The sequence below is a fragment of the Paenibacillus alkalitolerans genome (assembly GCF_016482785.1).
Lineage (GTDB): Bacteria > Bacillota > Bacilli > Paenibacillales > YIM-B00363 > Paenibacillus_AE > Paenibacillus_AE alkalitolerans.
The window spans coordinates 1-57,335 of record NZ_JAEMXM010000029.1 but is presented as its reverse complement, the minus strand read 5'-3'; the positions used below and the strand labels follow the sequence as shown (position 1 = coordinate 57,335).

Here is a 57,335-nt window from a genome sequence, read left to right as displayed (position 1 = left end):
TTTCGACCGGGTCCCCTACGATCGTGTTCGCGTCCACCATTTCCCTCAAATTTTCCATCGCCGTACGCATTAGTCCCTGTATCGGATGTTCGCTCATGCATGTTCCTCCTTAACGAAAAAAATTCCTTCATGCATTTAACTTGTCCGTCAGAAGAAACTGTTATGTATAGGAGAACAATGTAAGTTCCAAATGTTCTCCATCTTATACTTCCTGTGCAGCAAAATAGTCCTTTGAAAGCGAACGGTATCAGTGCATAAAGCGTATTAAACGCGAGTCAACGCTCGACGGTCGTCGGCTTGCGGCGGTTGTTCCATCCAATGATGGTTTATCATGATGTTTGCCCCGTCCTCTGCGTATTTTTGGGTTTCCGTAATGATTCGTTGATACTGCAGCGCCAAGTCCCTTCTCATACAAACCGCCATGCCCGCTCCATAAAATCCTATGGCGGTATTGACCAATAGCAGTGCATGAAACAATATTAACTTATCGGAAAAAGGTTGTATTTGAGAATTGGTCACTTCCGATTCCCAACGTTTCGGTGAGGGTAAGTCGTTTTCGTTTAAGATGGAGCTAAACACCTCTATATGCTTGGAAGTGATTTCGACGCCCCGCTTCATATAATCCCTGACCTCTTGGGACTTCGCGACTTGACTGAATCCCATCTGTAAAGTCCTGCTTATGATGTCTTTTTTCAAATTAAAAAAAATGTTGCTCACTTCGATCGCGTTTAGCGGCCTGCGGTCACCGAACCAACCGCTTAGAAACGATTGTTTCTTCACAAAATCGGCATTCGAGGGTGTTGAAATGTAGGGAGGTCTGGAAAAAAGCCCTTTGGACAACAATACTTCAATGGTCAAATTGTAAAGGTCAACCGACGAGGCATTGGTTTTTGTGTAATACTCGCGAATGTCGGAACGGGTGGAAGTTGTCAAAGCGACATTATATCCCGTCAGACCGTGAGCGGTCATTATGTGAAGGTACTTTAACCAAAAGGAATCTGAAAATAAACGCGGTGCCGAAAGGTCCACATCGTTATCTGTAAATCCAAAAGGAACAGGAAAATGTTCTTCCTTGAAAATGCCGGTAATGGTTTGGATATGAGTTTCCGCTAAACGTAACGCGTGCTCGAAAACTTGTTTTATTTGCGTATCTTCAACCTTATTCAACACATGCTTCATAACGCAAATTGCCATCGTATCATTCAAGTATGAAGTCCAAAGGCTGGCCATTTCAGGTGATGTTAATCTTACTTGGTGTTCCGTTTCATTCTCCGCACTATTCATAACGTTTAGGTATACCTCCTCTTTCCCGGCGATTTAAATATACTTTGCCCCGATTACACCTAAAGATTGCTAATTTCCCGCCTTCCAATATGTGTTTAAAGCTTTAACATATGAGCTTCAAGGCGACGGCTTCGATTTAAACGGTTTACGGAACACGATTTGTCTCCATTCTTTCCATCCGCCTCCGTTCCGGAAAATTCGTACGATAAGCATCGCTGCCGCCTGAAGTAAACGAAACACCCGAACATGCAGGTGAAGCTCCGCCTCCGTTCGAAAGCCGATTTCGTTGAAGTCGGGGTCTACCGCCAATTCCGGCCGGGTTTCCAGCTTGAACAGCCGCAATAACTGCGCGAGCAAAGTGCTTTTCATGCTCCATACGATACCCGCGGTGACTGCCGTTTCAGGCGCTTCTCCCAGTCCGAACCGGGTTTTCCACCGGACTTTAACGACATGAAAGTGGCTGAGCGTGTCGGTCACCCACTCCGTATAGTTTGACACGCTTCTGACAATATCCCGAAATCTTCGGACAAGCCGTGCGACGTCTTCTCGTGTAATCATTTGGTCGGTCGGCGACGTTCCCGGCGCATGGGGTTTATGCACGCGCAAAGCGATGCCCGCGAATAACCCCTTCAGCCGGACGGCGGGAACGCGGTAGCGCAGTTTGACAAGACCGAACAACAGGGCAACATTCGCGAATACCTCGTCGTTCTCGGCTTCTCTTATGTATTTAACCCGGATGTCGACACGGGAAACCAATACGGCAATGATTATAAGCATGAACACCGCTAAAAGGATCCACCAAAACATAAAACACCCTCCGTTCCCAATACATTACATTCTAGTATCGGTCCGAAGGGTGTTCTTCATGCGTTTGACTCCGGCGCGTCAACCGGATCCGGCGGCGAGGATTCGCCGACATCGTCTATCGTCAGCTGCTTTTCCTCCAGCTTCTGGAACAACATGCGGGTTTCCGCTTCCAAATCGATTTCTCCGGTCATCTGCTCCGCATCCGGGAGATCGCCAAGTCCGGACAACCCGAAGTATTGCAAAAACTGCTTTGTCGTTTCGTAGAGAATCGGCCTGCCCACAGCTTCCGCGCGCCCCGCTTCATGAATAAGCTCTTTAGCGACAAGCGTTTGTAAGGCCCGGTCGGATTTGACGCCGCGAAGCTCGTCGATCTCGATTCGCGTGATCGGCTGGCGGTATGCCACGATGGCAAGCGTCTCAAGAGCAGCCTGCGAAAGCGTGCCCCTGGAAGGCGCTTGCGCGAGCTTGGCGAAATAAGGGGCGTGCTCCGGATTCGTGGTAAGCTGATACGCGCCGGCGACCTTCGCAATGCGAAATCCGCGCTTTTCGCGCACGAATTGCTCCGCGATTTCCTCGATCGCCTCCTCGGCGACCCGCCAGTCCAATTCAAGCACGTCGGCAATTTCACGGACATCAAGGCCTTCGTCCCCCGCCGCGAACAACAGTCCCTCAATGATCGATTTCCACTCGTTCCAGCTCGTCTTCATCGATATCTCCCCCCTCCTTCGCCTGGATCACGATGTCCTCGAACACACGGTGCTGATAGCACGAAATTTTCTTCATCTTCATCAGCTCAAGCAGGGCCAAGAACGAAACGACGAGCTCGTCCCGCGTCGACGTTTCGTCGAACAGCCGCGAGAACAAGATGCGTCCGCCTGAGCCATGCAGCAACCCCATAACGTCCCGCATCCGGTCTTTCACCGACACTTCGTCCCGCCGGATTTTCGCCACGACGTTGCGATTGGCGGCCCGGCGCAGCGCTTTGCGGAAGGCGAGCAGCAAATCGAACGTATCCAGACCTTCCACGGGGGACGGTTTTTCCGCTTCCGCGGCGTAAGGGGCGAGATCGTGAGGTTCCCGCGTGTAAACAAGGCTTTGATTAAGCTCCTTTTCCCTCAAATGCTCGGCTATCGCTTTATATTTCCGGTACTCGATCAGCTTGTGCACAAGCTCTTCCAGCGAATCGCCCGTATTCTCTTCCCAGTCGGAGTCGATTTCGACGACGGGAGGCTTGGGCAGGAGCATCTTGCTTTTGATCGCAAGCAAAGTGGCCGCCATCACAAGGAATTCGCTCGCGACCTCCAATTCGAGCTCTTCCATGATGGCGACGTATTCCAAGTACTGATCGGTAATTTCGCTAATCGGTATATTCGTAATGTCCACTTCCGCCTTGTCGATGAGGTGCAGCAGCAAATCGAGCGGCCCTTCGAACGACGGCAGTTTGTACGTGACGGTCATCGGACTTCATCATTTCCGTTTCGAAATTTTTAGGATTGGAACTGTTTTACTAAGTTTGCCATTTCGATGGCGGTTACGGCCGCTTCCCAACCTTTGTTTCCGGCTTTCGTTCCCGCGCGTTCCACCGCTTGCTCGATCGAGTCCGTCGTTAGCACGCCGAAGATCGTAGGCACGCCAGTTTTTAACGAAATGGCGGCGACTCCCTTGGAAACTTCGCTGCACACGTAATCGAAATGCGGCGTCGACCCTCGGATGACCGCGCCTAGTGTAATGACCGCGTCGTAACGGCCGCTCTCGGCCATCTTCTGGGCGATGAGCGGAATTTCGAATGCGCCCGGAACCCAAGCCACGCTGATTTCGTCTTCGGCCGCGCCGTGGCGCTTCAGCGCATCAAGCGCGCCGCTTAGCAGCCTGGAGGAAATAAATTCGTTAAAGCGTCCTGCGACGATTCCGTACTTCAGTCCTTGCGTAACGAGATGTCCTTCGTAAATATGAGGCATGTTCATTCTCTCCCTTATTCGTTCGATCCGATTTTTTGTTTGAGCTCCGCTTCGTCCGAAAATTGCAGCAAGTGTCCGAGCTTCGCCTTTTTTGTGCGCAAATATGTTTTATTGTCCTCGTTCTCGTTCATTTGCAACGGCACACGCTCTTGGATCGTGAGGCCGTAGCCTTCGAGACCGGCAATTTTCCGCGGATTGTTTGTAAGCAGCCGGATGCTCCGCACGCCCAAATCTTTCAAAATTTGCGCTCCGATGCCGTAATCGCGAAGATCGGGCGCAAACCCCAGTTTAATATTCGCGTCGACGGTGTCCAATCCCTGCTCTTGGAGCTCGTAAGCTTTCAATTTATTGATCAAACCTATGCCGCGCCCCTCTTGACGCATGTACAGCAGCACGCCGGACCCGTTGTCCTCAATCGCTTTGAGCGCCGCCGTAAGCTGGAGACCGCAATCGCACCGGTGCGAGTGGAACACGTCGCCGGTCAGGCACTCGGAGTGTACGCGCACAAGCGTCGGCCGCTCCGGGTCGATTTTCCCTTTCACCAGCGCCACATGCTCTTTATTGTCGATTTCGTTCGTGTAGGCTATCGCCCGGAATGTCCCGAAGTCGGTCGGCATGTTCACTTCCACTTCGCGGCGGACGAGCTTTTCCTTCTCGTTCCGGTAACGGATGAGATTTTCAATCGTGATCAGCTTGAGGTTGTGCTTTATCGCGATTTCTTTCAAATCCGGGACCCGCGCCATCGAGCCGTCTTCCTTAATGACCTCGCAGATCACAGCCGCCGGATAGCTGCCGCACATGCGCGCCAAATCGACCGCCGCTTCCGTATGGCCTGCGCGCCGGAGCACTCCGCCTTTCTTCGCGATTAGCGGGAAGATGTGTCCCGGGCGGCGAAACTCTTGAGGCTTCGTTCGGGAATCGATCATCGCCTGCACCGTGTGCGACCTTTCGTGTGCGGAAATGCCGGTCGACGTGGAAACATGGTCGATGGAGACCGTAAAGGCGGTCCCGTGGTAATCGGTGTTTTTCGTCACCATAGGCGGCAAATCAAGCTCTTTCGCACGCTCCTCGGTGATCGGCACGCATACGAGTCCGCGGCCCTCTTTTATCATGAAATTGATAACCTCAGGCGTCGCTTTCTCCGCAAGGGCGATAAAATCGCCTTCGTTCTCCCTGTTCTCGTCGTCGACGACAATGACCGGCTTGCCGAGGATCAAGTCGTAAATGGCGGATTCAATCGTATCGAACTCCACGTTATCATGAGAATTATTCGATTGTGTCATCGGCTTCCCTCCGTTCTTCTTATATAAATCCGTTATCTCTAAGAAAATGTTCAGATAAAGCCGGCTTCCCGCTGATTCCGCGACCTGTTTCCGCACGGGTCCAGGAGAGCAAATGTTCTACATATTTTCCGATAATGTCGGTTTCCAGGTTCACTTGATGTCCAGGCTGCTTGTGCTGCAGTATCGTTTCCGAGAGCGTGTGCGGGATGATGGAGACGCGGAACGCCGTCTCGGACGTATCGACGACCGTCAGCGATATGCCGTCTATGGCGATCGAGCCTTTCGCGATAATGTACCGGAACAGCTCCGGATCGTGCGGCTCAATGGTGAAGTAGACGGCGTTATCTTTCGCCTCTCTGCCGCGGATAACGCCGGTTCCGTCCACATGCCCTTGCATGATGTGGCCTCCGAAGCGGGTGTCCGCTCGCATGGCGCGTTCGAGATTTACGGCGTCTCCCGGTTTCAAGCGGGATAGCGTCGTACTTCGGTACGTCTCCGGCATGACGTCCATGGAGACGGAGGAAGCGTCATACCGGATCGCCGTCAGGCATACGCCGTTAACGGAGATGCTGTCTCCGATTTGGACGCCTTGAAGTATTTTGCCGGCGGCGATCGTCAGAACGAGCGCTTCGCCTTGTCTGCTTACGCTTCTCAGCGTGCCTGTTTCTTCAATGAGTCCGGTGAACATACGTGCTACTCACCTCTCCTTCCATACGCGGGATAACCGGCGATCAGCACGTTGTCGCCGAACGTTTGGAAGCTGACGCGTTCCAAAGTTACGGCGTCGGCCATGCGGTTTACGCCGGGAAAGCTGAAGTTGGCGGGTCCGCCCTCGCCGGCGATTTTCGGCGCGACAAAGGCGTACACCTTGTCGACCAGCCGCTCGGCGAGCAGCGCGCCGCTTAATGTTCCTCCGCCTTCGACCAGGACGGAGGCGATGTTACGCTTGCCCAGCTCGCGCAGGGCAAGCGCAAGGTCGACGCGCGGCCCCGGGCCGCAGTCGACGATTTCCGCGCCGCGCTGCGCGAGCGCGGCTCTTGCGGCGGCCGGAGCGGCGGCCGTCGTACAGATCAGCGCGGACGGCAGGCCGTCCCCGCGCGGTTCAAGCGCCGCCGCACCGGGCGGCGTGCGCAGCTGCGAGTCGACGATGACTCGCAGCGGGTCGCGCGACGGCACGCTCAGCCGGGCCGTCAAGCGCGGATCGTCGGCCAACACGGTGCCGACGCCGGCCATGATCGCCCCGTACCGGTGGCGAAGGCCGTGCACGAACGAGCGGGACTGCTCGTTCGTAATCCAGCGGCTGTCGCCGGTCGGCGCGGCGATGCGGCCGTCCAGCGTGCCGGCCGTCTTCACGGCGAGGAAAGGACGGCCGGCGGCAATCGTGTGGAAGAACACTTCGTTCAATTCCGCCGCCTCCCGCTCCAGCACGCCGACCGTCACCGCTATGCCGTGCTCCCGTAAACGGGCGATTCCCTGCCCGCCCACAAGCGGGTTAGGGTCCGACGAAGCCACGACGACGCGCGCCACCTTCTCCCGCACGAGCCGGTCGGCGCACGGAGGCGTACGCCCGTGGTGGCTGCAAGGCTCAAGCGTCACATACACGGTGCTGCCTTCCGCATCGGCGCCGGCCATATTTAGCGCATGAACCTCCGCGTGCGCCTCTCCTTGCCGCAAATGAGCGCCCATCCCGACGATCCGACCGTCTTTCACCACGACACAGCCGACGGACGGATTGGACCCGGTTTGTCCGAGCGTCGCTCTGGCCAACTCGATTGCCGTTCGCATATACGACTCATCCGTGTACTCCATATCTCTCCCTCCGTTCAAACCATTCGCATCGCATGCAAAGGAAAATATTTTCCGCTGCATTCAGCCGACCGCCGGAACAATACAGCAACAAAAAAAGCGCCCACAACGGGGCGCCTGGTTACGTCAACGCAAAACCAACGGTGTTTGGATGTGAAAAAATGCACAAACCAATACCGTTTAGCGTGAAACGACGCAGTACGCATGACGAAACAAGCCTCGAATATGAGGATAATCATGGACATACGCGTTCCTTGCGTTTCCTTCTCCCATCCAGACTATACTGTCGGTCTCGGAGTTTCACCGAGTCCACCGTCTTTACGCCTAAGCGAAAAGCCGGGTCACGGACTGAGTGCGTAAAACCGTGAACCGTTGTTCGCGGTTTCTCCGCCCATCACCGCCGGTCGGGAATTTCACCCCGCCCCGAAGGAAAATAAATTTTCTAGTAAGTATACAACCTTTATCTCTTACTGTCTACTCTTCCACCACACGTACGGATTCCATGCGGTCGCGTCCTTTGAACTCGTCCACATGCTCCATGCCTTCGCTCACTTTGCCGAACACCGTATGAACGCCGTCCAAATGCGGCTGCGGTTTATAAACGACGTAGAACTGGCTTCCGCCCGTATTCGGACCCGCATGAGCCATCGCTATCGCGCCGCGTTCATGTTTGTTCGGGTTGATTTCGCAGTTGATCGTGTATCCCGGACCGCCGGCGCCTGTTCCCTTCGGACAACCGCCTTGAGCCACAAATCCCGGGATGACGCGGTGAAATGTGAGTCCGTCATAAAAACCGGAGTTTGCCAGCTTCTCGAAATTTGCCACCGTATTTGGAGCGTCTTTCTCGAACAGGTCGATCTTTACCTCTCCGCCGTCCGCCATTTTGATAATCGCTTGCTTTGCCATTTGCTCCACTCCTCGTTGTTTTCTGGAAAGATGGTTCTAGTTTACATATGATCTGAAGAAATTTCAAATTGGCACACTTAAATACTCTGTATTTTATGAGCCGCTGCACATGAACAATCGAAAAAACGCCCCGAAGGGCGTTTGTCATTTCACCACGGACATCTTCCTCAACCGCTCCGGCACCACGTCGTTCGACACCAAATCCTCGTACGTTTCCCGCCGGACAACGAGCTCGGCTTTGCCGTCCTTCGCGAAGACGACGGCCGGACGCCGAATACGGTTGTAATTGCTCGCCATCGAATAATTGTAAGCGCCGGTGCAGAACACGGCGAGGATGTCGCCGTGGCGCACCCTCGGAAGCGCCAAATCCCAAATCAGCATGTCCCCGCTCTCGCACGCCTTCCCGGCGATGGATACGACTTCTTCGGCCTCTTCGTTAGCGCGGTTGGCGAGCGCCGCTTCGTATTTAGCGTCGTAAAGAGCCGGCCGCGGATTATCCGTCATGCCGCCGTCGACCGCCACGTATTTGCGAATGCCTGGGATCTCTTTCACAGTTCCGATCGTATAAAGCGTCGTGCCCGCGTCCCCTACAATGCTGCGGCCCGGCTCGATCCAAATCTCCGGCACTTGAAGGCCGTGGGATGTAAACCGCTCTTTCACCGCATCCGTAATCGCCTTGACATAATCCGCGACCATCAGCGGCTTATCTCCTTCCACATAACGTATGCCAAACCCTCCGCCCAAATTGACGACCCGAAATTCGGCACCCGTCTCGCGTCGCACATCGGCTGCAAAATCCGCGACTTTCTCCGCAGCGACGCGGAATCCTTCCACTTCGAATATCTGCGAACCGATGTGAGAGTGAATGCCGATCAAATCAAGCTGCGTTGCTTCCAAAGCGTCGCGGACCGCCTTCATTGCCGAACCGTTGCCGAGGTCGAATCCGAATTTCACATCCTCTTGCCCGGTGGAGATATATTCGTGTGTATGCGCTTCGACGCCCGGAGTGATGCGAAGCAGCACATTCGTGCGGACCCCTCTCTCTTTCGCCAATTCATTAAGCAGATGCATCTCGATGAAGTTATCGACGACGAAAAAGCCGATCCGTGCGTCAAGCCCCATCGCCAGCTCTTCCGCCGTTTTATTATTGCCGTGAAAATGTATCCGCTCCGCGGGAAAACCCGCCTCAAGCGCGGTGTATAATTCGCCGTCCGAGACGACATCAAGCGATAAGCCTTCTTCTTCAACGAGCCTGCACATCGCTTTCACACAAAACGCCTTGCTTGCGTACGAGACATCGAAGGACACTCCCGAAGCCCTAAACGCATCCATATACTCTTTGCACCGACGGCGAACGAGCGCTTCGTCTACGACGTAAAGCGGCGTACCGAACCGCTGTGCGAGCTCCAGCGTATCCACTCCGCCGATTTCCAATCTGCCGTGTTCGTTGATTTTGCTGGTACCGTGCAAATACAATTGTCTATCCCCTTTAATGAAACCCATATCGTATAGCTGTACATTATCACAAATTAACGAGGAATAACAGAACCGCATCGCCCGAAAACAAAAATGAGCCCGAAGCTCATGCAAGCTTCGGGCTCACCTGCGAAATTCATGTTTGCCTATGCTGCAATTCGGTCATCCGGTCCCTGTCCTGCGGCTTCGTAATCGTCGTCCGGTACCTATGGGACAAGAACGGACGGCGGAAGACGACATCAAACAATCCGCGGGCGTTAAACGGTATGAAGGGCCACAAATACGGTGTCTTGTACGAACGTTTCGTGATAAGCATCAGCATGATCAACGTCGTGCCGACGACAAAGCCGGGAACCCGGAACGCCGCCACAGAGATCAACAGTGCCAATCGAACGATGCGGTTGGCAAGCCCCAACTCGTAGCTCGGCGTTGCAAACATCCCTACGGCGGCCACCGCCATATAAAGTATAACCTCGTTCACAAAGAGTCCCGCTTCAACCGCGATATCGCCGATCAGTATGGCTGCGATCAAGCCCATTGCGGTAGAGAGCGGCGTCGGCGTATGGATGGCGGCAAGCCGCATCATATCGACCCCCACTTCAACGAGCAGGAACTGAACGAGAAGAGGAATGCGACCCGTCTCTTGAGGTCCGATAAAGCCTAACGCTTCCGGTCTCGCCTCCGGCATAAGCACGAGCAATAACCATAACGGCAGCATAAATAAAGAAGCGAAAATCCCGAAAAACCGCACCCACCGCATGTATGTCCCTATAAACGGGTTTTGCCGATATTCTTCGGCATGCTGGACATGATGGAAGAACGTTGTAGGCAAAACGATCACGCTTGGCGACGTATCCACAAACAAACAAACATGCCCCTCGATTAAGTGATACGCCGCCACATCCGGACGTTCCGTATACCTGACGGCCGGAAACGGGCTCCAACCTTTGCCGACGATCGCTTCTTCCAGCTCCTTATCCGCCATCACGATGCCGTCCACATCGATCTCGGCGATTTTTTTCTTGACCTCGTCCACCAAACTCAAATCGGCAATATCGTTAATATATGCGACGCAAACGTCCGTCTTCGACCGCCTTCCGACCTTTAACATCTCCAGCTTCAACCGCGGATCGCGCAAGCGGCGCCGCACCATCGTCACGTTCGTGAGCACCGTTTCGATAAAGCCGTCCCTTGCGCCGCGTACGACCCGCTCGAGCGACGGCTCTTCCGGTCCGCGCTGCGGGAACGTTTTGGCATCGATAACGATGGCCGAAGTTTCACCATCGATGAACAATGCGCTTCCGCCGGCCAATACTTTATCGATCGCCGCAGTGATCTTGTCCACCTTTTCCACTTGGATATGAGGTATATATAAGTGAAAGAAGCGCTGCAGAGCGTTGGCCGTCATCACTTTCGGATCGATCTCCGTCAGCCTCATCATGATCAACGTGAGCACTTCGTCTTTGGCGAAGCCGTTCAAATAAAACAATCCGGTTTCTCTGCCGCCGTACGTCATCTCGCGCATCAACACGTCAAAGCTGGCCCCGAGTCCGACCTTCTCTTCCAATATCCGCTTGACGTCTTTCAATCTCTTCGGAATGTCTTCGGCTTCCTTCAACCGCTTCTCTTCCGGCGTCATTTTATACGGGTGCGGATCTTTGCTTTCAGGCGGCTTTATTTTCAGCTTTTCCTCATTGCCGCCCTCCTCTCCGCCGGCTTCCAAATGAAATAAATACTCCGATTCTCCGTTTTGAACGACATAATCCTGCTCTCCATCTATATTTCGGTTATCGGGCGCGCTCATCGCTTTATCTCTCACTCCTTCGATTGTTTGGTCAACCGTTCCTATTAATGTGTCCGAAACGCCAGCCATTCAAACAAAGATCCGAGTACCTTGCCAAGCACCATCGCCGCGAGCAGGCGTGAAATATAACCGTCCATGCGCAGCCTCCTGGCCAAAATCGGAAACACGTTCAGCACTTCGGTTAAGGCCGCCGCCACCGTGCCGATAAACGCCCCTGTAAAAATACCGGCAAAACCGAGCAGCCACATCGGAAATCCCAAGTTCCAATCGAACAGGTCGGCGCACGTCCAATATAACGCTCCCAACACGACGGCGAGCTCCAACGAAGGTCCCCTGCCCGTCGATCCCGTAATTTGCGCGAGACGCGGGATGACATCGAGCACCACGAGGAAAGCGACTAGCCCGCTGCCGACAGCCAATCCGCTGGCCAAACCGAGAAACGCCATGGCGGCGCCGGACAGCAACCCGGTCACCGTTTCTCCCCCGCTTCCGTTCTCTTTCCGTTCTCCGCCAGCTTACGGTATTCTTCCGAAACGACGTACTGCATGACGCTTTCCTCGTATTTGAACATCTCGACATCTAGCGGACTAGGTTCCTCGTTGATCTTTTTCTTGAACAGATGATTGAAGAAGACGACCATTCCGAGCCCGATACCGACGGAATAAGGAATTTGCAGAATATAAGGATGTTCTACTCTTTGACCGGTGATTAAGTATACGATCCTTTGATGAACGGCTGGCATCGACACGTCCTCGTGGAAATTCATAATCGCCAGCCCGGAACCGAAGAAGAGCAACAGCCACACGACGACAAAAAAGATAACGTTCGCTTGTTTTCGTTCGGTAACGATTTCAACAAGCGAATGAGGATCCCCGAAATGTTCAATATCGGCATCCGGCAGTCGTTCACGGATTTTGGACACCACATTCAACATATCGATCAATATCAAATTGCCGTCGCCGCGGGCCGGCCTGTGCAGCTGTAATCCGCGAATCGCTTCCTCCAGCCCGGGATCCGCAATATAATGCGCCACATCTTCCAGCACGATTGGCCGTCCTCGGGGAAGACGGACGCGTTTGCGAAGCCGAAGGTAGATCACTGTCGATGGCAATCCCGCCCCCTCCTTTGCTCTTTCCCCTGACTAGTATTATACGAATATAACTTTATTACTCGGGCTGCGGCCGGCATCGATTCGGCTCATTCGAAGCAAGATTCGGGATAACCGTTCAATGCCGTCTTGGATGCGAGCTTCTCCGGTACGAATGATGCTTAAACGCACCATATCATCCCGCTTATTGTCTCCCATGAAACAACGGCCGGCGTCCGTCAGCCTGATCCCCTCGCGCTGTCCCAACCGAACAACCTCTTTCGCCGACATGCCGCCGGGAAGAACAAGCGATGCGAAAATTCCGCCGCCGTTCGTTGGAACGAATCCATCGGGCAGATGAAACGCACAGGCGGAACGAAGCGCCTCCATACGCTCGGAATATAACTTGCGCATACGTTCCGTATGATAATCGTAAAGCCCGTTGTGCATATACAGCTCAAGGGCGTTCTGAGATATGAACGATGTGCCCAAATCGGCGCAAGTTTTGTATGCGGAAAACATCGGGGCAAGCTTATCCGGGACGACGGCCAAGCAAAGCCGAAGCCCCGGGAGCATGACCTTGGAGAAGCTCTTGAGGTAGACGACGAATTCAGCGCCGTCGGCCGCCAACATCGGTTCCGCTTTCGAGTCCGTCTCCAGATCGGCAAGATAATCGTCCTCGATAACATAGACGTCATACTTTGACGCGAGCCGAACAATCTGCTTTCTCTGCTCCTTCGAGTACGACCACCCGGTCGGATTGTGAAATCTCGGCACCGTGTAGAAACATTTGATCGAATTGCTGCGAAAATGTCTCTCCAACTCCTCCATGTCCACACCGTTCTCCGTTCTTTCGATGCCGAGAGTACGAACATTGAGCAATTCCAGTGTCCGCAGCATCCCGTGGTAGGCGGGCTGCTCCACCAGCACATTCGTTTTGCCGTTTGGAAACGGCATATCTGCCAATAGAAACAACGCTTGCTGGGCGCCCGATGTGATATGGATTCTCTCGAATTTCGTGAAAATTTGAACCTTCTGCAGATGGTTGGCCAGCAGCTTGCGCAAGGAAGGCAGGCCTTGCGGATCGTTGTAGTCGAACATCTTGTGCCTGTTTAGGAACACCGCTTTCGTCAAACAATGGCGATACTCCTGATACGGCATTCCGTCTTCATCCGGCGACGCCGAAGCGAAGTCGATCTCTTCACGATGTGCGAGGATCTCCTTTCGGTTCGGAATGTCCATCACGATAAACCCCGACTTCGGCTTTGAATATACGGTACCCTCCAACCGAAGATGCTCGTAAGCCCGCACAACGGTAGCGACGCTGCATCCGAACTGCTGCGCAACCATACGTACGGACGGCAATTTGCTTCCGGGTTTGAGCGACCGCTCATCGAGCAGCCCGTAAATGTACTCCACAATTTCCTCGTACTTATTTTCTTCAGCGGACATTTTTCATTTCCCCCTAGTCATATGGTTTTTCTCTTCCTTTCAATCTGTACCGGTACAGATCGAAAAAAACTTCATTTTAAACCGCATTTTTTTCATTTACTATAAGAACTGTATCGGTCATTAGGCCACATTTTTCCAACAATTTTACAAAAAACACCAGTGTTTTCTCATCTGTACCGGTACAGATCGAAAGGGGATCGGAGATGACAGGGAATTGGGGGGACCGTAAGGAGGGCGACCGCCAGAAATCGGAAGATGAAGGTGAGGAAAATGTTCGCTGGAAATCGAGACGATAAGAGGAATGAAATAGGTTTGCAAGAGTTGGGATTACGGGTAGGGGAGAATGTTCGTTAGCGTTAGAGATCGGATGGGAAAAAGCAAGCGGGAGGAGCGGATATAAGATGGAATGGGTAAAAGACGATTATGTGTTGACCGACGATAGTGAGAGAGTCAACGTTGGAGGATTGGGGAAATGGCTGGTGCGGTGCATCGTCGAACACCCCGGCTTGCAAGGCGTGAGCATGCTGCTCGGAACAAAGGACGCTCACGGTTTATATGAAAAGTACGGCTTTGTCCGGACGGAGGGGATGAGAAAACCTGCACAGTGAAACAAAGACCAGCCGCGTCATTGCGCGATCTGGTCTTTGATCGTTTGCAATATTTTTTTCTCCAGCCGGGATACCTGCACCTGCGAGATGCCCAGCCTGGAAGCGACTTCGGACTGGGTTTGGTCGCGGTAATACCGCAAATACACAATCAGCCTCTCCCGCTCCGACAGCGAATTGATCGCTTCTCCAAGAGCCAGCTTGTCGAACCAGCGTTCTTGCGATTCGTCCGCGATTTGATCCATCAGCGTAATCGGATCGCCGTCGTTCTCGAATACGGTCTCGTGAATCGACGACGGCGGTTTGTTGGCCTCCTGCGCGAATACGATTTCCTCCGGGGTCACTCCGAGCTCTTCGGCTACTTCGCCGACGGTCGGCAAACGGCCTAACTTTTTGGAAAGCTCGTCTTTCGTCTTGCGTACTTTATTAGCCATCTCTTTCAGCGAACGGCTTACTTTGACGGTGCCGTCATCCCGAAGAAACCGTTGAATTTCTCCTATAATCATAGGAACGGCATAGGTTGAAAACTTAACGTCATAAGACAAATCAAACTTATCGATCGACTTTAATAACCCGATACAGCCGATTTGAAACAAATCCTCCGGCTCGTATCCCCTGTTCAAGAAACGCTGCACCACAGACCATACGAGGCGAATGTTGCAGTTGACCAATCGTTCGCGTGCCGCAGCCTCTCCGGCTTGGCTAAGCGCGATGAGCCGTTTCACTTCGGCGTCGTCTAGGTAGCTGTGAGAGGCGTTTTTCACATCGACTTCCATAGCCCATCCCCTAGTTATACATCACTTTTTTTGACTCAATACGCTTCGCCATTTCGACTTTCGTGCCTTTGCCCGGTTCGGATACGACTTCGATGCGGTCCATGAAGTTTTCCATGATCGTGAAGCCCATACCGGAACGCTCAAGTTCCGGCTTTGACGTATAAAGCGGCGTGCGGGCAAGCTCCAGGTCTTCGATGCCCCGTCCCTCGTCCTCGACGGTAATGTAAAGCATGTCGCCGTCGATACGGGCCGAGATCGTGACGCTGCCCTCCGGATCTTCTTCATATCCGTGTATAATCGCGTTCGTCACCGCTTCCGATACGACGGTCTTGATATCCGTCAATTCGTCCATCGTAGGATCGAGCTGGCTCGCGAACGCTGCGACGACGATCCGGGCGAAAGATTCGTTCGCGGAAACACTGGAAAACTGCACCTTCATGAAATTCTTTTCGCTCATGATACAACCCCCAGACTGGAGAGCGCTTCTCTCTCGCTTTGTTCGATCGACACGATTTTAAACAGACCGGACAATTCGAACAGCCGGTAAACGGCCGGGGAGACGTCGCAGACGACCATTTTGCCGCCTCTGCCCGTAATTGATTTATAGCGTCCGAGAATGACTCCGATTCCGGAACTGTCCATGAACGTTAACTCTTTCAAGCTTAAGATGAGATGCGTGACATTCCCGTTCAAAATCGCATCTTCCATTTGCGCTTTCACCGAATCGGCCGCATGGTGGTCAAGTTCCCCTACGAGCCTGACAATGAGCGCTTTGCGGTGCTGTTCCATGTGAACCTTGAGACTCACTTTGTTCATCTCCTTCCGGGTCTTGCCAGTTCAATTCTACGAATCCGGCATCTATTCCTGCTTGCCGACAAAACTAGAAGCAAACCGTCAGAAAGCGACAAAATGGCTCACTTTTCGCAGCAAATGAAGCATAGCGTTCATCCGTCCCGCTGGGGTTTTGCGGAACGGATGGGCCGTGCTCTAAAAGCTACTTGCTGATAAAAAACAATTTGGACGTCGTTCTTTTCAGTATCGTCCACCAGTTTGCCTCGCCGATGGCTACGGGCGATTCGATTTCAAACGTTTTGATTGCGGATTCGCCTTTATACACGACAAGCTTGCCGATCGGCTGGCCGAGCTGAATGGGAGCTCTTAATTCTTTGTCGAGCTGCAGCTCATGGCGGATCTCGTCGGTTTTCTCGCCTTTTTTCATCAGAATGCTGTAATGCTGTTTCGCGACGAGTTCAATTTGCGCCTCTTCGCCTTTTTCCACTTGAACGGTGCCGATTTTGTCGCCTTGTTTGATTAACGGGTGACTCTTGTATTGTGAGAAAGCAAAGTCGAACAGCGAGCTGACTTCAGCGTTGCGGGTTTTCGTGTTCGGTTCGCCGAGGACGACCGCGATAATGCGGAAGTTGTCCCGAACCGCCGATGCGGAGAGGCAAAACTTCGCTTCGCTCGTATAGCCGGTTTTCAAGCCGTCGGCTCCGGTATAAAACCGTACCAGCTTGTTCGTGTTCACGAGCCAAAACGGGTTATCCGTATCTTTGCGGAGATAGTCTTGGTAGGCGCTTGTATACTTCGTTATTTCTGCATGCTTGAGAAGCTCACGAGACATGATCGCGATATCTTCCGCCGACGTGTAATGATTTTCGGCCGGAAGACCGTTCACATTGACGAAATTGGTGTGATTCATGCCGAGCTCTTTGGCGCGGTCGTTCATCATTTGAACGAACGATTGCTCAGTGCCTGCAATATGCTCGGCCAACGCTACGGAAGCGTCGTTGCCGGAAGCCATCGCGACGCCTTTGAGCAAATCTTCGACGGACATCTCTTCTCCAGCCTCAAGGAAAATTTGGGAACCGCCCATCGACGCGGCATATTCACTCGTACGCACTTTGTCGGAGAGTTTGATTTTGCCTTGGTCGATCGCCTCCATGACGAGAAGCATCAACATGATCTTGGTAATCGATGCGGGCGGAAGATGCTCCGTTTTATTCTTCTCGTAGATTACGGTACCCGTATCGGCATCGACCAGAATGGCTGACCGGGCGTTCGGCGCCAAATCTACTTGCTTTTCGGCGCCCGTTTCGCCGGCCTGCGGCTTCGGAGCAACCGCTCCCGCAACCGGTGCCGCCGCGAAAAGGGCGATTAAAAGACTGAGCAAAGCGAGAGCGATGACGCGAGTTTTCTTGGACATGAGTATTCTACCCCTCCTACTATTTTGCGACCTTCCTGTAAAATGCTGTATGTGCTTTTACCATTGTTGACGGTCCGAAGGGGTTTTATACGGCAGAGAGGCATTGCTGGGAAGCAATTTAGCGGCGGCGAACGATAGGGTGAGATTAGCGAGAGCCGTCCATGCTTAGGGCCGAGGCGAACGGTCATGGAGAACGTTAGTGCGAGAGGCGAACGGTCGTAAATGGCGTTAGTGATGTCGCGGACTGGTTTGGCGCCACGGCGAACGGTCGCAAACGCCCTTAGTAACGTCCCCAAGCTCGTTTTTCTTGCTTTGGAGCGTTATAACAACACTTTAAGAGCCTCTGCGACCGTTACTTTTTCAGAATTACCTAAATTTTCCCAAACTAACGGCAAAGTAGGTCGTTCAAGTCCGGCATACTCCCTTTACCCCGCCATGTAAAGCAACAGCTGCGGCTCCATAGCGGTGCGATAGGATAGGGTGCGTCGCATGCCGCCGCTTGCCGGTTCGAGCATTCTCTTCTCTACCAAACCTTTCAACATCTGCCGGGCGGATTTATTGGCGCAACCGATATAGTAGCAAACATCTTCGGCTGTAATAGGCCGGGGGGTGCGGACGGCGATCCTGATAACTTCCTTCTCGTTCGGGGTAAGCCGGACATCCGCCACGTGCTCCCTGTATAAGCGGCCAAGTATGTTCAGTATGACTTGTTGGCATCGTTTCGGATTGTTTTTAATATCGTCATAGGAAAATCGAATCACGATCCAAAAATCAGCGACGAGATGGTCTTGGCGTATTTCGTTGTCGGCGAATTGTTCTCGCGTCACGTTCTCCACATGGTACGTATAACCGTCAATTTCAAAACAAATCCGAAACGGCGGGCGCAAATACGCGAAGTCCAAGTAGCGGACGCCGTCGATGAAATCGCGGACTTCATACTCCGGATGCAGGTGGTCGAAGTTTTGAAACAAAGGCCACCACACTTTCCGCAGAAGCAATATTTCCGCATGGGCATGTCCTTTCTCCAACCGCTCCCTACTCTTTCCGTCCCTTGCCGCCAAATGCGACTCCAACCAATGTTTGTGCGCTTCTTCGAACGATTTCACAACCATGCGATAACCTCCGTTAATGAAAAATAAAAACGCCGCCCGAACCCTCATTCAGAGGACGAGCGGCGTGTACTTCACGACCGTGTTGCAGCTATTATACTATAGACGCAGTTTGGCGTCACCCGTTTTTTTCCAAGAGCACCTCTTGCGCCGTTGCCGACTGTATCTGTATCCGAGCTGCAGCTACAACCGCTGCACGCCCGCGCGGGTGACGACGGCGCGGATGAGCGGCGGCGCGGCCGCCGGCTCCGCCTGCAAGGTGTAGGCGTCCGCCACCTTGCGGGAAATCGCGGCGAGCTCATCACCGCTTGCATGTGCGCCCGCGTGCAGCTCCGCAAGCGGCTCGCCCGCTTCGACGCGGTCGCCGATCCGCTTGCGCAGACGGATGCCGACCGACAGGTCGATGCGCGCTTCTTTCGTCGCTCTCCCTGCCCCGAGCAGCATGGCCGCAACGCCGACGTCCTCGGCGCGGATGCCGCTGACGTAGCCTTGCGAAGGCGAGGCTACGGGGATGACGGCGGCCGCGGCAGGCAGGCGGTCGGGCGACCGCACGACCTCCGCATCGCCGCCCTGCGCCGCCACAAGCTGCTCGAAGCGCCTCAGCGCTTCGCCGTTGTCAAGCAGCGCTTGCAGAGCGCGTCGCCCCTCCTCCACCGTTGCCGCGCGCCTTCCGAGCACCAGCATGTGCGCGCCGAGCGCGAGGCATACTTCCACCAAATCGCGGGATACGCCCGGCTCGCCCCGCAGCAGCGCAATCGCCTCCCTGACTTCCAAGGCGTTGCCGACAGCGTTGCCGAGCGGTTGATTCATATCGCTAATAACTGCGATCGTCTCGCGCCCGATTTCGGTGCCGATCGCCACCATCGCCTCGGCCAACCGGACGGAGTCGTCCAGCGTCTTCATGAACGCGCCTCCGCCCGTCTTGACGTCCAACACGATGGCGTCCGCTCCGGCGGCAATCTTCTTGCTCATGATAGAACTCGCGATGAGCGGAACAGACTCGACGGTCGCCGTTACGTCGCGCAGCCCATACAGCATCTTATCGGCGGGAGTGATGTTGCCGGATTGCGAAATGACCGCAGCCCCGATCCGGTTCACTTGCTCCGCGAATTCCGACTGCGAGCGCTCTACTTGGAAGCCCGGGATCGATTCCAGCTTATCGATCGTTCCGCCTGTGTGGCCGAGTCCACGTCCCGACATCTTCGCGACAGGCACGCCGGCGGCGGCCACCAACGGCGCGAGCACAAGCGTTGTCGTGTCTCCCACGCCGCCCGTTGAATGCTTGTCGACCTTCACGCCGTTCACGCCGCTCAAATCGACCATATCTCCCGAACGCGCCATCTCAAGCGTCAAAGCCGCCGTCTCACGCGCCGTCATACCGCGGAAAAAGACGGCCATCGCCCAGGCCGCCATCTGATAATCCGGTATCGATCCGTCCACATAACCGCGTATGAGCGATGCGATCTGCTCCGGGGACAACTCCGCTCCGTCCCGTTTGTCACGGATGATATCGACCGACCGCATCTAAGCCTCCACCTCGCGCACAAACGATCGTACGAGCGTCATAAACTTCGGCTTCGTGCGGTTCGCCACCGCGACCACCTGCTCATGCGTCAGCGGTTCGAGCTCTTCGCCGACGGCCATGTCCGTAATGCACGAAATGCCGAGCACACGCAATCCGGCATGGCGCGCGGCGATCACTTCGCCAACCGTGGACATGCCGATCGCGTCACCGCCGACGCGGGCCAGCATGATCAGCTCCGACGGAGTCATGTAGGCCGGGCCGCTGATGCCGCAATAGACGCCCTCAACGAGCCGGAGCGCTTCGCCGCTCTCGCCCCGAACGTTCTCCGCCAGCCGGCGGGCGAGCGCGCGAAATTCGCGGTCGTACGCCGCCGACATATCCGGGAACCTTACGCCCATACGCGGGTCGTTCGCCCCGATCAACGGATTGTCGCCGGTTAAATTGATATGGTCGCTGATGAGCATCAAATCCCCGGCCGCAAACTCGCGGTTCATGCCGCCGGCGGCATTCGTCACCACAAGGGAGGAGACGCCGAGCAGCTTCATCACATAGACCGGGAACACCACTTTGCGCATCGAATATCCTTCGTAATAATGAAAGCGCCCTTGCATGACGATCACTTGCTTGCCTTCCAGCTCTCCGACGACGAATTGTCCCGCATGCCCTTCCACCGTGGACACTGGAAAATGCGGAAGCTCGTTATAAGAAATCGATACCGCATTCGTTACGTCGTTAGCCAAATCGCCGAGGCCGGAACCGAGAATAAGCCCGATCGACGGTCGGCGGCCGCCGATTTTTGCGCGCAGCGCTTCCGCCGCTTCCTGCAATTGTTCGAAATATGTACTCATAACTGCCGCACGATTCCTTTCACTAGTCGAATAAAGGTATCTTTCACCCGTTCCGCCGTCTCCATAACCTCGTCATGCGACAGCGGCTGGTCGAGTATGCCCGCCGCCATGTTGCTGATGCACGATATGCCGAGCACTTCCATTCCCGCATGGCGCGCAACGATCGTCTCCGGAACGGTCGACATCCCGACCGCATCCGCTCCGAGCACCCGAATCATTCGAATCTCGGCCGGCGTTTCGTATGTCGGGCCGAGCAATCCCAAATAAACGCCCTCGCGCAGCCGTATGCCTTCTTTCACCGCGACGCTCTTCGCGATGTCCCGAAGACGTTTGGCGTAAGCCTCCGACATGTCGGGGAACCGGACGCCGGTCGCCGGGTCGTTCGGGCCGATAAGGGGATTGCGGAACATGAAATTGATATGATCGCGAATGAGCATCAAATCGCCGGGTTCGTAATCCATGTTTACGCCGCCCGCCGCGTTCGTTACCAACAGCTTGTTCACACCGAGAGCTTTCATCACCCGAACCGGAAACGACACTTCCGTAGGCCCGTAACCTTCGTATTGATGAAAACGTCCCTTCATGAGCACAACCTGTTTTCCTTCCAACGTGCCGATCAGCAATTCTCCCGCGTGTCCTTCCACCGTAGACACCGGAAAATGCGGAATATCCGAATAATGCAGCGTGACGGCTTCCGATATTTCCTCAGCCAACACGCCAAGGCCGGAGCCGAGAATGAGCCCTATATCAGGCTTCGCGTCCGTCTTGCTTTTAATATATTCAGATGCTTGCTTCATCATCGCCGATACCGCTATAGCTTCCCCGCTCATCTTATTGCAGCTCCTTCATAAACGATTTGCCGTTTTCGATTCCGTTCACTCCAAAATTGTCGGCGACGGATGCCCCGGCATCCGCAAAGGTGGACCGCACCCCGAGCGAACGGCCGTTGAGCGCCGGACTCCAAACGAGCAACGGCACATATTCGCGCGTATGGTCCGTTCCTTCATGCGTCGGATCGTTCCCGTGGTCGGCGGTGATTATCAACAGATCGCGCTCCGTCAACGTCTCCATCAATTCCGGGAGACTGCGGTCAAACTCCTCCAACGCGGCCGCGTACCCTTGCGGATCGCGCCGATGGCCGTACAAGGAATCGAAATCGACGAGGTTTGTAAAGCACAATCCGCGAAAAGGCCGCTTCATCGTTAGGATCGTCTTCTCGATCCCGTCCGCGTTGCTCTTCGTCGGCAGCGATTCGGTGACCCCTTCCCCCGAAAAAATATCGTTGATCTTCCCTACGGCGATCACGTCCAAGCCGCCGTCCCTCAACCGATTGAGCACCGTCGGCGCGGGAGGCTTCACCGCGTAGTCGTGGCGGTTTGCCGTCCGCTTAAACGCTCCCGGTTTCCCGGTGTACGGCCTCGCGATGACGCGTCCGACCGCGAATTCTCCTTGTGTCAGGCGGCGGGCGATCCGGCAAGCGTCGTACAGCTCCTCTAGCGGAATGACCTCTTCGTGAGCTGCGATTTGAAATACGCTGTCCGCGGACGTATAGACGATCCAAGCTCCGGTCTTCATCTGCTCCGCTCCGAGCTCGTCGAGAATTTCCGTTCCGGACGCCGGTTTGTTGCCGATGACGCGGCGGCCCGTCTCATTCTCGAACTGCTGGATCAGCTTGGCGGGAAACCCGTTCGGATACGTTTGGAACGGGATCGTCACCTTTAACCCCATCAGTTCCCAATGTCCTGTCATCGTATCTTTCCCGACGGACGCTTCCGCCATCTTGGCGTAGCTGCCTGCCGGCGCGTCGACCGGCGGGATGCCCGGTATGTCGGCAATGTTTCCAAGCCCGAGCGCGCGCATATTTGGAAGCGACAGCGACGGCACACGCTGCGCGATGTGGCCGAGCGTGTGCGAACCTGTATCTCCGAATTGCGCCGCATCCGGCAGTTGTCCGATGCCGACGCTGTCCAACACTATGAAACATATTCGTTCAAACGTACGCAAAACGGTTATCCTCCTCGGTTTCGCGGATGTTTTTACCGCCTTCCGCCATTATCTCATTAATGCAACCGCCTATGCAAAACGGCTACTTCTTGGCCCGCGGATGCGTCCGGTCGTACACTTCTTTAAGCCGGGACTTCGCGACGTGCGTATAAATTTGCGTTGTCGATATGTCCGCGTGTCCGAGCATTTCCTGGACTGCGCGCAAATCGGCTCCGCCCTCCAGCAGATGGGTGGCGAACGAATGACGCAGAGTATGAGGAGTAATGTCGGCCGCGATGCCCGCGGAAGCCGCATATTTCTTAATGATTTTCCAAAAGCCCTGCCTCGTCATTCGTTTCCCCAGATGGTTCAAAAACAACGCGTCCTCCGCGCGTGGCCCTTTCAACAGTTTGACGCGCCCATACATGATGTAGTCGTTGAGACATGATACCGCCATGCGTCCGATCGGAATAATCCGCTCCTTCGAGCCTTTGCCTAGGGCCTTTACGAACCCCATCCCCGTATGAACGCTGCCGAGGTCGAGCGTCAACAGCTCCGTTACCCTCATCCCGGATGCGTAAAGAAGCTCCAGCATCGCGCGATCTCGCATGCCGGCCGGCGTACGGGCGGCCGGCGCCGCGAGCAGACGGTCCACTTCATCCGGAGTCAGGACGCCAGGAAGCTTCTTATCGGGCTTAGGCGAATCGAACGCCGCCGTCGGATCTTTGCCGATCACCCGCTCCGTCGTCAAGAAACGATACAGCGCCTTAATAGACACCAACCGCCGCGACAACGTGGCTGCCGCTTTGCCGCTTTTCTTATCCGCCGACAAATAATGCAGTACGTGGCCGGAAGTCGATTCTTCGATCGATTCAACGCCTGCATTCGTTAAGTAATTCATAAACAGCGTAAGATCCCGTTCGTACGCGTCGAGCGTGTTGCGCGACAGTCCGCGTTCCACCGCCAAATAATGTATAAACGATTGCAGATGTTGTTTCAAGACAGCAGAACACCCCATTTTGGGAAAAATGTCAATTATTTGGTAATTACCTTCGCGGACAACCTCCGGTTGCCTCTTCAATCAGCAATCTTTTTCGCCGCCGAACCGCCATTTTCCTTCTTAAACAAAACAGACATCAGGCGCCGCCTGATGCCATTGCGTTTCATTCGCCGTACCAGTAAAAAAAACGAAGACGATCCTTGAACGTGCCGTTATCAAAGCCGGGGACGTCTTCATGGGTGAACGCCTTCACCGCGCGCCCTTCCGGTTGGCGGTATTTATGGGGCTCGACCCATGCCGAGACATAACTGAACAAATGGTACAACACATAGGTGAACAACGCGAACATGATCATAAACTTGATGCGCTCGAACCACCGCCTGAGCGAGACGATCATAACATTCGGTTGCCTCCTTTGCTCCGGTGTCTTGCCTGCGCGGTATTATTTTATGAACTTGTCCGCGCTTTTATGTCTTGAGCAGCTCGCGCGCCGGCGTATACGGCTTGCCCACCGCACCGGCCACAGTCTCGTGCACGACATGCCCGGCATATGTGTTCAGCCCGAGCAGGAGCGCGTCGTCGGACAGCATCGCGCCGGCGAGACCTTTGTTCGCAAGCTGCAGGGCGTAATGCATCGTCACGTTGGTCAGCGCGAGAGTCGAAGTGCGCGGCACCGCGCCGGGCATGTTGGCGACCGCGTAATGGATCACTCCGTGCTTCACATACGTCGGATCGCTGTGCGTCGTCACCCGGTCGATCGTTTCGATCGAGCCGCCTTGGTCGACCGCAACGTCCACGATGACCGCCCCGCGCTTCATGCGGGACACCATCTCCTCCGTCACAAGCTTCGGAGCGCGGGCGCCCGGGATGAGAACGGCGCCGATCAGAAGATCGGCTTTCTGCACGGCGCTGGCGATGTTGTACGGATTGGACATCAGCGTCGAGATGCGCCCGCCGTACACGTCGTCTATATAGCGCATCCGGTCCGCGCTGCGTTCGATGATGACCACGCTCGCACCTAAGCCGAGAGCCATCTTCGCAGCGTTCAGACCTACGATTCCGCCCCCGATAATAATCACTTCCGCCGGCGGGACCCCCGGCACGCCGCCGAGCAGCACGCCCCGCCCGCCGTTGAACGTTTCCAGCAGCATTGCGCCGATCTGTACGGACATGCGTCCGGCCACTTCGCTCATCGGCGTCAACAGCGGCAGCGAACCGTTCTTCAACTGGATCGTCTCGTATGCTACGGCGGATACCTTCTTCGCAAGCAGCGCATCGGTCAAATCGCCCGCCGCGGCAAGATGCAAGTACGTAAACAACACTTGATTCTCTTTGAAACGTCCGTATTCTTCCGGAAGCGGCTCTTTCACTTTCATAATCATATCGGCCGCCGCCCACACTTCGTCGGCTGTCGGCGCGATGCGCGCCCCTTCCTTCGCGTAATCCCCGTCTTCAAATCCGCTGCCGTAACCGGCATTCGTCTCGACGAGGACGTCATGGCCCGCGGCTTTTAACATCCCCGCTCCGGCCGGTGTAAGCGCCACCCGGTTTTCATTGTTCTTGATCTCTTTAGGCACGCCAACGATCATATACTTCATCTCCTTCCGCTTAGAGTTGATATTGCTCATGAAGCGCATGGGAACGCATGGGCGATATCAACTACAGTAACGACTCCGCGCCGTCGATAAAAATTTCCGTGCCGGTTATATGGCTGGAATCATCGCTCGCAAGGAACGCCACAAGATCGGCCACTTGCTCGGGCGCTCCGGCCTGATGTTCCAGCGGTTGGCTTCCCTCCGGATATTTCACCGGGATTTCGATTTTCTTTACCGCTTCCGTTTTATGGGTGTTTTCGCCGATATCGGTGTTGATCGCCCCCGGACAAATGACGTTCACCCGAATTTTGTATCGCGCCAGTTCCAACGCCGCCATCTTGGCGAAAGCGATTTGACCCGCCTTTGATGTAGCATATGCGGCCGAGCCGAAGGATGAGAAAACGCGGCTCCCGTTGATCGAACTGGTTACGATAATGCTCCCGCCGTTCTTCTTCATATACGGGATGGCATATTTGACGGCATAGAACGTGCCGTATAAGTTCGTAGTGAGCGTATGATCCCATTGTTCGGCCGTCAAATCCTCAATTGGCGCGAGCGTGCCGTTAATGCCTGCATTCGCGAACACGATGTCGATGCCGCCGAACTTGTCCGCCGCCGCGCGAACCGCTTCCTCGACCCGCTTCGGGTCCGATATGTCGGTATCGGTCACCAGCGCCTCTCCGTTCGCTTCTCTTATTGCGCGCTCTACCTTCTCCGCGTTGTTCTCCTTCAAATCGACAAGGCATACTTTGGCGCCTTCGCCCGCCAATTTCATGGCGGCCGCTTTGCCGATCCCGGATCCCGCACCCGTGACGAACGCCGTCTTGCCCTCCAATCGCCGCTTGGCCGCGACCGGTTGTTTCTCCGCCGTAAACAATGCCATCGATGTTTCATCCCCTTTGAAGAATGTTGTGGATGAAATTAGGATGCCGTGCTGTCACGAAAATATGTAGAAGCGCTTTTTCGACCATCGGTCAGCCAAACACGCAAAAAACACTCCTCTTAACCCAAGGAGTGCTGTTACTTATCCGCTGTATGCTGGTCTCCCTTGTCGCGGCATCGATGGCAAATGCCTTGGAAATCAAGGCGGTGATCGAGCACGGTAAACCGAAATTCCTTATCCAGCCTCTCCTCCAACGGGCCGAGCCAGTCTTCCATAATTTCGTCAACCGCTCCGCACTGAACGCAGATCAGATGATGATGATGATGGCGGGTACTGTCGTTGCGCAAATCGTAGCGGGCAACCCCGTCGCCGAAGTTCATCTTCTCGACGACGTGCAGATCGCTCAACAATTCCAGAGTGCGGTATACGGTGGCAAGACCGATTTCGGGAGCCTTGTCCTTCACTAGCATGAACACGTCTTCCGCGCTTAAGTGGTCCTCTTCGTTCTCCAGAAGAACACGCACGGTCGCTTCCCGCTGCGGCGTCAGCTTATATCCCTGCGATTGAAGCTGTCCTTTGATCTTTTCAATGCGCGCCTCCATGTCGAGTCCCCCCCTCACACGGTGTCCATTCTTGTCTATCAATCATTATAGGGGGAGCGGAGACGTCAAGTCAAACATCTCCAAGAACCATAGGGGCAACCCATTGAAGAAGAATCGGCGAGACATAGCATTCGAATAAAGCTGCGCCGAACAGCAAGCCGCACAACGTAAGGGATGTTAGGGAAAACGCGGCAAACGGCCTTCCGACGGGACCGGTTCGTTGTAACAAGCGGTTTCTTACCAGCAGGAACGAAAATGTTATCGCGGTAACGCTGCAAATGATGATGACAGGGACGACGATCAAATTTTGCGGAGCCACGGAGGCAAGCGCGAACAGCATTCCCTTCCACGACCACTGCCCCGCCAAATATCCGACCGTAAACCCGATCAGAACGCCTTTTAAAAAATCGAGAATCAGAATAATCGGCATGCCGACGACGGACAAACCGAGAAGCCATATGAGGAATACCCATTTAAAATGAACTCCGAACGACTCCAGCGGCGATACAGGCTTCGCCCGGACGGCCTCTTCCGTCTGCGATTGCAAGAACGTGCTGAGGTACTGGCTCACCTCTTGTTTTTGTTCGAGCGTCAGCGCATTCACAAGCAATGCGCCGAAGACGACCCCCATAATAAAGAGCACGCAAACGAACATGTACAGCGGCAGCTGTTCTTTGGAATAAATCCGAAACACGCTGGGCATCGCGGAGTCTCTCCTTCCTTGCTTCGGTGTCTCCTTCGCGGCAACCTTCGGTTGCCTCTTTTTGCTTGTCCCTTAGTGACTCGCTGTCACTTTCTAACATTATGATTTCAGAGACGAAACTATGACGGAATTGAGAGATTGTCAGAGATTATCCCAGCTTGCCGTATTTTCCGCCGCCGCCGGACGTTACGCCCAATCGTCCGCTGCGGGCGGCTTCGATAACCGCCGCTAGCTCTTCGCCGACCACTTCGGCAAGCTGATTCACCGTTGCGCGGTGAAGGACGTTCATTTCCGTTCCGAACGCCTCAAACAGCGCATCCCGTTTTTTCGGTCCGAGCCCGGGCACGAACTCCAGCGGCACTTGATTGCGGTAGGGCGGACGGGGCCGCGCCGGGTTCGCGACGACGGGCCGCTCGCCGGCGCTTAGTCCCGCGATGCGGTCGAACACGCCCCGCACGATTTTGGTCCCGCCGCACGACGGACACGTATGATCCGCGGCTTCGCCCGGCAGGTCGGCAAGAATGGCGTCGCACGTTGCGCAATACGTGCGGTGGTATTTGCCGAGCCGCGGTTCAAGACCGTAATTCGCTTCGAGCAGCCGCTCTCCTTCGCCGCGCAGCGCCTTGACGACCTCCTCGTAGGTCGGCTCCGAGAGCCGGATCGCGTTGTACTCACGCGCGATCTTGCCTAAGCTGTGAGCGTCCGAATTCGTGACGAACGGGAATGCGGCGAGCTCGGGAACGGCCTCCGCCATTTCGGTATTGGAGCTTAATCCGAGCTCTACCGCTGCCACGTCTTCCGGGTTGAGAATGTCGGACATGCGCGAACAGCAGCTCCCGTACAAGCTCTTGTGAGGCGTAAAGATATGCGCGGGAATGACGATGCCTCCCCGTCCCACCGTCTCTTCCTGCAGCTTACGGGCGGAAACGTAAACGCGCTGGGAGCTCAGGTTTACGTTCTTCATGTACCGCTTGAGCCATTCCGTGAAATCTTTCATCGCGGAAAGCGTCGGAAGAAATATCAGCAAATGCGCCGGGCCGAAACCGGGGTCTTTCACCTCCAGCTCGCTGCCGAGAAGCACGGTGGTGTTCCTGTATGCGATGCCTCCTCCGGTCAGCTCCGTCATCTCGCCTTGATCGAGATACCGCTCTATTTCGTGCTGCACGGCGGGCGACTGACAGTCGATGATACCAACAATGTCTATGCCTTTGCGCAAAGACGCTTCCCTCGCGATGTTGTAAAACGTAAGATCGCGCGAGCCGCTTATTTTTACCGCTTGTCCCGCTTCCGTCCGCCCGATATGAATATGCAAATCCGCATAATACGTTCTCACTCTGATATATTCTCCTTATTTGCGCGAAGTGGAGGTTCCCCACTCGCCCGTAACTTGGTACAGCTTCCAAGCGTAGAGCGCGAGCAGCGTTTTTGCATCGCATATGCGCCCCTCGGCAACGTAGCGCTCCGCTTCTTCCATCGTCAATGCCTCGACGTTCAAAAATTCATCCTCGTCGGGCTCCGCTTCCCCGGACTGAAGCCCATCCGCCGCATAAATATGAATCACTTCATCGGCAAAGCCTGGAGACGTCGCGATCGAGTGCAGCAGCTTCACCGATTCGCACGAGTAGCCGGTCTCTTCCCGAAGCTCCCGCTTCGCCGCGTCCGCCGGGTCTTCGCCTCGTTCGAGCTTGCCTGCGGGAATTTCCACCTGGAACCGTTCCAACGGCTTCCGGTATTGCTCCACTACGAGCAGTTTTCCGTCTACGACGGCTATAACGGCGACAGCGCCGGGATGCTTCACGATTTCCCTCGTCGCTTTCGCCCCGTTCGGAAGCTCGATTTCGTCCACCTGGAGCGATATGATCTTTCCTTCGAATACTTGTTTCGTGCTTACGGTCGGCTCGTTGATCCGATTCATGTTAAATATCCTCCCCGTCATAACTTGTCCCATACTTTCATAAGTTGATTATACGAACATAAGTGATTATACGAAATCGAAAACGGGCAGCGGAGGCGGATAGTTTATGAAAAGCTACTGGGGCAAAAAGGAAGTGCGATTCGTCGGCAAAGCGTGGGAAATACGCCATCGTGTGCGCCGCTTGGCGCAGCAGGAAAACTTGCCGGGGACGACCGTCGCCGATGTGTTAAAGCGCCGATCGGCTGCGTCTTCGTTAGCAAAATAAGTGAGACACATAAAAGCCGAATCGGCGCCTGCATCGTATGATAAACGCCCGGCCTCCGCGTAACCGCATGGAGAGCGGGCGTCAATTGTTATGATTTAACCTTCACGGACTCCTCGATAATCGCGACTACGACTCTCGCCGCATCAACTAAGTCCTGCACCCGGATTTGCTCCTTCGTCGTGTGGATGTGCTCGTACCCGATGGCCAAGTTTACCGTCGGAACGCCCAGCCCGTTAAAAATGTTAGCGTCGCTGCCGCCGCCGGAATCGAACATGCCGGTTTCAATGCCGAGCGACGCAAACGCGTCCATCGCCACCTGTACGACCGGAGCCGTTTCATCGAATCTGTACGCCGGGTAAAAGAACACTTCTTTGTAATCCACCTTCGCTCCGTATTCGGCGCAGACGGATTCAAACGCTTCCATCATCGTCGCCGCCTGGCGCTCCATCTTCTCTTGAACGAGAGAACGCGCTTCCGCAAAAATTTCAACCTTATCCACGACGATATTGGTCGTGTCGCCGCCGCCTTGGAAACGCCCGATATTCGCCGTCGTTTGGCGGTCGACGCGTCCGAGCGGCATGCGGGCGATCGCTTTCGCCGCAACCGTAATGGCGCTGACTCCGTCCTCCGGATTGACCCCTGCATGAGCCGCTTTCCCGGTTACGGTGTAAATCATTCTCCGCTGGCACGGACCGGCGACGCAAATCATGCCGATCTTCCCATCCGAGTCAAGAGCATAGCCGTATTTCGCATCAAGCAGCTTTCCGTCCATCGCGCGCGCTCCGACAAGTCCGCTCTCTTCGCCTGACGTGATGACGAATTGAATGTGGCCGTGCGGCACTCCCTTCTCGTTGACAACATGGATCGCTTCCAACAAAGCCGCAATTCCGGCTTTGTCGTCGCTGCCGAGAATGGTGGTGCCGTCGCTTCGGATATAACCGTCGTCGTCAACGCGCGGTTGAATACCTTTGCCGGGTGCGACGGTGTCCATGTGGCACGTGAAAAGCACCGGCGCCACGTCTTCCATCCCGGAGGTCGCTGCCCACGCCGCAAACAAGTTTCCCGCACCGTGGCCTGTACGGGCCGCCGTATCGTCCTCGAACACGGTCAGGCCGAGTTCGGTAAATTTGCGTATCAATAAATCGCAAATCTGCCGTTCATGCTTCGTTTCGCTGTCCGTGCGGACGAGCTCGAAAAATTCGTCGATCAAGCGCTGCTGTTGGACCATACGGTTCCCTCCTGATAATAGAATGCGGTACAATAGTGGATATTGTCAGTTTGTCTTAACGAAAAGGAGACCGCAATCATGGGTAACAAGCTTTGGTTTAAAATCGTAATCTGGGTCATGCTGCTTTCGATGTTGTTGTCGACCGTTTTGCTAAGCATTCAATTCGTAGTTTCCTAGTACAGGTTCGTCGTTTCATCGAAGCTCTCGAGGTTTTCCTTCACCCGCTGCAGGAACCGGCCGCAGATGACGCCGTCCAAAATCCTGTGGTCCAGCGACAAGCACAAATTCGCCATCGAACGAACCGCGATCATGTCCTTAATCACTACCGGCCGCTTCACGATCGATTCGAACGTGAGATTGGCCGCCTGCGGATAGTTGATAATCGGATAAGAGAGCACCGAACCGAACGAACCGGTGTTGTTCACCGTAAACGTCCCGCCCTGCATGTCGGAGAGCGTAAGCTTGCCGGCGCGCGTCTTCCGGGCAAGTTCGTCGATTTCGCGCGCGAGTCCGGCGACGTTTTTCCGGTCGGCTTGTTGGATGACCGGCGTCAGCACGCTTTCCTCCGTACCTACCGCCAACGAAACATTGATGTCGCGCTTTACGATGATTTTATCGACCGCCCAAACCGAGTTCATGATCGGGTAGTCCTTGATGGCGCCGACGACGGCCTTCAACAAGAATGCGAGGTACGTGATGTTGACGCCTTCGCGCTTGAGAAACTCTTCCTTCACTTTGTGTCTCAGGTTGACGAGATTCGTCACATCGACCTCGATCATCGTCCAAGCGTGCGGGATTTCCGTTACGCTCTGGCGCATCGCTCTCGCGATGGCGTTTCGCACCGGAGTGACGTCTATGAAATACTCCCGGTTGTCGCCGTGCTCCACTTCGATCGAAGGGATGCGCGGCTCCTCGGACAGGTGCAGCCCGCTTGTGCGAACCGGCTGAAGAGCCTCGGCAGCGGGAACCGGCGGTTGCTGCGTCTGAGGCTGCCGCCGCGTGGCGGCAGCGGCCCCGCTTTCTATGTATGCAAGAATATCCTTCCTCGTAATGCGGCCGCCGATACCGGTGCCGCGGATCGGCGCATCGTCGAGCCGGATGCCGTGTTCGGCCGCCAGCATCTGCACGGCCGGGGAATACCTCGGACGCATCGATTGTTCGTTGACGGACTGAGCTTGCGCGACCGCAGCCGTCTGCAATTGCTCGGCGCTTGTTCCATCGCGTTCCATGCCGCCTCCGATGCCGGCGGCATGCGCGGCGCCGCTCTGGGCGATCAAGCATATCGGGTCGCCGACTGCCGCTTCCGCACCTTCCGCAACGAGCAGCTCCGTCACCACGCCTTCGACCGGCGACGGCATTTCGGTCGTCACTTTGTCGGTGACGAGCTCGCAAATCACGTCGTACTGCCGAACGGTATCCCCGGGCTTGACCATCCATTTGCCGACTGTCGCGGAAACCAAACTTTCCGCCAGATGCGGAACGGTAACGGGAACAGCCCCTCGATGATTCGTATTCGTTTCGCTCATACGTATCCTCCTTGCTGCGACACTATCTTCGCGGACAACCTTCGGTTGCCTCTTTGCTCGATCGAAACGGCAGCTAAGGCCACATCAATATTGGGCCAAGCTGCGCATCGCTTCTTTCAATTTATCCTCGCTTAATAGGAAAAACTTCTCCGTCGTCGGGCTCATGCCGACGGCGGGCACGTCAGCTCCGCATAACCGCATGATCGGCGCATCCAAATCGTACAGCAGCTCTTCCGCGATAATGGCGGAAACCTCCGCACCGATGCCGCCTGTCTTATTGTCTTCGTGCACGATCAGCACTTTGCCCGTCTTCGCCGTCGCTTCCAATATCGCCGTTTTGTCCAACGGCTGCAGCGTCCGCAAATCTAGCACGTGCGCGCTGATGCCTTCTTTCGCCAGCGACTCCGCCGCGCTTAAAGCGAAATGCAGCGTCATGCCGTACGTTATTACCGTAATATCCGTTCCTTGCCGCTTCACGTCGGCCTTCCCGATCGGCACCGTATAATCGCCTTCCGGCACCTCTCCGGATACTGCCAAATAACATTTCTTATGCTCGAAATATAACACCGGATCCGGATCGCGAATGGAAGCGAGCAGCAGTCCCTTCGCATCGTACGGGGTGGCCGGGGCTACGATTTTTAATCCCGGAGTACCGAAAAATACGGACTCGGGGCACTGAGAGTGATAAAGCGAACCGCCTCCGGTCGCCCCGTACGGAGCTCGGATAACGACCGGGCAGTTCCAGTCGTTGTTCGAACGGTAACGAATTTTCGCCGCTTCGGAAATAATTTGGTTTGTTGCAGGGAAAATAAAATCCGCAAACTGCATCTCCGCAATCGGACGCATGCCGTGCATCGCCGCGCCGATCGCCACGCCCGCAATCGCGGACTCGGCAAGAGGAGTGTCCAATACGCGCGCGGCGCCGTATAAATCCCGCATGTCTTTCGTCGCATTGAGAACGCCGCCTTTGCCGACGTCCTCGCCGAGCACGAACACGCGGTCGTCGCGGCCCATCTCCTCCGTCATGGCCGATCGTATCGCCTCTAAATATTTCATTACCGCCATCGGTTACGCTCCGCCTCCCTTGCGCTCATCGCCGTAAACGTAAAGCATCGTGTCTTCCGGCGCCGGATACGGCGCTTTGTCGGCATAATCCGTCGCTTCCTGAATCGCCGCAGCGATATCGGCGAGAAACGCCTCTTCCCGGGCATCGTCCAAAAGTCCGCATTCCACTAAATATTGTTTAAAGCGAGGTATGCCGTCTTTGCGGCGGTGCTCCTCGACTTCCTCTTTCGTCCGGTATAACAAATCGTTATCCGCCGCCGAATGCGGCGCCAACCGGTACATCATCGCTTCGATCAACGTCGGCCCTTCTCCGGCCAGCGCGCGCTGGCGCGCTTCTTTAACGGCTGCGTATACTTCCAGGACATCGTTGCCGTCCACTCGAACGCCGGGAAACCCGTAACCGACCGCGCGGTCCACGATGCGTCCCGCCACCTGCATATGTTCGGGAACGGAAATCGCGTAACGGTTGTTTTCACACATGAGAATTACCGGCAATTTAAAAACGCCGGCGAAATTGCAGCCTTCATGAAAGTCGCCCTGATTGCTCGAACCTTCGCCGAACGTCGCGAACGCCACGCTTTCCTCCCCGCGCATCTTCGCGGCCAATGCCGCTCCGACAGCATGGGGAACCTGCGTCGTCACCGGACTGGAGCCCGTAAAAATATTCAATCGCTTGCAGCCGAAATGCCCGACCATCTGCCGGCCTCCGCTGTTCGGATCTTCCGCTTTGCACAACAAGGAGAGCATCAGCTCGCGCACGGTCATGCCCACGGACAATACGAAACCGTAATCCCGATAGTAGGGGAAAAACAAATCCCGCCCCGGCCGAAGCGCGTAAGCGGCGGCCACTTGGGCGGTCTCCTGGCCGATGCCGGAGACGTGAAAAGGCGCTTTGCCGGAGCGCTGCAGCACCAACGCCCGCTCGTCGAATTTGCGGGCGAGCAGCATCGACTTGTACATCGACAATACGTCGTTATCGCTCAAACCTAGTTGAATGTGCTTGGCCTGTTCGGTTTTCAACTTCTTCTCGTCAATCAAAGTGAAACCCCTCCTTAGGACCGGGTATTATGACCAGGTCATAAAAGTATTGCATGGCTTCATCTTACAATCCGGTCGCCCGTCCGTCAACCGCGAGGCCGGCTTCCGTCAGCGCTTCGGATAACGTCGGGTGCGGACGGATCGCCGAACCGAGCTCCCAAGGCGTTGCGTCCAGCAGCTTCGCAAGCGAAGCTTCGCCGATCAATTCGGTCACTTTCGCCCCGATCATATGTACGCCGACTATATCGTTGCGCTCTTCATCCACAACGACCTTGACGAACCCGTCCTTCTCACCGTACACAAGCGCCTTGCCGATCGTGCGGAAAGGCATCTTCGCCGTCTTCACCCTCAAGCCGGCTGAGCGCGCCTCCGCCTCCGTCATGCCGATCGAGGCGGCTTCGGGTCTGGAAAACACGCAGCGGGGAACGTACGAAGCATCGTACGGATGCCCGGCCGTCCCGCAAATGTGCTCCACCGCCACGATCCCTTGATGGCTTGCGGCATGAGCCATCTGCATGCCTCCGACAACGTCGCCGATCGCGTATATGTGGTTCTCGCTCGTCTGCATCCAGCCGTTCACGCGGATCGCGCCCCGTTCGACGACCACGTCCGTGTTTTCGAGTCCGATCCCTTCGACGTTAGGGGCCCGTCCGACCGCAACGAGGATGCGCTCGGCTTTCAGCTCGCGCGGCCCGTTCGGCCCCTCCGCCTCAAGGCGCACCTCTCCGGCTCGCTTGTGGAGCGAGTCCGGACCCACTTTCGTTCCGGTCAAGATTTCCACGCCGCGCTTCCGAAGCGCCGCCGCCATCTCCCGCGCCACATCTTCGTCCTCGGCGGCCAGCAGCCGGTCGGCGGCTTCAATCAGCGTGACGGCCACGCCGAAGTCGGCCAACATGGACGCCCATTCGACGCCGATAATGCCCCCGCCCACAATCACAATCGATTGCGGCAGCCGTTCAAGCTCCAGCGCCTCGTCGCTAGTAAGCACCCATTCGCCGTCCGGCGTCAACCCCGGCAGCGTGCGGGGACGCGATCCCGTCGCTATAATGACGCGCTCGTTGACGAGCGTCACCGTCTCTCCGTCGGGCGTCTCCACCGCAACCGCTCCGCTGCGCGGAGAGAAGATCGAAGGCCCGATGAGCCTTCCCGTTCCTTGCACGACGGCGATGCCGTACTTCTTCATCAAAAATTGCACGCCGCGGTGAAGTTCGTCCACGATACCCTTCTTCCGCTCTTGGATGCGCGCGAAGTCAATGACCGGCTCCGCCTCGCCCTGCATGCGGATGCCGTATTGTTCGCTTTGCTTCAACGTGGCGAACACTTCGGCGCTTCGCAGCAGCGCTTTGCTCGGGATGCAGCCTTTGTGAAGGCATGTCCCTCCGAGAGCCGCTTTCTCGACTACGGCTACCTTCTTGCCAAGCTGAGCCGCGCGGATCGCCGCGACGTACCCGCCCGGGCCGCCGCCCAACACAACGATATCGTATGTATGATTCATGGCTTGTCCTCCGTAAGTAACGTTACTCTTATTCTATGTTCCGCCGAGCCGTTCATGAATTTGTTAGACTCTCGTCTTATTGTAACCTTTTTTCCAAGGGGCGGGATAGGGTAAAATGAGAAAAGCTGGTCTTGCGGCGGTTTGCTCTCCCTCGACTGATCTCAGGCCTGCTGGCCGCGTCTGTCGATTCATTGCGGAATAAGGATATCCGTCTTCCATTTCAAATGCCACCGTGTAAGCGAANAAGCTGGTCTTGCGGCGGTTTGCTCTCCCTCGACTGATCTCAGGCCTGCTGGCCGCGTCTGTCGATTCATTGCGGAATAAGGATATCCGTCTTCCATTTCAAATGCCACCGTGTAAGCGAAGTTTCTTCGGTTACAGCGCCGGAATTTGGCGTTTGGCACCGTGTAAGCGAAGTTTCGAGGCTGTCGATTCATTGTGAGCGCTGTAACCGGAGTTTCTCCGGTTAGGACAGCGCAGATGGCCGAAAATCAGCGCTGTAACCGGAGTTTCTCCGGTTAGAAGGGCGCAGATGGCCGAAAGTGAGCGCTGTAACCGGAGTTTCTCCGGTTAGGACAGCGCAGATGGCCGAAAATGAGCGCTGTAACCGGAGGTTCTCCGGTTAGGACAGCGCAGATGGCCGAAAATGAGCGCTGTAACCGGAGGTTCTCCGGTTAGGACAGCGCAGATGGCCGAAAATGAGCGCTGTAACCGGAGGTTCTCCGGTTAGGACAGCGCAGATGGCCGAAAATCAGCGCTGTAACCGGAGTTTCTCCGGTTAGAAGGGCGCAGCTGGCCGAAATTGAGCGCTGTAACCGGAGTTTCTCCGGTTAGGACAACGCAGATGGCCGAAAATGAGCGCTGTAACCGGAGTTTCTCCGGTTAGAAGGGCGCAGATGGCCGAAATTGGGCGCTGTAACCGGAGTTTCTCCGGTTAGGACAACGCGGATGGCCGAAATTGAGCGCTGTAACCGGAGTTTCTCCGGTTAGAAGGGCGCAGATGGCCGAAATTGGGCGCTGTAACCGGAGGTTCTCCGGTTAGGACACCGCGGATGGCCGAAATTGAGCGCGGTAACCGGAGTTTCTCCGGTTAGAAGGGCGCAGATGGCCGAAAATGAGCGCTGTAACCGGAATTTCTCCGGTTAGGACGACGCAGATGGCCGAAAATGAGCGCTATAACCGGAATTTCTCCGGTTAGGACAGCGCAGATGGCCGAAAATTTTGACTGAAAGTTCGTATCTACAATCAATCGACAGTCTCGTTTCTTCGGTTACAGCGCCGGAATTTGGCGTTTGGCACCGTGTAAGCGAAATTTCTTCGGTTGTATCGCAACAATTTCGCTTTGGCGTCCATGAAGCATATGATTCGCTTACTTTATAGTTTTTGATATTCAAAGCAAAACTCCTGCCGAAAGGAACAAATGTCATGCCTTCGAAATTATCCCGTTTTATCGCCGTGCTCCTGCTCGTTATCCCGGGGTGGATCGCCACCTACGGTTTCTTGAAAATGAAAGACGCCGTGTTCGCTTCGTTCGGTCCTCCGGCGTTTCCATGGCTCGACTTCGCGCTCGGCCTCGTCTTGTTCGCCTTCGGCGTCGCGTTCGTCGGCGGGTGGATCTTTTACCGCGACCGCAAACGCAATTATGTCGCCCCGCGCTTCCGCGAAAAGAAAAAACAGCGCCGGTAACCGATCGGTTCCGGAGCTGTTCTGTACTTCCGCTTAATGCGCACTTTCCGCCGGAGCTTCTTCTTCCGTCGGCTCCGCGCCTTCTTTAACGACCAGTTTGGCCACCATGTCCGCGTGGCCTTGGCCGCAAAGCACGATACATCTGATCTCGTACGTACCCGGTTTATCGAACGTCACCTCTTGCTCGAGCGTTGCCCCTTGAAGCTCGATGCCCAATTCTTGGATGCCGATGCCGTGCAAGCCTTTCTCATTCACCAATTTGACCGTCTTAGTCGATCCCAATTCCACCGTATATTCCTCCTGATCGAACGCCCAGTCGGTAGCTACGATTTTAAGCGCATTTTTCTCGGCGGCCAACTCTTCCTCCGTCGGCGCTTGCGGAAGCTGATTGAATAAAATCCCGATTCCCATTGCGCATGCTCCGAAAAACAGTACGGAGACGATCCATTTGTACATCTTGCAGTTCCCCCTCAAACAGTCTACATCCTCATATTATAAGGACTCGCACCCCGGCTGTGGGCACCAAAAGGCCCTTCAAACGTGGCAATTTTTTGAACTTTCACGAGTTTTGACAAAATCCATAGGTAACTATATCACAGCCGCCGCTTCCAAGTAAATGCCCGGCGGTTCCAGCAATTGGCACAAACGCCCCGTTGCATAACGAACGTATTTTCGCATAGAATAAGAACATATATTCGTATAGCGGTGATGCATAATGGCGAAACGGGAACGCGTCCCCGCGATTCCTCCGGTTACGGCCGTGGACGAACTGAGCACGATCAAGGAAGTGCTGCTTCTCCAGCTGCTGCTGACCGTATTCGACCGGGACGCCAAGATTATTGCGGAAAGCAAACTAAAGACGAAGCAGCCCTACGTCGATCTCATCGAGCGGGCGATGGACGGAGTGACGAAAGATTTGGCGAAACTGCGCAACCGGCTTCGGGAACACGGCATCAAGATTACAGATGAGCAAAGAGACGATCAAGGCGTAGGATGCGTATATTGGTGCCGGGGCTATAAAGCGAGTTTCGAGATGCTGTGGCATTTCGTCAAAGCGGAGACGGAGATCCGGATGCGCAAATATTTGGGCGAAGACATCCGCAAGTATGTAAGAACCGATTTGCCGGAACATCTGAAGCCGGAATGGCTGCTCCAACCCGCGCCGAACGTCCTCGCCGGACAACCGCCTGCCGGCGCGCCGGGCGCAAGCAATCAAGAGCAGACGGCGAATTCGCCGGCCGTCCAGCCGCCTTCATCCCAAAATTTCGCTTAACGGAATTTCGTGTATCTAACAACAACCATCCTAAGCAAAATCCAGGCCTTAACGGAAATTCGTGTGCTTAATCCAATCGAAATACCGCTCCGGACCGTAAAGGAACGATTTTAAGTACATGAAATACCGTTAACGTCAGGGCACAACCGGATAGTGCCAGCAGATAAGCACATCATTTTCCGTTAAACCACAGCCCTAACTACTTCGAACCGGCGCGGGACCGCGAAAGCAGCTGCACGAACGCCAGCACGCCGGTCCATACGAGGGAAGCCGCCAACGCCAGAAAGAACCAATCGTCGTTGTCCAAGCCAAAATACAGCAATCCGTGAACGGCAAACAAAATCAAGAAAGACAAAAACAAATTCAACCGTCCGACAAACCGGAGCAACGCGTTCATCGACATAACCTCCGAAAACAAGCATGATACCTTCAAGTGTTGCCGGAATTAAGCCGGTCGATACAGTCTTTTCCGGGGAAAATGTTCCTACGCGTCAAGCGGTTGAAAAGCGCCCCGCCGACACACAATATACATGCGACGGCGACGAGAAGGGTCGTGGTTGCGTTGGAGGAGATAGCGAATTCAGCGGAACAAGGTACCGGAGAGGTTTCTGACTCGAAATAGGAAGCGAGGGATGCGCTAAAGACCAGTTATAGGCTTTAGACGCGCAAGGCGGTTGCCCTTAAAGCAACGTTCGCCTCATTGCTTGCCGAAGCTGAGTGGAACCAAATCAACGGCGCCGTCGCAAAGAAGACCCGGGAAACCGGGTCTTTTACGTTACATCAATGAAAATTCAATGTCGAGTTTCTCTTATGGCCGTCCGCTTTTTATGCAAAAAGCAAAAAGAGCGCGTCTATCCGCGCCCCTCCGCAATCCCTTACTTCATGCCTCCTCAGCTGACCTTATGCTCGATGCGCAGCTTGTCGGCCACCATCGCGATAAACTCGCTGTTCGTCGGCTTCGCCTTGCTGATATTGATCGTGTAACCGAACAAATGCGAAATCGAGTCGATGTTGCCGCGCGTCCATGCGACCTCAATGGCGTGTCTGATCGCCCGTTCCACGCGGGAAGGCGTAGTGCGGTATTTCTCGGCGATCGCGGGATACAACGTCTTCGTCACCGCGCTTAACAGCTCGATATTGTTGTATACCATAGTGATGGCGTCGCGCAAATACTGATAACCCTTGATATGCGCCGGAACGCCGACTTCGTGAATGATGTTCGTGATGCTCGCATCCAAGTTCGGCTTTCCATTCGGTTTCGCGGGAACGGTGAGCCGTTTGCGCTGCTGGGAATGCATCTGCACCGTTGAGGATCCGCCCGTTGCGGAGGCCGGGGAGGCCGCCAGCTGGCGAATTCGGTTCGCAAGAACTTCCATATCGAACGGCTTCAAGATGTAGTACGATGCGCCAAGCTGTACAGCTTTCTGAGTAATATTCTCTTGCCCGAACGCCGTAAGCATTACGATCTTCGGCATCGGATTCATTCCCGCGTCGCGAAGCTTCTCCAATACTCCCAACCCGTCAAGATGGGGCATTATGATGTCCAGAATCAAAATATCGGGTGCGGTCTCGCGTTCTTCCAACAGCTTCAACACTTCTTCTCCATTATAGGCAACTCCGACGATGGACATGTCGTCCTGTTCGCCGATGTACTCCGACAACAAGTTCGCAAATTCGCGATTGTCATCAGCCAGCAAAACTTCGATGGTTTGCAAGACGAATCCTCCTTAAACAAACTACGCAGACTGGCTTACTTTCTGGTCAATTATGGATTCGACACCAGAAAAGAAAATCCTCCTGTCGAAAAATATTTTTCCTATGTATAAATGTACGATTATCCATTTTTGCAAACCAAAAGGGGAAAACCCCAAGGCGTCAACTTGCCTTAGGATTCGCCGCTTGCGATTTCATTAAGATACCCGCATCCCGCAGCATCCACTCGATAAAGCAGCCGTAACCGCTGGTCGGGTCGTTCACGAACACATGCGTTACTGCGCCGATCAGCTTGCCGCCCTGCACGATCGGGCTGCCGCTCATACCTTGAACGATTCCGCCCGTCTTTTCAATCAATCGCGGGTCTGTAATTTTTATGATCATGCCTTTCGTGGCGGGGAAAGCTTGCTTTGCCACATGCACGATTTCAATGTTGAATCTTTCGACCTTTTGCCCGTCGACGACCGTGTAAATATGAGCCGGCCCTTCTTTCACTTCGCTGGCGAAAGCGACAGGAATCGCGTTTTTCTCCGTCCCGTAATCAGGGGCTTCGTTCATTGTTCCAAAGATGCCGAAATCGGTGTTTTTCTCAATGTTGCCGAGCACTTTGTTTTCCCGGAAAAAATGCGCCCGCTTCTCGCCTGGTTCGCCGTTGTGGCTTTTCGAAATGGAAGTGACGTTTGAATACACGATTTCGCCGCCGCCGACCACAATCGGAGTTTGGGTGTCCATATCCGTAATGACATGGCCCAACGCCCCGTAAGCCTTCTGATCGGGGGCATAAAACGTTAAGGTGCCCACACCGGCAGCCGAATCTCGGATATAAACGCCGAGCCGGTACGCTTTGTCGCCTGCATCCCACGCGGGCGCAATTTTCGTTTGAAACTGTTCGCCGTTGCGCAAAATAACGATATCGATCGGCCGCTTCCGTTCACCGGCCTCTTGTACGATGGCCGCCACTTTGTTGACGTCGTTCAACCGCTGCCCGTTCATCTCCATAATCAAATCGCCGACTTTGATTTTCGCATCATCGCCGGGAGACGATTTTTTCCCGGAGCCGCTGTCGACCAGATGATGTCCCACGACGAGAATGCCCTTCGACTTGATTTTCACTCCAATCGTTTGGCCGCCGGGGATCACTTTCAAATCCGGGACTACGTTGACTTTGACCGTTTTGAAGGGAATCGCGCCGAACAGTTTGAACTGCATCTCCGTTTGACCGGCGTGCTCGGTCCTTAGAGAAATCGGCTCCTTCAAATTCAAATCGAATGAAGGCTTGGACAAACCGTTCACTTTCACGATATCCGGATTTTTCACCGTAACTTGAGCGTGAACCGGCATGCTTAATTCAAGCTGTTTACCTTGTCCGTCAAATAAGTTCAATTGCTCGGGAAACGCGGCAAAATGTTGAAACGGGGGCGAAATGGCAATGAGACAAACGATAAAGACGAGCATAAGTCCGAAAAGTTTTTTCTTGATGCCGGATGTCAACCCTTCCTCACGCTCCTTTTCGTTCCTCGCGTTTGACGAAATCGTTCGCCGACAACGTACCTTTAAGGTAACCCCGCCGTTATCGTTTTATTACTGCAAATGCATTCCTTTATGCGCGGGACCAGGCCGTTTTTCTGTCTTCAGCCAAGGCGAGCATTTCTTGAGCGTGCTGCAATGTGGTTCCTGTGACCTCGACGCCTCCGAGCATACGTGCCAGTTCCTTCGCACGGTCGTCCCCGCTTAATCGTCGTATTTCGGTAAAAGTCCGCTCTTCCCGGACCGACTTCATAATGCCGTATTGAGCGTCGGCCATGCACGCCACTTGCGGCAGATGCGTAATCGCGAACACCTGCGCGCTTCTTGCAAGCCACGCCATCTTCTCGGCAATCGCTTGTGCGGCGCGGCCGCTCACTCCCGTGTCCACCTCGTCGAAGATGAGAACGGGAACGCGGTCGACGCTGGCGAAGATCGATTTCAACGCGAGCATGATACGCGACAATTCGCCGCCGGAGGCGATTTTGTGCAAGCTTCGGAGCGGTTCGCCGGGGTTGGGGGAAATAAGGAATTCCGCGGTGTCCGTGCCGTCTTTCGTCCAGCGGTCGCCGGTCGATCCGAGAGCGACTTCGAACTGCGTTTTTTCCATATGAAGATCCTTCAAGTGAGCCGTAAGCTCGCGCGACAACCGGGAAGCGGCTTCCCTCCGTTTGCTGCTTAGCCGGTCCGCCAACGTCCTCATATCTTCAAGTATTGACTCCAATTGTTTCTCCAAAACCGCGATGCGTTCCTCATGATTGTCAAGGCGGTCGAGCTCGATTTTGATGCGCTGCGCATGGTTGAGCACGTCTTCCGCCGTTTCGCCGTATTTCCGTCTAAGAGCGGCAATCGTTTGAAGCCGGCTTTCAATCCGGTCGAGCTTCTCGGGATTGAATTCGATACCTTCGCGGTAGTCGCGGAGCTGATACGACGCATCCTCGATCTGGTAGTAGGCGGACTGCAGCTGCTCCAACAATGGCGACAACATTTTTTCATCATATTTCACAATATCCGTCAAGCGCTGGAGCGCTTTGCCGAGTCCTTCCAATGCTTGTCCGTTGCCGTATAGAAATTCGTACGCTTGGTTGGCCGACGTATGCAGCCTCTCCGCATTGGAGAGCTTCCGCTTGTCTTCCTGCAGCGATTCCTCTTCGCCCGGTGTAAGTGCTGCTGCGGCGATCTCTTCCCACTGGAAGCGGTAAAGATCGGCCATCTGCAGCGCGGTCATGCCCGCTTCCCTCGTCTGTTCCAATTCTTGCTTTAAATCGACGTACCGGTCGTACAACGCCCGGTACTCCCGTTTCGCCGGTTCGATATCTCTCGCCGCATAGGCGTCAAGCCAATCGAGGTGCTTGTCCGTTCGCAGCAGCGATTGATGCTCATGCTGGCCGTGAATGTTGACGAGCGTTTCTCCCGCCGCCTTGAGCGTGGCCATCGTCACCAACTGACCGTTAATACGGGCGGTGCTTTTGCCCGTCGCGGCGATGTCCCTGCGAACGATAATCGGCTCGTCGGGTGAAGCTTCTATGCCGTTATCCTCCAATACGGACCAAACCGGATGATCTTGCGGAACATCAAAAAGAGCCTCGATTTCCGCTTTGTCGTGCCCATGACGAACAAGGTCGGCTGAAGCTCTTCCTCCGATTGCAAAACTTAACGCATCGATTAATATGGATTTGCCTGCGCCGGTTTCCCCGGTCAACACATGAAACCCATTTTGAAAAGTAACGCGGACATGGTCGATTACGGCCAAATGCTTAACGGACAACTCCAGGAGCAAAGTCGTTCCCTCCCGTTATATTCAAGTTGAATTGACGATCAAGACAGCATGTTTAAAATTTGTTCCACGACGCGCATACTTGCGTTTTTGTCCCGGCAGATGATCAATACCGTATTGTCGCCGGAGATGGTGCCCATCACATCCGGCCAGTCCAAATTATCGATCAGTTCAGCCAGCGTATTGGCCGTGCCGGGCAAGCTTTTCATTACGACCAGATGATCCGCATAGTCGATCGAGCCGAAATAATCGATCAAAGCCCGCTTCAATTTCATCGCCGGATTAAACTTCTGATCCGCCGGCAAAGAGTACTTGTAACGCCCGTCCGCCAATGGAACTTTGACCAGGTGCAGCTCCTTGATGTCGCGCGACACGGTCGCCTGCGTGACGGGGAAGCCGTACGCGCGAAGCGCGTCCACCAGCTCGTCTTGCGTCTCGATTTCTTTGCTCGTGATGATTTCACGAATTTTAATGTGTCGTTGGCCTTTCATGTCACAACTCCAACTCAAAACGGATTTTATGCACTTGTCTCTTGTCCGTGTCTACATACAGCACACCCGCCGTATTGTCGTAAAGTAAAGCGTAGACAAGCAAGTGCTCGCGAATCGAACTTCCTGCGGCCGAATCCATCGGTTTCCTCGAACGCCCAAGCTTGACGGCATACATCTTGTCATCGCGTCTGGCGAAGTAGTCGACGAACAAGGCGCTCGTCAGCTTCTGTTCGTCCTTATGTACGGTAATCGGAATTTTCACCTTCCCGTGCACGACTTCATATCCGTGCTCCGCCAGCAATTCCACGGCTTCGCCCGAGGGGCGGTGCTCCGGGTCGGAAACAGGAACGGGGATGTCGGGCTTTTCCCTCAGCCAACGGCGAAACAAATACATTCCCCATATCGCCAATGCAAACACGACAAGCAGAAGCACGACGGCATCGCCGCTGAATGACAATTTCCTCCACCTCCCTTTTTTCATAATTCGAGGGAGACGGACGGTTTCCTGCTTGTCCTGCATTCAAATAGCAAGAGATCGGTGAGCTTCGTCAACGACTTCCGAAATTTTCGCTTCGATTTCGCTTGACCGCGTTTCATCCAACATTGTCCGCTGTTCGCCGGATACGCGCCACAACGCGAGAAACTCTATATTCCCTTCCCCTCCGGTAATCGGCGAATACGTTAATCCTTCGAGAATGTATCCGTTCTCTTCCGCAAATACCGTCACCTGGCGGAGAACATCGCGATGGATTTCCGCTTCGCGAACGACTCCCGATTTGCCCACCTGTTCGCGGCCCGCTTCGAATTGAGGTTTAATGAGCGCGACAACGCGGCAGCCGGGCTTAAGGAGCGGCCGCAGAGGAGGAAGTATCAACCGCAAGGAAATGAAGGAGACGTCCGTTGCGGCAAAATTCGGCTCCGGTCCAATTAAATGCTCGGGTGTAATGAACCGGAAATTCAACCGCTCCATCACCTTAACCCGCTCGTCGGAGCGCAATGACCAGTGAAGCTGGTTCGTACCGACGTCGATCGCGTATACGAACGAAGCTCCGTGCTTTAGCGCGCAGTCCGTAAATCCGCCCGTCGATGCGCCGATATCGATCATCGTCGCGCCCTTCAAGTCCAATCCGAAGCTGCGGATCGCTTTCTCCAGCTTCAGCCCGCCCCTGCTGACGTAAGGGTGAACTTCGCCTTTGACGGTAATGGCGCCGGCGGCCGGCACTTTCATACCCGCTTTCTCCATCCGCTCCCCGTCCAGGAAGACGAGTCCGGCCATAACTGCCGCTTTCGCCTTCTCACGGCTGTCGAACAGCCCCCGTTCTACAAGCAATACGTCAAGCCGTTCCTTTCGTTCAGACATCGACGCTTACTCCGTTCGTTCTTGAAGTTCGAATGGCATCGACTAACCGGTCCTTCGTCAATCCCGCTTCGCTTCTTTGTTCCGGGATGCTGCCGTGTTCAATGAACCGGTCCGGAATTCCCAACAGCTTTACCGTTACATTGTGAATGCCGTTCAAGGCATACCATTCGATAACGGCGCTGCCGAGCCCGCCGGTTACGGCCCCTTCCTCCAATACGATCACCGGAACGTTCCGTTCCGCAAGCCGTGCAAGCATCCGTTCATCCAACGGCTTGACGAAGCGCGCATTCACAACGCTTACGGAGATGCCTTCTTTCTCCATTGCCGCCGCAGCGTCGACCGCGACGGAAACCATCGGCCCTATGGCGACAACCGCCGCGTCATTGCCTTCCGTCACCGTTTCCCAGGAGCCGATCGGAATCGATCGATATTCGCCGTCCCATTCCGCACCGGTTCCGGCGATTCGCGGATAACGCACCGCGATCGGGCCGTCGTCGTAATGTATGGCGGTATACAGCATGTCGCGAAGCTCATTCTCATCTTTCGGCATCATGAGCATCATATTCGGGATATGTCGCAAGAACGCAATGTCAAACACCCCGTGGTGCGTCTCTCCGTCGGGCCCGACAAAACCCGCCCGGTCGATGGCGAAGACGACATTCAGGTTTTGCCTGCAAATGTCGTGCACGACTTGGTCGTACGCCCTCTGCAAGAAAGTCGAATATACGGCGAACACCGGTTTCATGCCTTCCGCGGCGAGCGCCCCGCACATTGTGGCGGCGTGCTGTTCGGCGATACCGACGTCGAACATGCGGTCCGGAAACCGTTCCGCAAATTTCAATAAACCGGATCCTCCCGGCATGGCGGGCGTAACAGCGACAATGCGCGGGTCGCTTTCGGCCAGTTCGATGATCGTCTTTCCGAACACTTCCGTATACATTGGCGGTCCGGACGACTTCATCACTTGACCCGATTCGATCTTATATGCGCCCGAAAGACCGTGCCAAGTGTGCGAATCCGCCTCCGCCGGCGCATAGCCTTTGCCTTTCGTCGTAACGACATGTATAAGCACCGGCCCGGCTATCTTCTCGGAGTGCTTGAACGTGTCAAGCAACAGCGGTATATTGTGGCCGTCCACAGGCCCGATATACGTATATCCCAGCTCTTCGAACAGAACGCCGGAAACGACCAAATATTTCAGACTGTCCTTCACTTTCTCCGCCCAGCTGGCAAGCGTCCCGCCGATCGCGGGCACCCGCTTTAAAAGATGCTCCACTTCGTCTTTCGCTCGGATGTAAGTTTTGTCGGAACGGATTTTGTTTAAGTAATTGTGAAGCGCCCCGACGTTCGGCGCGATGGACATCTCGTTGTCGTTCAGAACGACGGTTAAGTTTTTACGCTCGTGGCCGATATGGTTTAACGCTTCGAACGCCATCCCGCCCGTCATCGCCCCGTCCCCGATTATGGCCACCACTTTGTGGTCTTCGCCTTTCAAATCGCGGGCGATCGCCATCCCCATCGCCGCCGAAAGAGACGTGCTGCTGTGTCCCGCTTCCCAAACGTCGTGCTCCGATTCGGAACGCTTGATAAAACCGCATAACCCTTTGTGCTTGCGCAAAGTAGGGAAGCGTTCGCGCCTACCCGTCAATATTTTATGAACGTATGCTTGGTGTCCGACGTCGAAAATAAATTTATCGCGGGGACTGTTGAACACATAATGCAGCACGATCGTCAACTCGACGACCCCAAGGTTCGGAGACAAATGCCCGCCGGTTACGGATAAATTGTTTATGAGAAATTGACGGATTTCATGAGCCAGCTGTTCCAATTCGGACGAGCTAAGACGCTTGAGATCGCTAGGCTGATTGATTTGTTCGAGCAGCATGTTTGTTTCCCCGCTTTCCGTTGTTCTTCTTTTTCCCGTTCATGAAGCGGATCCCAAACCGCCGTTCAAGCATATAAAAGAACTTTCCGACATACAGAACGATCGCCGTCGAGTAGTGGATGGCGAACGATTTGCCTACCGCCTTGCCGCCGACAGTAAGCGCCGAAACGACGCCGGAAAACAATATTGTGGCGGCCGCCGTCAACATCTGCTCCCCATCCGCCGCCGAGCCGACCAGCTTTACGACAACCAATGCGGAAGCGGTCCCGCTTATGATGCCGGCGATGTCGCCGATTACGTCGTTGCAGAAGTTGGAAAACCGGTCGGCATTGCGGACAATGGCGATAGCGTGCTTCGCGCCGGGCACTTTCTCCGCCGCCATTGCGTGAAACGGCGTTTCCTTCGCCGAAGCCGAAGCGAGACCCATCATATCGAACACGATTCCTATAAGAATGATTATAAATACAATCGCCATTCCGGCCGCCCAGGAGACGCCCTCCAGTATGGCTGTAGACACGATGGAGAAAACGCTCGCAAGAATAAACGTAAGAATGGCTATTAAAACACTCCATTGAATAGAGTTTTTCCATAGAAATTTCATTCTATTGCACAAGCTCCTCCGCGTTAAAAAGAAAGGCGAGTGGCAGCTCCCTGAGTAAATGCTGCGGCTTAGGTCCAGTAGGTTTTCCCAAACGGGCACCCCCCGTCGCCGTGCGGGGCGGTTACCCTTTAAGCCCGTCTTGGCTCGTCGCCGCAGGCGCTTTCGCTCGCTGAGCAAACCAAGCGAGGTCGTCACCAAAGCCAGACTGGATTACCACTTAGTCCACACTATAATCCCCAGAGAGCCTCATGGCTATGAACAGTCTAGGAGTTTTCCTCAACAGCGCTTGAACCGTTTTTTAGCCTCTTTTGCAAACCAGATTTCATATAGCATGGGGCCGACGGCGCTCTTGGCCGAGAGCGGACCGCGCCTAAATCTATAATCCCTCGTAGTTCACTCAAGGCAGGCTACGCTGCACCGCAAACCCGCGAAGCCGGCTTCGGACTCTCATACTTGTTCAATGCCGATTCCGGGCAAACGAAATGCAGGTTCATACCCCAAGCCGTGACCGGTCGCTCATGCCAGTGGAATCCACCGTACGAACCCGGCCGCCACGCACTTGGGCCTCCGCGGAAGCAGGGTCAACGCCCGCATGCCGTTGCGGATCGCCCCACAACCTTAACTCCCACCACCAGCCCCCGACTGGGCGTCGAAAGCCGGCACCAGGAACTTCATCGATGTGCCCTTCGGCGAATTTTTAGGCTCGCCCTCAAAACGGTAGGCCGACTAGAATACTGCGCCACTCCATTATACCTTATTGATTATACCACAGCGCGATTTCCCCCCTCAACGAAAGGTGAAGCCGTTTGCGCGCATATTTAGTGCGTTCGCCCTCAAAAAACGTACCTGCCGTCACTGCAGCTTTCGATAACGGTCGAAAATGCTCTTAATAACGCCGCGGCGTGCTTTTCCTAACAAAAAACGGCCCAAATGACCGTTCATAACGTGTCTCGCGCCTCTAATCGTGCTCCGGGACGTTATTAACTATCTTTTGGGCCGTTATATTCGCAAATCCCACTAATATTCTCCAATGCAACGGTCGACTGACCGGTACGTATTATCGCGTGAAAAAAAGCATTTAAGATTCCCGGGACATCAAATAATCAGCCAACTGAAGCAAGCGGCGAGTTTCCGTTATTCCGCCGTCGGCGAGCGCGGATTTGGCCGAATTCGTCAGCTCCGCCACCTTTCTCTTGCTTTCCTCCATACCGATGAGGTACGGGTACGTCACTTTATTGCGTTCCGTGTCGCTATTCGTGCTTTTGCCCAGCTTCTCGGAATCGCCGATCACATCCAGTATATCGTCTTGGATTTGAAAGGCGAGCCCGATCGAACGGCCGAAAGCGGCTAACGCTTCCAGCTGCGCGTCGTCCGCCCCGGCGACTCTCCCGCCGGCCCGAAGAGAAAACACGATCAAATCGCTGGTCTTATGCGTATGAATATACTCAAGCTGGGCGAGAGTGGTAACCCCCTGCTCGCCGAGAATGTCGGCCGCTTGTCCGCCGACCATCCCGGCTGCTCCGGCATAATACGCAAGCTCCGCCGCGATGGCGAGCGCGGCGGCCGGCGGCACGTTCGGGCAACGGAGAGGCATAGCGGCCAAGCAGTGGAACGCATGAGTCAGAAGCGCGTCCCCTGCCAAAATCGCCATCGCTTCGCCGTACACCTTATGGTTCGTGAGCTTTCCCCGGCGATAGTCGTCGTTATCGATAGCCGGAAGATCGTCGTGGATCAACGAATACGTGTGGACGAGTTCCACCGCGCAGGCGGCCGGAATGACGTCATCGGCGCATCCCCCCAGCGCTTCCGCCGCGGCGATCGCAAGCACCGGCCGCATCCGCTTTCCGCCGGCAAGCAACGAGTAGGTCATTGACTGCCGCAATGCGTCGGGGATATCCCACTCCTTAGGCAAAATATCCTCAAACGCCTTGCCCATCACTTCACCGTAATAGGCGATATATTCCGTAATAGACGCGTCCCGGTTAAAAGCCAACGTCTTCACCTTTCTCTTCCGCCGGCGAGAACGGCTTCTTCACCGTCTGCCCGTCTTCTTCCAGCAGCATCTCAATCTTTCTCTCGACATTTTCCAGCTTCTGTCCGCATATGCGGGACAACCGCATTCCTTCTTGGAACAGCTCGATCGCTTGTTCAAGCGGAACGTCGCCGCCTTCCAGCTTAGCAACGATCCGTTCCAGCTGCTCCATCGCTTCCTCAAAACCGATCTCTTGTTCAGACATCCGCGTTCTCCCCCTTCATGGACCACACCTGGCAGTCCAGCTCTCCGTCCGACAATTTCACTCGGACAAGGTCCCCCAATTGCACTTGTTCGATCGATTTTACCAGCTGTTTGCGCTCATTGTAAACAAGGCTGTAGCCCCGCTGCATCACCTTCAGAGGGCTTAACGCGTCCAGCCGTTTCAGCTGCAAGGCGAATCCGTGCTTCGCATCCTTCACTTGCGCGCTCATCCCTTGGAGCAGCTTCAGCTTTGCCATATCGAGCCGCCTGGAAGCGTGGCGCGCGTGTTCCCGGGGATTCGTGCCGGCCAGCCGCCGGTCCAATCTGCCGAACCGATCCTTTGCCCCTGCCGCTGTCGTTTTCAAACGGTACGTCAAAGCCGAAGTGAGACGGTCCAACCGTACAGCTTGCTGCATCGTCAATTGCCGGCGCGGATCCGTGAGGAAGGGGGAACGCTTCAAGCGCACAAGTTTTTCTCGTTTCCTTGACACCTGATTCATAAGTCCGTTTTGCAGCCGCTGCGCCAGATGCCCGACCGTTTGCCGAAGCTCCGTCCGGTGAGGAACCGCCAGCTCCGCCGCAGCTGTCGGCGTCGCCGCCCGCAGATCGGCCACGAAGTCGGCAATGGTAAAATCGGTCTCGTGCCCGACGGCTGAGATGACCGGAATCGCCGACGAGGCGATGGCGCGGGCGACCGCCTCCTCGTTGAACGCCCACAGCTCCTCAAGAGAGCCGCCTCCGCGTCCGACGATCAGCACGTCGACTTCGCGTCTCTCATTCATCAATCGAATCGCTTTCACAATCGAAGGCGCCGCGCCCGTCCCCTGGACCGACACGGGGCACAACAGCACCGGAGCGGACGGATACCTTCTCTGCAGCGTTATGACGATATCGCGCACCGCCGCGCCCGTCGGAGACGTTATGACACCGATCGCTCCGGGAAACCGGGGAATCGGGCGTTTGCGCTCCGCGGCAAACAGACCTTCTTCTTCAAGCTTCCGCTTCAGCTGTTCGAAAGCCAAATACAAGCTTCCGATTCCGTCCGGCTGCATCGACATAATATAAAATTGGTACTGTCCGTCCCGCTCGTATACCGCAACATTGCCTCTGGCGATAACGCGGGTGCCGTCCTTCGGCATGAACTGCATGCGGCCGGCCTGGGCCGCAAACATAACGCATTTAATCCGGCTGTCTTTATCTTTCAGCGTGAAATACATATGACCGCTGGAATGTCTCGTGAAATTGGAAATCTCGCCTCGAACCCATACGTCTTGAAGCAGCGCATCGGATTCGAGCTTCATCTTCACATACCGGGTCAGCTCTTTGATCGAATAAATTTTTCTATTGGAATCCAAGGCAGCCTCACCCGCCGATCCGGGCCGCACTTAAATTTTTGGCCGCCTCCACCGTATTTTTCATGAGCATGGCTATGGTCATTCGCCCTACCCCGCCTGGAACGGGCGTAATGGCCGACGCGATTTCCTTCACCGCATCGAAGTCGACATCCCCTGCCAATGTGCCGTCGGGCAGACGATTTACGCCGACGTCGATGACGACCGCTCCCGGCCGCACGTGCTCAGCGCCGACGAGCTTCGTTTTGCCGATCGCCGCTATGACTATGTCCGCTTCGCGAGTAACCTCCGCCAAGTTCGGCGTCCGGGAATGGCACACCGTGACGGTTGCGTGCGCCCGGATGAGCAGCGCCGCCATCGGCTTGCCGACGATATTGCTGCGGCCGATAACGACCGCCCGCTTGCCCGCCACGTCTATGTTCATGACGCTGAGCATCTCCATGACGCCCGCCGGCGTGCACGGAACAAACCCTTCGTCGCCGATGAGCAAGTTGCCGACGCTGACCGGATGGAATCCGTCCACGTCCTTGTCGACCGAGATCGCGCCGATCACGGCTTTGTCATCGATATGGGAAGGGAGAGGCTTCTGCACGAGAATGCCGTGAATCTCTTCGCTTGCATTAAGAAGACGAATCAAATCGATAAGCTTGTCCTGTTCGACGTTGTCCGGCAGCTTGTGCACTTCGGAGTGCAATCCGAGCTCCGCGCACGCCTTCTCTTTGTTTCTGACGTATACGTGAGAAGCCGGATCTTCGCCGACCAGCACGACCGCCAGTCCCGGCTTAATGCCCAAAGCGGCGAGAGATTGAATCTCCCCCTTCAACCGCTCCTTCAATTGTTTCGCAATCAGCTTCCCGTCCATAATCGTTGCCGTCACTGTTTTTCCCCCGTTCGTTTACTGCGTCGGTTTTGCCGCCGCCTTAATGTCGTCCAGCTGCTTGATCAGCTTGCCGAGTACGCCGTTTACGAACTTGCCGGACTCGTCCGTGCCGAAATGCTTCGCAAGCTCGATCGCTTCGTTCACCGCCACCTTCGGCGGGATATCGTCTTTGTAGACCATCTCAAAGACGGCCAGCCGAAGCACTTCCCTGTCGACTTTCGATAAGCGGTCGACCTGCCAGCCTTGCAAATATTTCGCGAGAATCTCGTCGATTTCCGGCTTCAACCGAACTATATCATGAACATATTCCTTAACATAAACCATAAGTTCGTCCGCACCGGTCATATCCATGCCCGACTCGTTATCGTTCAACGCCTCTTCCATTGCGGTTCTCAGCGCAATATCCGGGTTTACCCGGTTCATCTCCATAATGTAAAGGCATTGCACCGCGATCGCTCTCGCGGATCTCCGTTTCATAAGGTAAACATCCTCCTGCGCTCAAACGTTCTGTATGATGAAGAAAAGCTTCCGACGAAGCACATTCTCAATGAAGCGGATAGCCGCTACTTGTACCATCTGTCCGTCAACCAACGCAAAACGGACCGTATATCAAACCATTTTTCCCGAAAGTCCGATTTTAAACCGAGCGTGTAGCCGATCGTCACAATCAGAGCAAACGCGAGCATATCCCAAAATCCCCAAATGAGATAAATGAATCCGAGAACGACGCCGGCCGCCGTCCCCAACAGCCGTCCGATCCTCCCGGCGCCAACCCACTCGGTTACACGCTCCGCGAGTAATTTCCACATGTGCGGCACCTACTCTACACGGGCTTTGAAGGTTTGGGTTTGTACGACGTTGGCCACATAAACCGTTACCGAGGAAACCGGGATGCCCGTCACTTCTTCAATGTGCTCTTTCACTCCGCGCTGCATCTCTTCCGTCAACTGCGGAATAGACGACTCTCCGTCAATGACCGTCCGGATTTGAATTTCCAAGCCGCTGTCGGTAACGCGAACCCGCGAACGCAAATCTTTCACGCCTCTTATGCGCGAAGCCGCTTTCAAAGACAAATTTTCCACCGTCTCCAAAGAAATGCGAACATCTCCAAAGTCGGTGCGCTGGTCGATGGAACCGGTGCGCTCCCGGCTTCTGCGAAGCGATATGTACAAAAATCGAAGCGACAGCAAAAAAAGCACGACAATTGCGACAAGAGCTGCATAATTTACTCCTGGATTCGCATATAGTGTATCGAGTTCCTCTTGCGGAATCCACTCGATTACGATCGCAATGCCGAGGATAGTGGCTATAAGAACGATCAGACTGTATATAAAGAGCAGGAATTTGTCAAATACTCTGGCCAACGGCAATCTTCCCTTCTTTAATTTAAGAGGAAACCCCCAAACGCATTCGTCGGGGGTTTTCATATGATCCGGCTAAGAAATCGATTCACTTCACACGCGTGATACCCGTGACCTCTTCTTCTTCCGTCTTTTCTTGTCCTTTGAACAGAACGTCGTGGATGTGTACGTTCACTTCCACCACGCCCAAGCCCGTCATCGACTCGATCGCGTTCTTCACGTTCGCTTGAATTTCCGTCGCGACTTCCGGGATACGGCGGCCGTATTCGATGACCACCGAAACGTCCACAGCCGCTTCTCTTTGGCCGACCTCAACCTTCACGCCCTTCGACAAGTTCTTCCGGCCGAGCATTTCGGCGACGCCGCTAGCGAACCCGCCGCTCATGCCGGCAACGCCTTCCACTTCCACCGTTGCCAAACCGGCGATGATTTCAATCACTTCCGGAGCGATTTGTATATTCCCCATGTCGGTTTTAACGAAATCCGGTGCAATCGTGTTCATGGTCGATCAACCTCCCTTGTCATACTTCTATAACTATACCACCAGGCAAAATTTATGACAAATTTAGTTTTTCTTTTGCTCCGGCGGTTTTCGATCATATCTCGTATTCTTCCAGAAATTTAATGTCGAAATCGCCTTTCGCAAATTTCGGGTGATCCATTAATTTCTGGTGAAAAGGTATCGTCGTATGCACGCCGTCCACCGCAAACTCGCTTAACGACCGTTTCATTCTTGCGATTGCCTCTTCCCTTGTCGGCGCCCATACGATCAGCTTTGCGATCATTGAATCGTAGTGAGGCGGAATGACATACCCCGGATAAGCGGCGCTGTCGACGCGAACGCCTGCTCCTCCCGGCGGAAGATAAAACTCGATTTTTCCGGCCGACGGCATAAATCCGCGGGTCGGATCTTCCGCATTCACACGGCATTCGATCGAATGGCCGCCAATGACTACGTCTTCTTGCCGGAAACTGAGAGGATTGCCCTCGGCAACCGATATCATTTCCTTCACAATGTCGATTCCGGTAACCATCTCCGTCACAGGATGCTCGACTTGGATCCGAGTATTCATTTCCATAAAGTAAAATTGTTCGTCGGGTCCGAGCAAAAATTCCAGCGTGCCCGCCCCGGAGTAGTTTACCGCGCGGGCGGCGCGAACGGCCGCTTCTCCCATCCGCTCGCGCACCTCGGGAGAAAGCACCGGGCAAGGGGCTTCTTCGACCAGCTTCTGCCGGCGGCGCTGTACGGAGCAATCGCGTTCGCCGAGATGAACGACGTTCCCGTGCTTATCCGCCAATATTTGAATTTCCACGTGCTTCATGCCGGTCAAAAACTTCTCCAGGTAGACGCCGCCGTTGCCGAACGCTTTCTGCGCTTCCTGCTGTGCGGCCGTCATTCCGTGAATTAGCTCCTCTTCGTTCTGGGCGATCCGGATGCCTTTGCCTCCGCCGCCGGCCGTCGCTTTAATGACGACCGGATAACCGATATCCCGCGCGACCGCTACCGCATCATCCAACGTATCGATCAAGCCGGCGGATCCGGGGATGACCGGAACGTTCGCATCGCGCATTGTCTGCTTCGCTACGGACTTGTCCCCCATCTTCGAAATCGCTTCCGGGGACGGTCCGATAAAGACGATATCGCATCGTTCGCATATTTCGGCGAAATCGGCGTTCTCCGCAAGAAAACCGTAGCCCGGATGAATCGCATCCGTCCCGGTCAAAGTCGCCACGCTCATGATGTTCGTCATATTCAAGTAGCTGTCCTTCGAAGCGGTCGGACCGATGCAATACGCTTCGTCGGCCAGACGCACGTGAAGCGCATCCCGGTCCGCTTCGGAGTATACGGCAACCGTATAAATACCGAGTTCTCTGCAGGCGCGAATGACTCTCACCGCAATCTCGCCGCGGTTGGCTACCAGCACTTTCTGAAACTTCATCCGTTTATCCTCCCGTTGCCGCTTACCTCTTCACCAAAAAGAGCGGTTGACCGTACTCCACCAACTGGCCGTTCTCCACCAATATTTCAACGATCTGTCCTTTGACTTCCGCTTCGATCTCATTCATCAGCTTCATCGCTTCAACGATGCACACGACGGTCTTTTCATTGACGGTGTCGCCAACCTTGACGTAAGCGTCCGCTCCGGGCGAGGATGCCGCATAGAACGTGCCGACCATCGGCGAGACGATTCGGTGCAAGTCGGCGTTATCGGCCTGCTCCGCCTTGGCCTCGGGCAATTGCTGCGCGGCCGGCAAAGCGGACGTATGTACGGCGGTTTGCTGCGGCACGCTTACAGGTGCGGGTACATATGCCGGTTGCGCAAACACGGCATGTTGAGCAACGGCTGCCGCATCGGCGGCCTTCGGTTCCGGCTTGCGGATCGTCAGCTTTCCGTTCTCGTTCTCGATTTGCAGCTCCTGTATGCTAGTGCTGTCTACAAGTTTGATCAACTCTTTAATTTCGCTCAATTTATACATTGCAGCGCTGTTCACTCCCTAAGGCAAACTTGCCGGCGGCGGCCGTTTATCCGCCGCGGCTTGTGTTTCGCAAAAGCGACGTATGTATTATAACATAAACTTAATTGTAGTCTAGAATTTCTTGGACACGCGCGATTTTCGGGCGTTTGCTCCGGTTAATATATCCTTTAATGACGCGTGCCTGCCGCTTGCCGGACATATGTTCACCTGTCGAATAATTTAAGGGCTTCTATTTTCAGCGCCTGAATCCCGCATTCGCAGCACACATATCCGGACATCATTTGTCGGAATAGATGATCTTCACGATGTTTATTTTCAAACGTGTGGTACATTTGTCCAGCGCATGATCATTATGGTGACAGAATGTACATAAACTGTCGTTGTTATGTATGTCATGGGGCGTTTTTTTTCGTACTTTTGCGACTATGGCAATAGTGTGTACGCAATCTCTAAAGCCCCTTAATCGTATTGGAGTCATCGTAGTGAAT

The 57,335-nt window shown here is 54.9% G+C and carries 62 protein-coding genes and 1 riboswitch (1 of these 63 running past the window's edge); of the genes, 5 read left to right on the top strand and 57 right to left on the bottom strand.

From position 1 onward, the window contains the following. From ytfJ to JET16_RS26780, 15 genes are all read right to left on the bottom strand, one after another. On the bottom strand, positions 1–97 hold the start of the coding sequence (gene ytfJ / locus JET16_RS26850) for a GerW family sporulation protein (protein ID WP_199623143.1). The gene continues 437 nt to the left of window position 1, outside the view; only the first 97 of its 534 coding nucleotides appear in the window; the start codon lies at positions 95–97; its stop codon lies beyond the left edge, outside the window. A 167-nt stretch (positions 98–264) separates the two neighbouring features. Beyond that, on the bottom strand, positions 265–1,284 hold the full coding sequence (locus JET16_RS26845) for a DUF3231 family protein (protein ID WP_199623126.1): 1,020 nt from the start codon (positions 1,282–1,284) through the stop codon (positions 265–267). A 117-nt stretch (positions 1,285–1,401) separates the two neighbouring features. Next, positions 1,402–2,091, bottom strand: coding sequence for a DUF2953 domain-containing protein (locus JET16_RS26840; RefSeq protein ID WP_199623123.1), 690 nt, complete (start codon positions 2,089–2,091; stop codon positions 1,402–1,404). A 56-nt stretch (positions 2,092–2,147) separates the two neighbouring features. Next, positions 2,148–2,798: an SMC-Scp complex subunit ScpB gene (gene scpB / locus JET16_RS26835; RefSeq protein WP_199623111.1), complete on the bottom strand. Its 651-nt coding sequence runs from the start codon at positions 2,796–2,798 to the stop codon at positions 2,148–2,150. Further along, positions 2,761–3,549, bottom strand: a complete 789-nt coding sequence (locus JET16_RS26830) for a segregation and condensation protein A (protein WP_199623097.1) — start codon at positions 3,547–3,549, stop codon at positions 2,761–2,763. Before JET16_RS26830 ends, scpB begins: the two co-directional genes overlap by 38 nt. 29 nt (positions 3,550–3,578) lie before the next feature. Beyond that, positions 3,579–4,049, bottom strand: coding sequence for a 6,7-dimethyl-8-ribityllumazine synthase (ribH, locus tag JET16_RS26825; protein ID WP_199623094.1), 471 nt, complete (start codon positions 4,047–4,049; stop codon positions 3,579–3,581). Positions 4,050–4,063: 14 nt separating this feature from the next. Further along, positions 4,064–5,332 (bottom strand): bifunctional 3,4-dihydroxy-2-butanone-4-phosphate synthase/GTP cyclohydrolase II, encoded by a 1,269-nt coding sequence (locus JET16_RS26820; protein WP_199623091.1) that lies wholly within the window; start codon positions 5,330–5,332, stop codon positions 4,064–4,066. 19 nt (positions 5,333–5,351) lie between these two features. Continuing rightward, positions 5,352–6,020 (bottom strand): riboflavin synthase, encoded by a 669-nt coding sequence (gene ribE / locus JET16_RS26815; protein WP_199623088.1) that lies wholly within the window; start codon positions 6,018–6,020, stop codon positions 5,352–5,354. Between the two features lie 5 nt (positions 6,021–6,025). Next, the gene (ribD, locus tag JET16_RS26810; protein WP_199623207.1) at positions 6,026–7,141 is read right to left on the bottom strand and encodes a bifunctional diaminohydroxyphosphoribosylaminopyrimidine deaminase/5-amino-6-(5-phosphoribosylamino)uracil reductase RibD; all 1,116 of its coding nucleotides are present in this window, start codon (positions 7,139–7,141) and stop codon (positions 6,026–6,028) included. A 254-nt stretch (positions 7,142–7,395) separates the two neighbouring features. Further along, a riboswitch (FMN riboswitch) is annotated at positions 7,396–7,573 on the bottom strand. A gap of 39 nt (positions 7,574–7,612) precedes the next feature. Then, positions 7,613–8,044, bottom strand: coding sequence for a peptidylprolyl isomerase (locus JET16_RS26805; RefSeq protein ID WP_199623085.1), 432 nt, complete (start codon positions 8,042–8,044; stop codon positions 7,613–7,615). A 144-nt stretch (positions 8,045–8,188) separates the two neighbouring features. After that, a complete protein-coding gene (gene lysA, locus JET16_RS26800; RefSeq protein WP_199623082.1) occupies positions 8,189–9,520 on the bottom strand; it encodes a diaminopimelate decarboxylase in 1,332 nt (443 codons plus the stop codon). 136 nt (positions 9,521–9,656) lie between these two features. Continuing rightward, positions 9,657–11,393 (bottom strand): spore germination protein, encoded by a 1,737-nt coding sequence (locus JET16_RS26795; RefSeq protein WP_233532320.1) that lies wholly within the window; start codon positions 11,391–11,393, stop codon positions 9,657–9,659. Next, the gene (locus tag JET16_RS26790) at positions 11,369–11,797 is read right to left on the bottom strand and encodes a stage V sporulation protein AB (RefSeq protein WP_325176786.1); all 429 of its coding nucleotides are present in this window, start codon (positions 11,795–11,797) and stop codon (positions 11,369–11,371) included. Before JET16_RS26790 ends, JET16_RS26795 begins: the two co-directional genes overlap by 25 nt. After that, entirely contained in the window at positions 11,794–12,435 is a 642-nt protein-coding gene (locus JET16_RS26785) for a stage V sporulation protein AA (RefSeq protein ID WP_199623079.1), read from the bottom strand. The genes JET16_RS26790 and JET16_RS26785 overlap by 4 nt, the downstream gene beginning before the upstream one ends. 36 nt (positions 12,436–12,471) lie before the next feature. Beyond that, a complete protein-coding gene (locus JET16_RS26780) occupies positions 12,472–13,863 on the bottom strand; it encodes an aminotransferase-like domain-containing protein (RefSeq protein WP_199623076.1) in 1,392 nt (463 codons plus the stop codon). 401 nt (positions 13,864–14,264) lie between these two features. Between JET16_RS26780 and JET16_RS26775 the strand changes: the two genes are divergently transcribed. Beyond that, a complete protein-coding gene (locus tag JET16_RS26775; protein WP_199623060.1) occupies positions 14,265–14,471 on the top strand; it encodes a GNAT family N-acetyltransferase in 207 nt (68 codons plus the stop codon). Between the two features lie 17 nt (positions 14,472–14,488). On the opposite strand, the gene sigF is transcribed toward JET16_RS26775, so the two are convergent. From sigF to JET16_RS26690, 17 genes are all read right to left on the bottom strand, one after another. Beyond that, positions 14,489–15,244, bottom strand: coding sequence for an RNA polymerase sporulation sigma factor SigF (sigF, locus tag JET16_RS26770; RefSeq protein ID WP_199623057.1), 756 nt, complete (start codon positions 15,242–15,244; stop codon positions 14,489–14,491). Between the two features lie 10 nt (positions 15,245–15,254). Continuing rightward, on the bottom strand, positions 15,255–15,701 hold the full coding sequence (gene spoIIAB / locus JET16_RS26765; RefSeq protein WP_199623054.1) for an anti-sigma F factor: 447 nt from the start codon (positions 15,699–15,701) through the stop codon (positions 15,255–15,257). Then, positions 15,698–16,060 (bottom strand): anti-sigma F factor antagonist, encoded by a 363-nt coding sequence (gene spoIIAA, locus JET16_RS26760; RefSeq protein ID WP_233532319.1) that lies wholly within the window; start codon positions 16,058–16,060, stop codon positions 15,698–15,700. The genes spoIIAB and spoIIAA overlap by 4 nt, the downstream gene beginning before the upstream one ends. 178 nt (positions 16,061–16,238) lie before the next feature. Next, positions 16,239–17,450: a D-alanyl-D-alanine carboxypeptidase family protein gene (locus JET16_RS26755; RefSeq protein WP_199623048.1), complete on the bottom strand. Its 1,212-nt coding sequence runs from the start codon at positions 17,448–17,450 to the stop codon at positions 16,239–16,241. A 425-nt stretch (positions 17,451–17,875) separates the two neighbouring features. Then, positions 17,876–18,562: a DNA-binding response regulator gene (locus tag JET16_RS26750; protein WP_199623045.1), complete on the bottom strand. Its 687-nt coding sequence runs from the start codon at positions 18,560–18,562 to the stop codon at positions 17,876–17,878. A 180-nt stretch (positions 18,563–18,742) separates the two neighbouring features. Then, positions 18,743–20,083, bottom strand: a complete 1,341-nt coding sequence (locus JET16_RS26745; RefSeq protein ID WP_199623042.1) for a pyrimidine-nucleoside phosphorylase — start codon at positions 20,081–20,083, stop codon at positions 18,743–18,745. Further along, a complete protein-coding gene (locus tag JET16_RS26740) occupies positions 20,084–20,932 on the bottom strand; it encodes a purine-nucleoside phosphorylase (RefSeq protein ID WP_199623039.1) in 849 nt (282 codons plus the stop codon). Next, complete coding sequence (locus JET16_RS26735; RefSeq protein ID WP_407673205.1) at positions 20,929–21,732, bottom strand: purine-nucleoside phosphorylase; 804 nt, start codon at positions 21,730–21,732, stop codon at positions 20,929–20,931. Before JET16_RS26735 ends, JET16_RS26740 begins: the two co-directional genes overlap by 4 nt. 31 nt (positions 21,733–21,763) lie before the next feature. After that, positions 21,764–22,936 carry a phosphopentomutase gene (locus JET16_RS26730; RefSeq protein ID WP_199623033.1) on the bottom strand — a complete coding sequence of 391 codons (1,173 nt, stop codon included), beginning with the start codon at positions 22,934–22,936 and terminating at the stop codon, positions 21,764–21,766. An 82-nt stretch (positions 22,937–23,018) separates the two neighbouring features. Continuing rightward, positions 23,019–23,915, bottom strand: a complete 897-nt coding sequence (gene xerD / locus JET16_RS26725; RefSeq protein WP_233532318.1) for a site-specific tyrosine recombinase XerD — start codon at positions 23,913–23,915, stop codon at positions 23,019–23,021. Positions 23,916–24,078: 163 nt separating this feature from the next. Beyond that, the gene (locus JET16_RS26720) at positions 24,079–24,312 is read right to left on the bottom strand and encodes a DUF4227 family protein (RefSeq protein ID WP_199623030.1); all 234 of its coding nucleotides are present in this window, start codon (positions 24,310–24,312) and stop codon (positions 24,079–24,081) included. Between the two features lie 70 nt (positions 24,313–24,382). Continuing rightward, positions 24,383–25,504, bottom strand: a complete 1,122-nt coding sequence (gene ald / locus JET16_RS26715) for an alanine dehydrogenase (protein WP_199623015.1) — start codon at positions 25,502–25,504, stop codon at positions 24,383–24,385. A 70-nt stretch (positions 25,505–25,574) separates the two neighbouring features. Beyond that, the gene (locus JET16_RS26710) at positions 25,575–26,393 is read right to left on the bottom strand and encodes an SDR family oxidoreductase (RefSeq protein WP_199623012.1); all 819 of its coding nucleotides are present in this window, start codon (positions 26,391–26,393) and stop codon (positions 25,575–25,577) included. Between the two features lie 137 nt (positions 26,394–26,530). Beyond that, complete coding sequence (fur, locus tag JET16_RS26705; RefSeq protein ID WP_199623009.1) at positions 26,531–26,995, bottom strand: ferric iron uptake transcriptional regulator; 465 nt, start codon at positions 26,993–26,995, stop codon at positions 26,531–26,533. Positions 26,996–27,065: 70 nt separating this feature from the next. Next, a complete protein-coding gene (spoIIM, locus tag JET16_RS26700) occupies positions 27,066–27,698 on the bottom strand; it encodes a stage II sporulation protein M (protein WP_199623006.1) in 633 nt (210 codons plus the stop codon). A gap of 148 nt (positions 27,699–27,846) precedes the next feature. Beyond that, complete coding sequence (locus JET16_RS26695) at positions 27,847–29,037, bottom strand: endonuclease Q family protein (protein WP_199623200.1); 1,191 nt, start codon at positions 29,035–29,037, stop codon at positions 27,847–27,849. Between the two features lie 9 nt (positions 29,038–29,046). Beyond that, positions 29,047–29,613, bottom strand: coding sequence for an NUDIX hydrolase (locus JET16_RS26690; RefSeq protein WP_199622989.1), 567 nt, complete (start codon positions 29,611–29,613; stop codon positions 29,047–29,049). Positions 29,614–29,719: 106 nt separating this feature from the next. Between JET16_RS26690 and mciZ the strand changes: the two genes are divergently transcribed. Beyond that, a complete protein-coding gene (mciZ, locus tag JET16_RS26685; RefSeq protein ID WP_199622986.1) occupies positions 29,720–29,878 on the top strand; it encodes a Z-ring formation inhibitor MciZ in 159 nt (52 codons plus the stop codon). Between the two features lie 88 nt (positions 29,879–29,966). Here the strand turns inward: mciZ and JET16_RS26680 are convergent, their stop codons facing one another. Continuing rightward, complete coding sequence (locus JET16_RS26680) at positions 29,967–31,106, bottom strand: M20/M25/M40 family metallo-hydrolase (RefSeq protein WP_199622970.1); 1,140 nt, start codon at positions 31,104–31,106, stop codon at positions 29,967–29,969. A gap of 78 nt (positions 31,107–31,184) precedes the next feature. Here JET16_RS26680 and prli42 point away from each other — a divergent pair, with 78 nt between their 5' ends. After that, positions 31,185–31,283, top strand: a complete 99-nt coding sequence (prli42, locus tag JET16_RS26675) for a stressosome-associated protein Prli42 (protein ID WP_199622959.1) — start codon at positions 31,185–31,187, stop codon at positions 31,281–31,283. Here the strand turns inward: prli42 and JET16_RS26670 are convergent. From JET16_RS26670 to lpdA, 4 genes are all read right to left on the bottom strand, one after another. Further along, complete coding sequence (locus JET16_RS26670) at positions 31,280–32,632, bottom strand: dihydrolipoamide acetyltransferase family protein (protein ID WP_199622948.1); 1,353 nt, start codon at positions 32,630–32,632, stop codon at positions 31,280–31,282. The two genes, prli42 and JET16_RS26670, sit on opposite strands and share 4 nt — an antisense overlap. 84 nt (positions 32,633–32,716) lie before the next feature. Next, complete coding sequence (locus JET16_RS26665) at positions 32,717–33,697, bottom strand: alpha-ketoacid dehydrogenase subunit beta (RefSeq protein ID WP_199622945.1); 981 nt, start codon at positions 33,695–33,697, stop codon at positions 32,717–32,719. Between the two features lie 3 nt (positions 33,698–33,700). Then, entirely contained in the window at positions 33,701–34,732 is a 1,032-nt protein-coding gene (locus JET16_RS26660) for a thiamine pyrophosphate-dependent dehydrogenase E1 component subunit alpha (RefSeq protein WP_407673204.1), read from the bottom strand. 67 nt (positions 34,733–34,799) lie between these two features. Further along, the gene (lpdA, locus tag JET16_RS26655) at positions 34,800–36,230 is read right to left on the bottom strand and encodes a dihydrolipoyl dehydrogenase (protein WP_199622942.1); all 1,431 of its coding nucleotides are present in this window, start codon (positions 36,228–36,230) and stop codon (positions 34,800–34,802) included. A 1,425-nt stretch (positions 36,231–37,655) separates the two neighbouring features. Here lpdA and JET16_RS26650 point away from each other — a divergent pair. Next, on the top strand, positions 37,656–37,916 hold the full coding sequence (locus JET16_RS26650) for a DUF2627 domain-containing protein (protein ID WP_199622916.1): 261 nt from the start codon (positions 37,656–37,658) through the stop codon (positions 37,914–37,916). Between the two features lie 33 nt (positions 37,917–37,949). Here JET16_RS26650 and JET16_RS26645 read toward each other — a convergent pair whose 3' ends face one another. Next, entirely contained in the window at positions 37,950–38,372 is a 423-nt protein-coding gene (locus JET16_RS26645; RefSeq protein ID WP_199622912.1) for a cupredoxin domain-containing protein, read from the bottom strand. A gap of 259 nt (positions 38,373–38,631) precedes the next feature. Here JET16_RS26645 and JET16_RS26640 point away from each other — a divergent pair, with 259 nt between their 5' ends. Continuing rightward, positions 38,632–39,189, top strand: coding sequence for a hypothetical protein (locus JET16_RS26640; RefSeq protein WP_199622909.1), 558 nt, complete (start codon positions 38,632–38,634; stop codon positions 39,187–39,189). Between the two features lie 199 nt (positions 39,190–39,388). Here the strand turns inward: JET16_RS26640 and JET16_RS26635 are convergent, their stop codons facing one another. From JET16_RS26635 to accB, 19 genes are all read right to left on the bottom strand, one after another. Next, positions 39,389–39,586, bottom strand: a complete 198-nt coding sequence (locus tag JET16_RS26635; RefSeq protein ID WP_199622906.1) for a hypothetical protein — start codon at positions 39,584–39,586, stop codon at positions 39,389–39,391. A 493-nt stretch (positions 39,587–40,079) separates the two neighbouring features. Next, positions 40,080–40,904, bottom strand: a complete 825-nt coding sequence (gene spo0A / locus JET16_RS26630; protein WP_199622903.1) for a sporulation transcription factor Spo0A — start codon at positions 40,902–40,904, stop codon at positions 40,080–40,082. Between the two features lie 160 nt (positions 40,905–41,064). After that, complete coding sequence (spoIVB, locus tag JET16_RS26625) at positions 41,065–42,393, bottom strand: SpoIVB peptidase (protein ID WP_199622889.1); 1,329 nt, start codon at positions 42,391–42,393, stop codon at positions 41,065–41,067. Between the two features lie 109 nt (positions 42,394–42,502). Further along, on the bottom strand, positions 42,503–44,206 hold the full coding sequence (gene recN, locus JET16_RS26620; protein ID WP_199622871.1) for a DNA repair protein RecN: 1,704 nt from the start codon (positions 44,204–44,206) through the stop codon (positions 42,503–42,505). Between the two features lie 38 nt (positions 44,207–44,244). Further along, on the bottom strand, positions 44,245–44,694 hold the full coding sequence (gene ahrC, locus JET16_RS26615) for a transcriptional regulator AhrC/ArgR (protein WP_199622868.1): 450 nt from the start codon (positions 44,692–44,694) through the stop codon (positions 44,245–44,247). Between the two features lies 1 nt (position 44,695). Next, positions 44,696–45,151, bottom strand: coding sequence for a hypothetical protein (locus JET16_RS26610; protein ID WP_233532317.1), 456 nt, complete (start codon positions 45,149–45,151; stop codon positions 44,696–44,698). Between the two features lie 63 nt (positions 45,152–45,214). Continuing rightward, a complete protein-coding gene (locus tag JET16_RS26605) occupies positions 45,215–46,054 on the bottom strand; it encodes a TlyA family RNA methyltransferase (RefSeq protein ID WP_199622852.1) in 840 nt (279 codons plus the stop codon). After that, entirely contained in the window at positions 46,047–47,939 is a 1,893-nt protein-coding gene (dxs, locus tag JET16_RS26600; protein WP_199622849.1) for a 1-deoxy-D-xylulose-5-phosphate synthase, read from the bottom strand. The genes JET16_RS26605 and dxs overlap by 8 nt, the downstream gene beginning before the upstream one ends. Then, a complete protein-coding gene (locus JET16_RS26595) occupies positions 47,911–48,540 on the bottom strand; it encodes a hypothetical protein (RefSeq protein WP_199622837.1) in 630 nt (209 codons plus the stop codon). Before JET16_RS26595 ends, dxs begins: the two co-directional genes overlap by 29 nt. Positions 48,541–49,618: 1,078 nt before the next feature. After that, positions 49,619–50,542 carry a polyprenyl synthetase family protein gene (locus tag JET16_RS26590; RefSeq protein WP_407673202.1) on the bottom strand — a complete coding sequence of 308 codons (924 nt, stop codon included), beginning with the start codon at positions 50,540–50,542 and terminating at the stop codon, positions 49,619–49,621. Beyond that, positions 50,523–50,777, bottom strand: a complete 255-nt coding sequence (gene xseB / locus JET16_RS26585) for an exodeoxyribonuclease VII small subunit (protein WP_199622834.1) — start codon at positions 50,775–50,777, stop codon at positions 50,523–50,525. Before xseB ends, JET16_RS26590 begins: the two co-directional genes overlap by 20 nt. After that, positions 50,770–52,077 carry an exodeoxyribonuclease VII large subunit gene (gene xseA, locus JET16_RS26580; RefSeq protein ID WP_233532325.1) on the bottom strand — a complete coding sequence of 436 codons (1,308 nt, stop codon included), beginning with the start codon at positions 52,075–52,077 and terminating at the stop codon, positions 50,770–50,772. Before xseA ends, xseB begins: the two co-directional genes overlap by 8 nt. A gap of 61 nt (positions 52,078–52,138) precedes the next feature. Continuing rightward, positions 52,139–53,005 (bottom strand): bifunctional methylenetetrahydrofolate dehydrogenase/methenyltetrahydrofolate cyclohydrolase FolD, encoded by an 867-nt coding sequence (gene folD, locus JET16_RS26575; protein WP_199622830.1) that lies wholly within the window; start codon positions 53,003–53,005, stop codon positions 52,139–52,141. 18 nt (positions 53,006–53,023) lie between these two features. Then, the gene (gene nusB, locus JET16_RS26570; RefSeq protein WP_199622827.1) at positions 53,024–53,485 is read right to left on the bottom strand and encodes a transcription antitermination factor NusB; all 462 of its coding nucleotides are present in this window, start codon (positions 53,483–53,485) and stop codon (positions 53,024–53,026) included. A gap of 86 nt (positions 53,486–53,571) precedes the next feature. Further along, positions 53,572–53,817, bottom strand: coding sequence for a DUF2273 domain-containing protein (locus JET16_RS26565; RefSeq protein ID WP_199622816.1), 246 nt, complete (start codon positions 53,815–53,817; stop codon positions 53,572–53,574). A gap of 9 nt (positions 53,818–53,826) precedes the next feature. After that, on the bottom strand, positions 53,827–54,372 hold the full coding sequence (amaP, locus tag JET16_RS26560) for an alkaline shock response membrane anchor protein AmaP (RefSeq protein WP_199622813.1): 546 nt from the start codon (positions 54,370–54,372) through the stop codon (positions 53,827–53,829). Positions 54,373–54,457: 85 nt separating this feature from the next. After that, positions 54,458–54,871: an Asp23/Gls24 family envelope stress response protein gene (locus JET16_RS26555; RefSeq protein ID WP_199622810.1), complete on the bottom strand. Its 414-nt coding sequence runs from the start codon at positions 54,869–54,871 to the stop codon at positions 54,458–54,460. Between the two features lie 94 nt (positions 54,872–54,965). After that, positions 54,966–56,309, bottom strand: coding sequence for an acetyl-CoA carboxylase biotin carboxylase subunit (accC, locus tag JET16_RS26550; protein WP_199622807.1), 1,344 nt, complete (start codon positions 56,307–56,309; stop codon positions 54,966–54,968). 22 nt (positions 56,310–56,331) lie between these two features. Further along, positions 56,332–56,847, bottom strand: coding sequence for an acetyl-CoA carboxylase biotin carboxyl carrier protein (accB, locus tag JET16_RS26545; protein ID WP_199622804.1), 516 nt, complete (start codon positions 56,845–56,847; stop codon positions 56,332–56,334). Positions 56,848–57,335: the final 488 nt, after the last annotated feature.

Coding starts and splice junctions, on each gene's coding strand:
- JET16_RS26845 (WP_199623126.1), bottom strand. CDS start 1,284: ATGAATAGTGCGGAGAATGAAACGGAACACCAAGTAAGATTAACATCA.
- JET16_RS26840 (WP_199623123.1), bottom strand. CDS start 2,091: ATGTTTTGGTGGATCCTTTTAGCGGTGTTCATGCTTATAATCATTGCC.
- scpB (WP_199623111.1), bottom strand. CDS start 2,798: ATGAAGACGAGCTGGAACGAGTGGAAATCGATCATTGAGGGACTGTTG.
- JET16_RS26830 (WP_199623097.1), bottom strand. CDS start 3,549: ATGACCGTCACGTACAAACTGCCGTCGTTCGAAGGGCCGCTCGATTTG.
- ribH (WP_199623094.1), bottom strand. CDS start 4,049: ATGCCTCATATTTACGAAGGACATCTCGTTACGCAAGGACTGAAGTAC.
- JET16_RS26820 (WP_199623091.1), bottom strand. CDS start 5,332: ATGACACAATCGAATAATTCTCATGATAACGTGGAGTTCGATACGATT.
- ribE (WP_199623088.1), bottom strand. CDS start 6,020: ATGTTCACCGGACTCATTGAAGAAACAGGCACGCTGAGAAGCGTAAGC.
- ribD (WP_199623207.1), bottom strand. CDS start 7,141: ATGGAGTACACGGATGAGTCGTATATGCGAACGGCAATCGAGTTGGCC.
- JET16_RS26805 (WP_199623085.1), bottom strand. CDS start 8,044: ATGGCAAAGCAAGCGATTATCAAAATGGCGGACGGCGGAGAGGTAAAG.
- JET16_RS26795 (WP_233532320.1), bottom strand. CDS start 11,393: ATGGCTGGCGTTTCGGACACATTAATAGGAACGGTTGACCAAACAATC.
- JET16_RS26780 (WP_199623076.1), bottom strand. CDS start 13,863: ATGTCCGCTGAAGAAAATAAGTACGAGGAAATTGTGGAGTACATTTAC.
- JET16_RS26775 (WP_199623060.1), top strand. CDS start 14,265: ATGGAATGGGTAAAAGACGATTATGTGTTGACCGACGATAGTGAGAGA.
- sigF (WP_199623057.1), bottom strand. CDS start 15,244: ATGGAAGTCGATGTGAAAAACGCCTCTCACAGCTACCTAGACGACGCC.
- spoIIAB (WP_199623054.1), bottom strand. CDS start 15,701: ATGAGCGAAAAGAATTTCATGAAGGTGCAGTTTTCCAGTGTTTCCGCG.
- spoIIAA (WP_233532319.1), bottom strand. CDS start 16,060: ATGAACAAAGTGAGTCTCAAGGTTCACATGGAACAGCACCGCAAAGCG.
- JET16_RS26755 (WP_199623048.1), bottom strand. CDS start 17,450: ATGTCCAAGAAAACTCGCGTCATCGCTCTCGCTTTGCTCAGTCTTTTA.
- JET16_RS26750 (WP_199623045.1), bottom strand. CDS start 18,562: ATGGTTGTGAAATCGTTCGAAGAAGCGCACAAACATTGGTTGGAGTCG.
- JET16_RS26745 (WP_199623042.1), bottom strand. CDS start 20,083: ATGCGGTCGGTCGATATCATCCGTGACAAACGGGACGGAGCGGAGTTG.
- JET16_RS26740 (WP_199623039.1), bottom strand. CDS start 20,932: ATGAGTACATATTTCGAACAATTGCAGGAAGCGGCGGAAGCGCTGCGC.
- JET16_RS26735 (WP_407673205.1), bottom strand. CDS start 21,732: ATGATGAAGCAAGCATCTGAATATATTAAAAGCAAGACGGACGCGAAG.
- JET16_RS26720 (WP_199623030.1), bottom strand. CDS start 24,312: ATGATCGTCTCGCTCAGGCGGTGGTTCGAGCGCATCAAGTTTATGATC.
- ald (WP_199623015.1), bottom strand. CDS start 25,504: ATGATCGTTGGCGTGCCTAAAGAGATCAAGAACAATGAAAACCGGGTG.
- JET16_RS26710 (WP_199623012.1), bottom strand. CDS start 26,393: ATGGCATTGTTTACGGCGGAGAAACAACCGGTCGCGGCCAAGCGGCGA.
- fur (WP_199623009.1), bottom strand. CDS start 26,995: ATGGAGGCGCGCATTGAAAAGATCAAAGGACAGCTTCAATCGCAGGGA.
- spoIIM (WP_199623006.1), bottom strand. CDS start 27,698: ATGCCCAGCGTGTTTCGGATTTATTCCAAAGAACAGCTGCCGCTGTAC.
- JET16_RS26690 (WP_199622989.1), bottom strand. CDS start 29,613: ATGAATCGGATCAACGAGCCGACCGTAAGCACGAAACAAGTATTCGAA.
- mciZ (WP_199622986.1), top strand. CDS start 29,720: ATGAAAAGCTACTGGGGCAAAAAGGAAGTGCGATTCGTCGGCAAAGCG.
- JET16_RS26680 (WP_199622970.1), bottom strand. CDS start 31,106: ATGGTCCAACAGCAGCGCTTGATCGACGAATTTTTCGAGCTCGTCCGC.
- prli42 (WP_199622959.1), top strand. CDS start 31,185: ATGGGTAACAAGCTTTGGTTTAAAATCGTAATCTGGGTCATGCTGCTT.
- JET16_RS26670 (WP_199622948.1), bottom strand. CDS start 32,632: ATGAGCGAAACGAATACGAATCATCGAGGGGCTGTTCCCGTTACCGTT.
- JET16_RS26665 (WP_199622945.1), bottom strand. CDS start 33,697: ATGGCGGTAATGAAATATTTAGAGGCGATACGATCGGCCATGACGGAG.
- lpdA (WP_199622942.1), bottom strand. CDS start 36,230: ATGAATCATACATACGATATCGTTGTGTTGGGCGGCGGCCCGGGCGGG.
- JET16_RS26650 (WP_199622916.1), top strand. CDS start 37,656: ATGCCTTCGAAATTATCCCGTTTTATCGCCGTGCTCCTGCTCGTTATC.
- JET16_RS26645 (WP_199622912.1), bottom strand. CDS start 38,372: ATGTACAAATGGATCGTCTCCGTACTGTTTTTCGGAGCATGCGCAATG.
- JET16_RS26640 (WP_199622909.1), top strand. CDS start 38,632: ATGGCGAAACGGGAACGCGTCCCCGCGATTCCTCCGGTTACGGCCGTG.
- JET16_RS26635 (WP_199622906.1), bottom strand. CDS start 39,586: ATGAACGCGTTGCTCCGGTTTGTCGGACGGTTGAATTTGTTTTTGTCT.
- ahrC (WP_199622868.1), bottom strand. CDS start 44,694: ATGAAAGGCCAACGACACATTAAAATTCGTGAAATCATCACGAGCAAA.
- JET16_RS26605 (WP_199622852.1), bottom strand. CDS start 46,054: ATGTCTGAACGAAAGGAACGGCTTGACGTATTGCTTGTAGAACGGGGG.
- dxs (WP_199622849.1), bottom strand. CDS start 47,939: ATGCTGCTCGAACAAATCAATCAGCCTAGCGATCTCAAGCGTCTTAGC.
- JET16_RS26595 (WP_199622837.1), bottom strand. CDS start 48,540: ATGAAATTTCTATGGAAAAACTCTATTCAATGGAGTGTTTTAATAGCC.
- xseB (WP_199622834.1), bottom strand. CDS start 50,777: ATGTCTGAACAAGAGATCGGTTTTGAGGAAGCGATGGAGCAGCTGGAA.
- xseA (WP_233532325.1), bottom strand. CDS start 52,077: ATGAAGCTCGAATCCGATGCGCTGCTTCAAGACGTATGGGTTCGAGGC.
- nusB (WP_199622827.1), bottom strand. CDS start 53,485: ATGAAACGGAGATCCGCGAGAGCGATCGCGGTGCAATGCCTTTACATT.
- JET16_RS26565 (WP_199622816.1), bottom strand. CDS start 53,817: ATGTGGAAATTACTCGCGGAGCGTGTAACCGAGTGGGTTGGCGCCGGG.
- JET16_RS26555 (WP_199622810.1), bottom strand. CDS start 54,871: ATGAACACGATTGCACCGGATTTCGTTAAAACCGACATGGGGAATATA.
- accC (WP_199622807.1), bottom strand. CDS start 56,309: ATGAAGTTTCAGAAAGTGCTGGTAGCCAACCGCGGCGAGATTGCGGTG.
- accB (WP_199622804.1), bottom strand. CDS start 56,847: ATGTATAAATTGAGCGAAATTAAAGAGTTGATCAAACTTGTAGACAGC.